The organism is Parafrigoribacterium mesophilum (genome assembly GCF_039652555.1).
In the GTDB taxonomy this organism is placed as follows: Bacteria; Actinomycetota; Actinomycetes; order Actinomycetales; family Microbacteriaceae; genus Parafrigoribacterium; species Parafrigoribacterium mesophilum.
Window position 1 is genome coordinate 1,520,638 of the sequence record NZ_JBDJAF010000001.1, and the last position, 53,974, is coordinate 1,574,611.

The window sequence follows — 53,974 nt, forward strand, 5'->3', positions numbered from 1 at the left end:
TTGCGCACTTGGAGATTGTCATCGTCGCAAAGCTTCGCCGCGATGAGAAGTTCGTGCTTTCCTGGCACCACGGCCAATCGGGTGGGGGCGGCCGCAGCACGGTCTGGATCCATTCGGCGATTCCGTTGCATTTCCAATTCAACGGCAGCAAGGAACCGTCCATCAATCCGGCATGGCTGAAGGAGCTCATGGCCATCGCCAACAGCCCGGGCGGACTTCACATCATCCCAGAACCAGAACTCGAGCCGGCCAGCCGATGACCGGTGCCGGTCAACGCTGACGCAGCCCCGCGTCGCTCAGGTCACGCTCGCTCAGTCCTGCCGCCAGTGCCGCCTCCCTGGCGCGGGTGACGGTGCGTTCGTAGTGAGTGCTGACCAGGGCACCTACCCGATCCCACCGGTCACCGAAGGTCTCACCTTCCATGCCGACGGGCCGGGTCTCGTGCCGCAGCCTGAAGTTGGCAGCGGCGGCTTCGTCCAACGCCGCTGCCAGGGCGCGGGCCGCGTCACCTCTCGGCGTTCGATCGGTAAGCAGTTCGGACGCCGCGCGCAACCGGGCGTCCTCCGGATCGACGATGGTGTCGCCCATTCCGATCGGCCCTAGTGGACGAACTCGTCCAGGGTCGTGACGCGAATCGCGACGCCGGGGCTGACCAGCAGGAGCTCCACCCCATCCTCGTGCAGCAGGGGGACCAGCTCGGAGTGACCGGAGTCGAGCACCTTGCGGCAGTTACGGAGGAACACGTCGGCCATCGACGGCCGCGCGGTGAATTCCCTGCCGCCGTAACTGATGACCACTGTCGCCGGTTCCCTTTCCGCCTCCGTCCGAGACGTCGGGATCTCAGACCCGGACGCCATCGGATCGCGGTGCGGATGCAATGCGACGATCTCGCGACCACGTGTGGGCACCCGGCGCACCGTCTGCAACTTGCGCGAGGGTTGGTCAGCCGCCTTCGATGCTCGTATTGCTGGGTCCACGAATTACCACCCCCGACAGATGCATGTGCACTACCCGAGCAGACCGCCCACTCAAGGAAAAGTTTCCGCCTGTGCCACCCCTCGATCAAGGGCTTGTCGATGGTGTGCGGACGTGCTACTTTCGGCAGAAATCCGAACTGCTGCGGTGACGGTCACACTGCTGCGGTGATGGTTACGCAGCGTGCCGCCATATCAAGTACCTCCCCGTCGAAATGGGATGCCTCGTCCCAGGACAGGAGGATCCGATTGCCGGGCAGCCGGATGCGGTGCCGGGAGACATCGAAGTTCGCCACCACCGCCAGTCCGCCCCGATGCACCACGAACCACCGTTCGTTCTCGTCGAACTCGGTAGCGACCGACCCGAACCGCGGGTCGGCGAATTCGGGGTGACTGCGACGCAGCGCGATCAGGCGCCGGTAGAAGTCGTGCATCCGCCGGTGGCGCCCGCCATCGACCTCGGCCCAGTCCAGCTTCGACCCTGCGAACGTTGCGAGATCCCCCGGATCGGGCACCACCGCCGGATCCCACCCCATCCGTTCGAACTCGGCGAGACGCCCCGCAACGGTGGCGGCCGCCAGTTCGGGCTCCGGATGCGAGGTGAAGAACTGCCACGGTGTTGACGCGGCCCACTCCTCACCCATGAACAGCATCGGCGTGAACGGTGACGTGAGGGTCAGAGCGGCGGCAATCGCCAGAGCGCCGTCATCCACCGAGGCGGCGAGCCGGTCCCCGGCGGCTCGATTCCCCACTTGGTCGTGGGTCTGGTCGGAGACAACCAGGCGGAACGCCGGCATGCGTTCGGTGTCGACCGGGCGCCCATGCGGGCGGCCGCGGAACGACGAATAGGTGCCATCGTGGAAGAAACCTCTGGTCAACACTTTGCTGAGTGCTGCCAGCGAATCGAAGTCGGAGTAATACCCCACCGTTTCACCGGTTACCGCGACGTGCACGGCGTGATGGAAGTCGTCACTCCACTGCGCGGTCAGCCCATACCCGTCGCCCTCCCTCGGGGTGATCAGGGTGGGGTCGTTGAGATCGGACTCTGCGATCAGGCTCAACGGACGTCCGAGGAAGGCGGACAACGCCTCGGTCTCCTCGGCGAGTTCCTGCAACAGATGCTTGGCCGAGTGGTCGACGAGGGCGTGCACCGCGTCGAGCCGGAGTCCGTCGACGTGGTAGTCGCGCAACCACATCCGAGCGTTGTCGAGGATGAAACGCCGTACCGGTGCGGCGTCGGCACCGTCGAGGTTGATCGATTCACCCCAGGTGTTCTTCGCGGACCGGTTCAGGTACGGACCGAACCGGGGCAGGTAATTGCCGCTGGGGCCAAGGTGGTTGTAGACGACGTCCTGGATGACGGCCAGTCCGGCGGCGTGGCAGGCGTCGACGAAACGCTGATACGCGACCGGGCCGCCATAGCTTTCCTGCACCGCATACCAGAGCACGCCGTCGTAGCCCCAATTGTGATGGCCGTTGAACGCGTTGACCGGCAGCAGTTCCACGAAGTCGATGCCGAGGTCCACCAGATGGCCCAGTCTCGCAGTCGCCGCATCCAGCGTCCCCTCCGGCGTGAACGTGCCGATGTGCAGTTCGTAGATCACCCCGCCGGCCAGCTGACGACCTGTCCAACGGGCATCGGTCCACGCGAAGGCTGAGCCGTCGAAGGTGCGCGAAAGCTCATGGACGCCGCCGGGTTGGCGACGGGACCGGGGATCGGGGAGCGCGACGGCGTCGTCGTCGAGAAGGTAACCGTAGTCGACCACCGAGCCCGGCACCGGTTCAGCAGGCTGCCACCAGCCGTCGGGTCCGGCGACCATTGCCCGCCGCTCGCCGTCGGCGAGCAACGCGACGGAGCGCGCCGCCGGTGCCCACACATCGAAGTTCATCGGCCCCTCTTCTACGGTTCGGCGGCCAGTAACGCGACCGGATAGCGGTCGAGCAGGCGCACCAGCTCGACCTCCCCGCCGCTGAAGCGACGACCGGTGATCACGTCGACCCGGGAACGCGCCGACAACAGGATCCGGGTGTCCCGCCAGCCTCCCCCGGCCGCCAATCCGAGCGGCAGACGTGTGGCGACGGCAACGGCGCCACCCCGGTCGAAGGCGACAACATGCTGCCCGGCCGGGCCGAACCCGGCGACGCCCAGGTACCTGGTGAACAGTTCCGGCCGGTCCCGCCGGAGCCGCAAGGCACGGCTGGTCACGAGGAGCTTGGCTTCACCGGAGGGGTCGATGGGTGGCAATTCACCGCCGTCGATCCGCTGCAGTGCCGCTTCGGCGGCCCGGAAATCGACCGGCCGGCGGTTGTCGGGGTCGACCAGGGAGCGTTCCCAGAACTCGCTGCCCTGATAGACGTCGGGCACGCCCGGCCCGGCCAGCTGCAGCAGTTTGGCCGACAGCGAGTTCGACCACCCGGCATCCTGCACCCGCCGCAGCAGAGCCGTCAGAATCCGAACCACTTCAGGGTCGTCGAAGGCGGAGTCGACCAGCGCGTGCATCCTGGCTTCGAACCGCTCGTTCGGCCGGTCCCACGAGGTGGAGTTGCCCGCCTCGCGCGACGCTTTCTCGGCGTACCCGTGGAGGCGGTCCCGGGTGGCCGGCCATGCCCCGAGGATCGCCTGCCACAACAGTGACTCGAGCGGGCCGTCGCCCAGCGGGGCGAGGCGCCGCAGCCGGGCCAGTGCGTCCGCCCACTCGTGCGGGATCTCGGAAAGGACGTCGATCCGCGCACGCACGTCCTCGCCGCGTTTGGTGTCGTGGGTGGACAGCGTGGTCATGGACAGTGGGAATCCGGCCTGCCTGACGGTGTTCCTGCGGTGGTACTCGTTCACGTCGATGGCGAACTCGGAGGGGTCGGCGCCCACCTCGGTCAGGGACCCGAGTCGGGTGTAGCGATAGAACGCGCAATCCTCCACTCCTTTTGCCATGACCATGCCGGAGGTCTGCTGGAATCGGATGGCAACCGGATGCGCGGGGTCGCTGAGCAGGAGGTACAGTTCCTCGACGGTGCGGGCCAGCTCCGGGTGCCGGCGTTTCGCAGTTGCCGCGGCGTGCCGGAGGTGCTCGATTCCGAACGGCAGGTAGCTGCGGTAGACCGGGAAGCAGGTAAGCAGTTCGGCGAGCGCGTCCGCGAGCGATTCTCGATCGGTGATCACGGCACCGGAGCGCCGCACATCGCGAACCAGCCGTAACACCTCTGAATGGAGGATTCCGTCGGCCACGGCCCGCTTCGTGGAATGACGCAGCGCTTCCCAGGACGGCGGCTTACGCCGGTCGCGCACGTCGGCATCCAGAGCGTCGAGACCATCCTGGCCGCTTTCATCCACGAGCACCCTGTCGATGTCGGCGAGGGCGTCATAGCCGGTGGTGCCGGCCACCGGCCAGGCTCCGGGCAGCCGTTCGTCGCCCTCGAGAATCTTCTCCACGAGGAGGTACGTCCCACCGGTGGCCTCGGCCAGGGTGTCCAGATACCCGCCCGGGTCGGCTAGTCCGTCCGGGTGGTCCACGCGCAGGCCGTCGACCCAGCCGGTGCGGATCCAGCTCAGGATCTCCTGGTGCGACTTCTGGAACACCCAGGGAATCTCGACCCGAAGCCCGGCCAGCGTGTTGACGGCGAAAAACCGACGGTAGTTCGCTTCGCTGTCTGCCCGGCGCCAGTTGACCAGTTCATAGTGTTGACGCTCGTGCACGGTGCGCGGGTCCACTGCGTCATCCGCGGTGCCTGGTGCGATCGGAAAGCGCTGGTCGAAGTACCGCAACTCGTCGCCGATCACCCGGAGGGCGGCGAGCTCGTCCGACCCGTCGCCGAGGACGGGCAGGCGTACGCGGCCGGCACCGAATTCCCAGTCGATGTCGAAGGCTTCGGCAAAAGACGACGCCGCACCGTGTTTCAGCACGTCCCACCACCAGGCGTTGGATGCGGCGTCGGCGATGCCCATGTGATTGGGGACGATGTCGACCAGCACGCCGAGGCCCAGCGCGTGGGCTCGGGCGGCGAAGTGCTCCAGGCCGGCGGCTCCTCCCCTGGCCGGGTCGACACGGCTGTGGTCCACGATGTCGTAGCCGTGGTCTGAGCCAGCTTGGGCCTGCAGCAGCGGCGACAGGTACACCCAGTCCGCGCCTAGGGCGTGCAGGTAGTCGAGCACGCGGGTTGCCGCCTCAAGCGGGAAGGACGACCTGATCTGCAGTCGATAGGTCGAGGCTGGAGCGAGCATCAGACCGGCATGCCGTTCGGCCCGACGCTTCCGGCGATGAGCGTGGCAGACACGGAATTGTCCGGTTCCACCTCGAGATCGGTGACGTGGGCTTGCAGCACCAGCAGTGACCGAGCCTCGACGAGGAGGCTTTCGCCGGCGGCCAGTGCTGCGTCGGCGCGTTCCCCGGCGGTATCGACCACGATGTCCCACGACGTGGCGTACTCCTCGGGCGGCACGATGAATTCCACGGCCGCGTCGTCGCCATTGAAATAGATGACAAAGTTGACGTCAACGATGTGACGTCCGCGCGCATCCCTGCCCTGGATGCCGTTGCCGTTGAGGAAGAGCCCCAGCGAGCGGCTCAAACCGACGTCCCAATCTTCTGGGATCATGGCCGTGCCATCCGGTCTCAGCCAGACAATGTCTGGGAGCGGCTCACCCGGGCCGCGATTGACCGGCCTGCCGTCGAAAAAGCGAACGCGCCGGAACGTCGGATGCTCCCTCCGCAGCCGCGATAGGGCAGCGGTGAATTCGACGAGGGAGCGGTCCGCATCCTCCCAGTGCAGCCAGGACAGCTCGGAGTCCTGAGAGTACACGTTGTTGTTACCGTGTTGACTGCGGCCGGATTCGTCGCCGTGCGCGATCATCGGCACGCCCTGGGACAACAGCAAGGTGGCAAGAAAATTCCGCTGCTGCCGGGAACGCAGCCGCAGCACGTCCGGGTCGTCGCTGGGTCCTTCAACGCCGCAGTTCCAGGAGCGGTTGTCGGACTCACCGTCATTGCCGTCCTCACCGTTGGCCTCGTTGTGTTTCGTGTTGTACGAGACCAAGTCGGCCAAGGTGAATCCGTCGTGGGCGGTGACGAAGTTGATCGACGCGACCGGCCGGCGACCGTCTTTCTCGTACAGGTCGGCTGACCCGGTGATGCGGGAGGCGAACTCGCCGAGTACCGAGGGTTCGCCGCGCCAGAAGTCTCGGATCGTGTCCCGGTATTTGCCGTTCCACTCCGACCACTGCGGCGGGAAGCCGCCCACCTGGTAGCCGCCGGGTCCGACATCCCAGGGTTCGGCGATGAGCTTGACCTGCGACACCACGGGGTCCTGCTGCACCAGTTCGAAGAAGGTGGCGAGCTTGTCCACGTCATAGAACTCGCGTGCCAGCGCCGAGGCGAGATCAAATCGGAAGCCGTCGACGTGCATGTCGACGACCCAGTAGCGCAGCGAATCCATGATCAGCTGCAACGAGTGCGGGTGCCGCACGTTGAAGGAGTTGCCGGTGCCCGTGTAATCCATGTAGTACTGCGGGTCATCGTCGACCAGCCGGTAGTACGCCTGATTGTCGATGCCCTTGAACGACAGGGTAGGCCCGAGGTGGTTGCCCTCTGCCGTGTGGTTGTAGACCACGTCGAGGATGACTTCCAAGTTCTCCTCGTGGTACACCTGCACCATCCGCTTGAACTCCTGCACCTGCTGGCCCAGGTCGCCGCTGGAGGAGTACCCGCTGTGGGGCGCGAAGAACCCGATGGTGTTATAGCCCCAGTAGTTGCTGCGGCCAGCCTCGAGCAGATGCTGGTCGTGCACGAACTGGTGGACCGGCATCAGCTCCAGAGCGGTGACTCCGAGCCGGCGCAGGTGCTCGAGGACGGCCGGATGCGTCAGTGCCGCGTAGCTGCCGCGTTCGGCTTCGGCGATGTCCGGGTGCAGCTGCGTCAGTCCTTTGACGTGTGCCTCGTAGATCAGCGTCTCGCTGTACGGGGTGTCCGGAGCGCGGTCGCCGCCCCAGTCGAAGAACGGATTCGTGACCACTGCCAGCATGGTGTGCGGCGCCGAGTCCTCGTCGTTGCGGGAAAGCGGGTCGCCGAAGTGGTAACCGAACAGGGACGGATGCCACTGGATCCGGCCGCAGGTCGCTTTTGCATAGGGGTCCAGCAGGAGCTTGTTCGGGTTGGCCCGCAGTCCGGCCTTGGGATCATACGAGCCGTGCACCCGATATCCGTAGCGCTGGCCGGGCTGGACCTGTGGAAGATACACGTGCCAGACGTTGGCATCCACCTCGACCACGTCGACGCGTGTCTCCACCCGGTCGTCGTCGAACAGACACAACTGCACCCTCTCGGCTGCTTCGCTGAACAGCGCAAAGTTGGTACCCGCGCCGTCGAAGGTGGCTCCGAGCGGGCGAGCCGAACCGGGCCAGGTCTCCATGCGGTGCTGCCGGGTCACCGATCGGTGACGTCCGGGACGTCGGAGTAGTCGTCGAGTCCAGAAATATCCTGCATCTCGTTGGACCACATCGGCCGATCCGGCTGCAACTTCTTGGTCTTGCGCTCCAACTCCACAAGGACCTTCTTGTCCGTCTCGTCCTCCTCCGAGTCCGGCCGGCTATCGACCGGGGTGGAGAACAGTTGGCTCGCCGGACCGATCAAGAAATGCGCGTACTGCTTCTCACCGCTGTCGCCCACGAAGGGCAGGGACACCACATCGGAAAGCTCCCGCTTGGACAACGCCCTGGCGTAGCGCAATACCGCCTTGCACATGCGGTCGGCAAGGACGACGCTTCCGCTGACGTAGAACAGCCTTCTCATGGTCGCAGTTTCTTCGCTCGTCGACGAGGTAACAAGGACTTGCCGGGCATCTTCCACCGGGGTAAGGGTTCCGTCCGGTCCAACTTTCGTGCCGCCACGGGATTGCCAAGCACGCGTCGTGGTGGTCCGCTGATGAGCGACACGGCGTAGGCTCAATATCCTCACCAGGCGATTGCGGACTCGAGAAGGGCCAGGATCGGACACTATGGGAAAACTGCTTTACGGCACACCGCCCACGGAGGTTGACTTCGATGACCGCGTTCTGGTCCATCTGCAGATCGTGATCGGTGCCAAGCTGCGCCGCCGCGAGAGCTTCTTCTTCTCCTGGAAGAACGACGTGCAGGTGGGCAACGGCCGCACCAGTATCTGGATGGATGCGTCCATCCCGTTGGCCTTCAAGTATTCCGGCGGAAGGGTGCCGATCGTCAACCGGGAGTGGCTGGAAATCCTGACAGCGTCGGCCAACAGCGGCTCGGGACTGCAGTACGTTCCGGAACCGGGGGGCGGAAACGGCAGCGGAACCGCAGCGCCCAGCGGTGGAGCATCCGCACTCTAGAAGTTATGCTCCGACGGCATCGTCGCCGGGTCGAGGACCCGCGCGGTAGTTTCCCTGCGAATCGTCTGGCCGGTGACCGTTTCGAGGGCGAACGGCATCGAATCGCCCAAGACGACATACAGCTTGCCGGCGTTCAACAGCTGAAACTCGACTACGTGGCGCCCGGGAAGGACGTCCTGGTCGGTCGTTGCAAATGCCGCTGACACCAAGGCGCTTACCTGCTCGATGGTGTGTTCCGGGCTCAGCTCCAGTGCCTCACCGCCGTAATGCAGGATCAATGACATGCGGAAAAGATTACAGGACGAAGTCCACGCACGTGCGGTCCGAAATGACGGAACGGATGAACGCCGCCACCTTCCGATGTTCCGGATGTGTTTGGTAGGCGGCCAGCCCGTCGGCATCGTCGTAGTCGGCGATCAGAACGAGGTCCCAGTTTCCCGTCGTGGTGGCGGTGTCGGCGCCGACCGTGAGCTCGCGTATCGAGGACACTAGGGGCACAAGCGCGGTGATCCGGCGTCGGATCTCGGCCGATTGCGCCGATTTGCGCTCGGGGTCGTCGGTGGCGAGCTTCCAGGACACGACGTGTCTCAACATCAGGTCAAACCTCCAGAATTGCGGCGCGCAACCGATCCGGGTCGATGCGCCAGTGTGCGTGTTCCACGTCGTTCACGAGCAGCACGGGGATCTGCTCCCAATACCGATCGTAGAGTGCAGGGTCGTCGAGAATGGAGTACTGCTCCACCATGACCCGATCCTGTCCCAGCTCGTCAGCCACTCGATCGACGACGTCGTGAGCGACATCGCAGAGATGACACTCCGGCTTGCCGATCAGCGTGAGCCGGACCGGCGGTGTCGGCACTGCGGGCGTCGGCACAGCGGGGTTGGGCACGCCTACTTCTTGTTGCGGCGCTGGTGACGCGTCTTGCGCAGCAGCTTGCGATGCTTCTTCTTGGCCATACGCTTGCGACGCTTCTTGATTACGGAACCCATAAGACCTCACCGATTCGTGAACGGATGACCGGGTCCGTTCAGAACCGCGGAAAAAATACCTTGCTTAGTCTAACCGACTCTGTCGGAGCCTCGGAGCCTCGCCGCTATCCAACGTCGGCGATGTGCTTTTCGATGGCCGCCTCGACCGCGGACTCCGGCACTCGGAACGAGCGGCCGAACCGAATGGCCGGCAGTTCGCCGGAGTGCACCAGCCGATACACGGTCATCTTCGACACGCGCATCATGTCAGCGACCTCGGCAACCGTGAGAAAACGAACCTCAGAGAGATCCCGCGACATCGCACACCCCTCCCTTGGTTAGCTGTGTTGATTTGATGAGCTGTGTTCATTGCGCGCCCCCGGTAACAGTGTTACTGGAGTGCTAATTCGTAACTTTAGGGGTAGAAGTGACGGGATGTCTACTCGTCGACGGTTCCGGTCTGGCGGCCCAGCCGTTTCTTCAGCGGTGTGAGGACCCGATGCGACACGTCCGCGACGGCACGCCCGAGCGCAGCGCCGGCCTCGCCCGCCTGCGGCAGCCGTTCGGCGGCCCGACGGAGCGGCGCCGGCAACCGTGCGCCCGCCCACGCACTGTAGACCGAAGGCCCGGCATCGTCGACCACGAGATCGGCGTGATCCGTGCCGACGGCATCCGAGGCCAGAAAGGGAATCAGCCAGTCTTCGACCTGCTCCAGCGGCGACGAGTCGATGCTGTAGTAGCGGTGCTGGCCGCCCTCACGCACAGTGACCAGACCGACATCGCGTAGCACTTTGAGGTGCTTCGAGACGGTCGGCTGGCTGATGTTCAGCCGGGTGACGATCTGTCCAACGCTGATGCCGGCGCCGCCAGAATCGGAAGCGAGGTGCTGCTCGAGAAGAATTTGCAGCAACTCGCGTCTGGTTGCATCCGCAACCACGTCAAAGATGTCAGCCATGAGAACAGGGTAGCTGGGCGCGCTCAGGAGTACCATGACAAGCTGTCGTGCAGATGTCACACCGGCGAAGACAAAGAGGGCCGCATGCGGGAGTCGGTTAGGCCCCGCGATTCCGTGTTCGTGCGCATGCGGGATTTCATCGACTTCTTTGCGGCATCCTCTCCGGCGCGGTTCGCCATCGTGATCTTCACCGGGCTCGTGCTCATCATGACGGCGGTGTTGTCGCTGCCGATCGCGACGGCGTCGCGATCGACGACCCCGTTGGCCGACGCACTGTTCACGGCGGTGTCATCGATCTGCGTCACCGGGCTGAACACGGTGAACATGGCTACGCACTGGTCAACGTTCGGCAACGTGGTGATCCTCATCGGCCTTGAGGTCGGCGGCATCGGCGTGTTGACGCTGGCGAGCATGCTCGGACTGATCGTGTCACGCCGACTGGGTCTTCGGGCCCGGTTGATGGCCGCCAGTGACACTAACCCGCTTCGAATCCATCACGGACCCGTGGCTGAAGGTCAGGCGGTTCGTCTCGGCGAGATCGGCGGCCTGCTCGCCACGGTGGCCATCAGCGTGTTGGCCATCGAGGTGGCACTCACGGCACTGATCACCCCGCGGCTCCTGCTCGCCGGATCCGACATATGGCATGCCCTGTGGGAGGGTTTCTACTTCGCCACCTCCGCGTTCACCAACACCGGATTCGTGCCGCACGTCGAAGGACTCACCCCGTTCGCGACGGACCCCTGGATGCTTTCGGTGATCGCCATCGGCGTCTTCCTGGGCAGCCTCGGGTTCCCGGTGATCTTCGCGCTGGCCAAGGGTTGGCGCACTCCGCACCGTTGGTCGATCCACGTGAAACTCACCCTGGTCACCACGCTTGCGCTCATCGTGCTCGGGGCGATTGCACTCGGGGCGTTGGAGTGGAACAACCCGAAAACGCTGGGCGGTCAGGATCCCATCGCGCGCCCGATGACCGCATCCTTCCTGTCGGTCATGACGCGATCCGGCGGATTCTCGACGGTCGACATCGGGCAGATGCACGGCGCGACGCTGCTGGTGATGGACATGCTGATGTTCGTCGGAGGCGGTTCGGCATCCACGGCGGGCGGCATCAAAGTCACGACTCTGGCCGTGTTGTTTCTGGCAGCGTTGGCCGAGGCTCGCGGCGACCAGAACATGCAGGTGTTCGGCAGGCGGATCCCCTCCGACGTGCTGCGACTGGCCGTCAGCGTGGTGTTGTGGGGCGCGACGATCGTCGCGGTCTCAACGATCGCGCTGCTGTCAGTGAGCAAGGCGCCGCTTGACCATGTCTTGTTCGACGTCATCTCGGCGTTCGGCACCTGCGGCCTCACCACCGGTCTCACCGAAGGGCTGCCCGATTCGGGCAAGTACATTCTGGCGGCCACCATGTGGGCAGGTCGCGTTGGTACAGTGACCTTGGCCGCGGCCCTCGCGGCAAGCCAGCGCCGGCAGTTGTTCCGGTACGCAGAAGAGAGGCCCATCGTTGGTTGATCGGATTCCTCACGACGCCCCAGTGCTCGTCATCGGGCTGGGCCGATTCGGCGCCGGAGCGGCGGGGCAGCTGGCCAGGCTCGACCGGGAAGTACTCGCGGCCGACAGCAACGAAGAACTCGTTCAGAAGTGGTCGGAACGGATCACCCACGCCGTGCAGGCGGACTGCCGCAATATTGACGCCTTGCGTCAGATCGGAGCGCAGGATTTCGCCATCGCCGTCGTGGCCGTGGGCTCCTCCATCGAAGCGAGCGTGCTGATCACCGCAAACCTGGTTGACCTCAAGATCCCGCAGATCTGGGCGAAGGCGATCAGCCAATCGCACGGGAAGATCCTCGCGCGCATCGGCGCGAACCACGTCATCTATCCGGAGGCGGAAGCCGGCGAGCGGGTCGCGCACCTGGTTTCCGGCCGGATGCTCGACTTCATCGAGTTCGACGGCGACTTCGCCATCGTCAAGATGTATCCGCCCAAACCGATCCGCGACATCCCGCTCGCCCAGTCGCAGGTGCGGCGCAAGTTCGGGGTCACCGTCGTCGGCGTCAAGCCGCCTGGCAAGGACTTCACCTACGCGACGCCCGAAACGGTGGTGTCCAGCCATGACCTCATCATTGTGAGCGGCAACTCCGGCGCGATCGAACAGTTCGCGAGCCAGCAGGGCTGACCGCACCGGCAATAGCCGGTCACTTATGGCCAAACGCCGGTCACTTGCCGAGGGGATTCTGCGCGGATGTGGCGTGTCGTGGCGGTTTTCACGGCGTGTCGCCCGAATGTCCTCGTTCCGGACCGGCAGCGTCAGGCGCCGGCGGCGATTTCCTGCGCCCGGGCGATGGCCGAGGTGGCCATGCGATCGAACATGGACCCTAAGTCGGCCTTCGCCATCTCGGCGATGGCGCGCTCGGTGGTGCCGTGCGGGCTGGTGACGCGGCGGCGCAGTTCCTGCGGCGTCTCGCCGGAGGCGGAAAGCAGCTCGGATGCGCCGAGGAACGTGCGCTCGACCATGAGCGATGCCTGCTCGGGTGTGAAGCCGAGGCCGACCGCGGTCTGAGTGAGCTGCTCGATGAGGTAGAACACGTAAGCGGGGCCGGATCCGGAGATGGCGCTGACCTCGTCGATCTTGGACTCCGGTACCTCGAGCACCGCTCCCACGGTGGCGAACAGCGCGTGCGCCATGGCCAGGTCGGAGGCGCTGGCGCGGCTGCCGGCCGCCAATCCGGTCACCCCGCGGCCAACGAGAGCCGGAGTGTTGGGCATCGCCCTCAGCACCGCGACCGACGGTGGGAGCAGGGCCTCCATGGTGGCGATGGTGACCCCGGCGGCGACGCTGATCACCACGGCATCCGGTTCCAGGGCCGTGCTGATGGCACGAAGCAGGTCCGGCACCATGGGCGGCTTGACCGCGACCACGACGATTCGGGCACCGGTGATGGCGGCGAGATTCGCATTGGGATCGGCCTCGGTCGAGTAGCTGATCACCTCATCCGAGCGCAATGCGGCCGCCTTCGCCTCCGTGCGATTGGTGACCCGGACTGGGCCGCTGACGGGCGAGCCGGGCTGAACGAGGCCATTGAGGATGGCGCCCCCCATGGACCCCGCCCCTAGGATCGCGACGGCCGGAAGTGTATCCATATCACTACATCCTAGGATTAGTACCTAACGAGGGAGCACCGTGAGCGTTGAAGGCGGCAAGAAGGCGATCATCGCCGCGATGCTAGCCAACCTGGGAATCGCGATCACCAAGTTCGTCGCGTGGGCCCTGTCCGGTTCGGCCTCGATGCTCGCCGAAGCGGTGCACTCGGTCGCTGACACCGGGAACCAGGTGCTGCTGCTACGCGGCTCCTACGTCTCAAAACGAAAAGCTGACCCGCAGCATCCATTCGGCTACGGCCGCGAACGCTACATCTATGCATTCGTGGTCGCGATCATCTTGTTCAGTGTCGGCGGTGTCTTCTCGATCTACGAGGGCGTCGACAAGCTCACGCACCCGCACGAACTGTCAAACGCGTGGCTTCCGATCGTCGTGTTGCTGGTCGCGATCGTCCTCGAGTCTTTTTCGTTGCGTACCGCGGTGCGCGAGTCTAATCGCGTGCGCGGCAACGACAGCTGGCCCCAGTTCATCCGCCATGCCAAGGCACCTGAACTACCGGTGGTGTTGCTGGAAGACATCGCCGCACTGCTGGGACTGACCTTCGCCTTCATCGGGGTCGGCCTGACGATCCTCACTGGCAACAGTTCCTTCGACGCGTTCGGCACCCTTGCGATCGGCGTGCTGTTGGTCGTGGTGGCCATTGTGCTCGGAATCGAGACGAAGAGCCTTCTGGTCGGGGAGGGCGCGAGCCCTGCGGATGTCGAAGCGATCCGTACCGCGATCAACTCGGGTGAGAACGTCGAGGCGCTCATCCACATGAAGACGCTCTACCTGGGTCCCGAAGAGCTCCTGGTGGGCGCCAAGGTCGCGTTCGGGCGGGAGAAGCGCCTGGCCGATGTCGCGACGCTGATCGATGCACTGGAGACACGCATCCGCGCCGCCGTCCCGATTGCCCGCGTGATCTACATCGAGCCGGACGTCTACCTGAAGCCGGGAGCCGAGAACCCGCCGACCGACACGATCGTGATCAAGAGCGCCGACTAGCCCACCCGGCAATTGTTTCCATTCCGGCTAGTTGTTCCCGGCGCAACGGCAACAATTAGCCGCACCGGGAACTATCGGTTCAGCGCCGGGCGCCGAAGAAGTCGGTGAGCAACTGTGCGCACGCCGGCGTCTCGACGCCGGCGAACACTTCCACCCGGTGCGGAAGTCGCCGATCGCGCAGCAGATCGTGCACCGAGCCTGCCGCGCCGGCCTTGTCGTCCCACGCTCCGAACACGACCACCGGCACCCTCGCGGCCAGAATCGCGCCGGCGCACATCGGGCACGGCTCCAGTGTCACCACCAGGGTGGTGCCGAGGAGCTGCCAGTCGCCGAGCTTCTGCGCTGCCGCACGCAGGGCAAGGATTTCGGCGTGTGCGGTCGGATCCTGACGCAACTCGCGTTCGTTATGGGCCGCCGCGAGCAGCGTTCCGGATGCGTCGAAAACGAGCGCCCCCACGGGCACGTCGCCGCTTTCGGCGGCCCCTCGTGCCTCGGCGACAGCTCGTAGCATCCACTGCCCGTACTCGTCGACCATGACCCCTCCAGTAGATTTGAGCATATGCGAGTCCACGTTGCCGACCACCCCCTCATCACCCACAAGCTCACCGTGTTGCGCGACAAGACGACGCCGTCGCCGACGTTCCGTGCACTCGCCGAGGAGCTGGTTACTCTGCTCGCCTATGAGGCGACCCGCAACGTGCGTGTGGAGCCGGTGACGGTGGAAACTCCCGTCGCCACGGCGACCGGCCTCGCGATCAGCAAGCCCAGGCCACTAGTCGTACCGATCCTCCGGGCAGGCCTGGGCATGCTCGAGGGCATGGTCAAACTCGTACCGACCGCCGAAGTCGGGTTTCTCGGCATGGTGCGCAACGAGACCACGCTGAAGCCGGCGATCTACGCGGAACGGCTCCCGGACGACCTCTCAAACCGCCAGTGCTTTGTGATCGACCCAATGCTCGCCACCGGCGGATCCTTGATCGCGGCCATCCACTACCTCTTCGACCGCGGAGCCGTCGACGTCACCGCGATCTGCCTCATCGGCGCGCCGGAGGGCCTGGCGGCGGTTGAGGAAGCCACGAAGGGAAGCGAAGTAGCGATCGTGCTCGGTGCACTCGATGAACGGCTCAACGACGTCGGTTACATCGTGCCAGGGCTCGGCGACGCTGGTGACCGTTTGTACGGCACCGTCGACTGACGGCTGCTCAAAACTTGATTTTCCTGCTCCGATGCAAGATAGTTGCATCTATGACTGACAACGTGCACGCCCTGACCTCCTGCGAGGCTCCTGGGACTGCCGGCATGATGCTGATGCCCGGCAGCGTTGTCACGTGTTGTCGAATGCGTGCTTAATCGGCTCAACCTGCCGAGTTCCGCCTGAGAAACCTAGCGCGGACTCCCGGATTCCGATCCTCATAACGGTCGGTACCCGCACCACTCGTAACACCCAGAAGGATCCAACCCTCATCATTAGAGGCCTTCACCTCAGTTGTTCAGGATCGTTCTTCAATGTCTATCGCTCTGGAAACCTCTCTACCCACCACCGACTTCGATAGCGACCACGCAGCATCGCGTCCACCGCTCTCGCGCATCCCCGACCCCGCTATTCTCCACAGTGTCCATCACGGTGGCCACGCGTCCGATACCACCATCGGGGATGCCCCGGCTCCAACGTCACGTCTCCGCGCCATCCCCGAGGGCACACAGGCCCGCGGCTTTGTGCTCTATGTCGGAGTCGACGAGGATAAGGCGGAAGCCGCTGGCATCGATCTCGGTGGCCTCGTCTCCGCACTTAAGAAGCTCACTGCCCAACTCGTCCCGACCTCAGAAACGTACGCGGCCGTCGCGCTGGCACCACAAGGAGCCGGTGGCCGCGACGTCGACGTGGTGCGTCTCGCCCTGCAGGATCCGTCCGCTCTCGCGCACCATCGGGAGCAGGAAGTTCCAGTGGAAAAGCACCGCAACGGTGTGGTGGTGGACCTTTCGCGCAAGCGGGTGTTGCTGGACGACGAGCAGGCGGCGCTCACCTATAAGGAATTCGAGCTGTTGCAGTACCTCGTGCTCCGCGAGGGCAACACCATCGATCGCAGTGAGTTGATCAGCGCCCTGTGGGGTGCCGAGGACGACGAGGCGCCGAACGAACGCACCATCGACGTTCACGTACGCCGGCTGCGCGCAAAGCTGGGTGGCTACGAAGACATCGTGCGAACGGTACGGGGCGTCGGTTACCGCTTCGACCGCCACGCGGATGTCTCGGTGCGGCACGCCAGCGCTCCGTCGCCCGACTTCTTCTAAGCACCACCAAAGCCATCTTTCAGCGCTCCACGGGAACGGCCAAGGCGTCGCTCCACAGCGCGTAGAGCTGTTTCAGGTCTATCGTCGAACCCCGTTAGCTATTACGTCACTACACCTCAGGTGGAACGCTTCTCGGTCGCTGCGGTCGTCGTTTGTGGTTTGCTTTGGTTTGTGTGAGGGTGGCGGATCGGCTGGTGGGGTACCAGTTTCCGGTGTTGTCGAGCCAGGGTGGGTATTTCACTTCGGGTAGTCCGTTGACCATGCGGAATTGCCAGCCGGAGGTGTCGAGGGTGCGGTGGTGGAACCAGCACAGGATCATGCCGTTGTCGGTGTGGGTGGCAGGCTGAGCAGGTCGTCCTCGGACATGCCACCCAGTCCGCGCGGATCCAGCACCGCGGCCACCCGTGCGGTAATCCCATCCAATACTCTGGTGGTGGGGTTTCCCATACCCCTATTTTGCCACCGAACGCAAGCAGTATCGTATCTTTCTTCGATGTTGTGGATAACCATATCCGCCATTGACGCGTCGATAGTTGGCCTACGGTGTACTAGGGAAGCACCAGCTTCGGGTGGTGAGAACTCATCATGGCCGTATGTGTGTTCGTCATCGTTGCAGGGGTCTCGACACTTCGACAAGCTCAGTGGAGCCCAGGCTCGACCACCGGAGAAAGCACCCGGGAAGGGCGCGGGACTCGACACTTCGACTGGTCGGGAGTGAGGAGAATTGGTTCCTTTCCCGTGCGTAAAAAAGATTTTGGGAAATAACGTTTGGATAACTAGCGCCTGTTACCGAACTGTTATATAGTCTTCAACAAGCAGAGGTTGTTTGCTGTGGCAGGCTCTGTGGAATGTGATTGCAGGACACTCTTGGTGCAAGGGAGAGGGCCCGTCGTTAGCCTCTACGACGGGCCCTCGATTCCGTTAACGGCTTCGCGCGCCTTTGAGTCGCGCTACCGTACTGCTACGGTTCTAGATGCATTCGTATCGACGCGGATGTGACCCTGGAGGCGGTATGGCGCAGGAACGAGCCCTTGCGGTGAAGGCCTGGGAATCTCTCTTCCGAGCCCAGGTGACGGTGATGCGCCGACTGGCCGCGGAGTTCCCGAAGGGCGAGGTCTCGCTCGCCGAATACGACGTGCTGTTCACCCTCTCCACCCAACCCGGGCGGCGTCTGCGCGCCCGCGATCTCGGCAAGCACGTGCTACTGACCCAGCCGAGCGTGAGTCGGATGACCGACAGACTCGTGCGCCGAAAGCTGGTCAGCAAGTGCCCCGACCCTGGTGATGGGCGCGGCATCATCGTTCAACTGAGCGACGAGGGTTTCGAGGTGTTTCGCAGGGCAGCCGCGACTCACATGGCGTCTATCCGCGAGGCCGTGGGTGGGGCGCTTACCGCTGAGGAACTCGTACAGCTCACCGAGTTGACCGACAAACTGCGTCGCTATCAGGTGGATCGCTAGCTCAGACACTCCGCAGGCAGCTCGAACCACCTCAGATGTTCGAAGCCTTCGCCTAGCTGCGCCACGATGTCGCCACTGACGAGTTCGGTCTCCGGGATCGCCTCCAGAAGCAGATCAGCCGCCGCAAGCGCGTCGGCGTAGGCGCTCTCTGGCGCCCGGTCATCGTGGCGGGGGAAGCGCAACTGGCCGTCGTCGTCGTAACGGAGTTGGTTCAGCCGCAGCGGCGGTTCGATGGGACCATCGCGGTGTTTCCACAGCCCCCTGGCCGCATCGAAGCGGTACTGCGGCAATAGTTGCCAGCCATGGTCCGCGACCCAGGCCACCGCCTGCACAATGTAGCGGAAGGTCTCTTCGCTGATGAAGTAATTGAAGTTGACACGCACCCACCCCGGCTTGATGCCCTCGCATCCGCCGAGCACCTCACGCTCGAATTCGTGCGAACGCTCCAAGTCGATTCCGAGTAGCCGATGTCCGTACGGGCCGGCGCAGGAGCATCCACCGCGACTCTGGATGCCGAACACGTCGTTGAGCATGGCCACAATCGCGTTGTGATGCAGGAGCTTGCCCCCACTGCGCTTCACCACGAACGACACGATGGATAGCCGCTCCGCATCGGGGTTGCCGAGCACTTGAATCGACGGATGTGCGTTCCACGCGGTCACTGCGCGACGCAAGAAGTCTCGTTCGTGCGCCTGAATGGTGTCGAGACCTACGGCCTGCTTGAGTGCGAAGACAAGCCCGGCCCTGATCGACTCTACGATGGCGGGGGTGCCACCCTCTTCGCGGTGCTCAGGGTTGGTGAGGTATTGGTGGTCGTTCGGGTTCACATAGCTGACCGTGCCACCACCGACGACGACCGGCACCGCGTTGGTCAGTAGTTTGCGGCTGACAATGAGGACACCCGGGGTGCCGGGGCCGCCGATGAATTTGTGCGGAGACAGGAAGATGGCGTCTTTGCGCTCGGCCGGATTCCCGGTATCGGGGTTCATCTCCACATCCACGTAGGGCGCCGCCGCGGCAAAGTCCCACAACGCGAGTGCGCCGTGCTCGTGCAGCAGACGGGTGATGCCGTGGGTGTCGCTGAGAATGCCGGTCACATTGCTTGCCGCGCTGAACGAGCCGATCTTGAGCGGCCGGCCCGCATAGGTCCGCAATTCATCCGCCAGCTGCTGCTGGTCGATGTGGCCGTCGCCGTCTTCGTGAATGGTGACGACGTCGGCGATCGACTCGCGCCAGGGCAACTCGTTGCTGTGGTGTTCAAACGGTCCGATGAACACCACAGGTCGCTCGTCGGCTGGGATGTTCCCGCTGAGGTCATAGGCGACATCCAGTTCCTTCGGCAGCCGAAGGCCCAGGATGCCGACGAGCTTGTCGATCGCCCCGGTCGATCCACTGCCGACGAAGATCACGAGCGTGTCGTCGTCGCCGTGGACGGCATCCCGGATGATTTGTCGCGCGTCCTCACGAAGACGCGTGGTCTGCAGGCCGGTACCGCTGCTCTCCGAGTGGGTGTTCGCGTAGCGCGGTAACACCTCGTCCCGCACGAAGTCCTCGATGAAACTCAGGGCGCGTCCGCTGGCCGTGTAGTCGGCGTAGGTGACCGGGCGCGGGCCGAACGGACCGAGCATCAACCTGTCATCGCCGATCACGCAGTCGCGGATGCGAGTCAGGAGCGCTGGCTCAGGCAATGTTGTGTCGCGTGGCGGGATCACGCTTTCGGTGATCTGGTGCATGGCGTGACCCTAACCTATGCGGCGCGTGTCCACCAGGGGTGCGCCTGGAGGGATCTGAACCCACGGGGACTACCCCAATGACTGCGGGAGCAACCCGGCCGATGCCTGATTCTACGGACTTTTTTATGCCTCTTCAATTATTGAGTGCCTATTGAATTGTGGGGTTTCGTGAGGACTAACGTGCGCGGAGTGACGCCGGCTGTGGGCTTGAAAGGGTTGATCGCCAGTCTCGATAACGCGCCTGCCTCGATTCAGGCTGGCGAGTTCAGAGGCCGCGGATCAGCCATTCGTGGTCGGGGCTTCGCCCGCCGTCCACATCAGGCGCATCCGATGCCGGTATAGAGATAACCTGCTCCTCGAACGGCACCTGCTCGGGCAAGACACTCCAGCGGTTGGCGGGATCGGAGGCATCGGCCTCCCGTTCAGGGTTTTCCATCACATCCGCAAGTTTGCTCTCCCGGGTCGCAGCGTGTCCAGACTGGGGCCGATGGAGCACGCTTGGATGCTGTGCGCGCTGAATCAGTTGTGGGGCTTTCGTGGGGTTCGAGCCCTGCGAAGCGGCAAATAGCCCCGTAATCACTGGGATTCCGGGGCTATTGGATCGTGCGCCCGGAGGGATTTGAACCCCCGACCTATTGATCCGTAGTCAATTGCTCTATCCGCTGAGCTACGGGCGCAAGCCGCTTGGCGGCGTAAAACCGTGACAAGCCGACCTAGCGACTATACCAGCGTGGGAGGGGCGGCACGTCGACACGGGTGCACCGGGTCTCGACGGGGCTCGACCACCGGGACGCCGCACCTCGCCCCGCCGGAACGCGGCACCTCGGACGCCGGAACACTCGCCGCGGACGTTGCGCGCCAGCGATCTACGCAAGGTACTCGTACAGCTCGGGGCAGCGCAGCATCTTCAGCGCGCGGGTCTCGAGCTGACGCACCCGCTCTCGCGATACTCCAAGGATGCTTCCCACCTGCTCGAACGTCATAGGCCGGTTGCCCTTCAGTCCGTAGCGGAACTGCAAGATCTGCGCCTCGCGACTGGGCAGTTCGCACACTCGCTTGTGCAATTCGTCGTTGCGTACTCCGATCGTCACGATTTCCGCAACGGGCGTCAGATCGGCATCCTCAATGAGGTCGCCCAATTCGAACGACTCATCGCCGACGGCCGTCTGAAGCGACACCCCGTCGCGATCGACGCTCAGCAGGCGTTCGACCTCGTCCCCGGTCAACTGCGCTTCCGCCGCGATCTCCTCGAAGGTGGCCTCTCGGCCCAGCGAGACGGACAGCTCCCGAGCCATTCGCGTGAGCTTGGTGATCTTCTCAGCGGTGTGCACGGGAACTCGGATGAGCGCCCCGGTGTCGGCAATGCTCCGCGAGATCGACTGACGGATCCACCACATCGCATACGTTGAGAACTTGAACCCTTTCCGATGGTCGAACTTCTTCACCGCTCGGTCGAGGCCGACATTGCCCTCCTGAATCAAGTCCATCAGCGGTACGCCGCAGCCGGAATAGCGCTTCGCGACGCTCACCACCAGCTTGAGGTTGCAGGAGACGAATCGTTCGTAGGCCACGTTGCCATCGTGCTGCAACCACTTCAGGTCGCGTCGAGTTTCGGAATCGGCGTCTTGGCCGGACTCCAGCCTCTCTTGAGCGAAGAGGCCGATTTCGATGCGACGGGAAAGATCCGATTCTTCCTCCGCGGTGAGGACGGGAAATTTTCCGATCTGTTGCAGATAATCGCGGACCGCGTCGAGCGACCCTCCTGTGATTTCCGGATTGTGATGCGAAGCTGAATCCGGGGTCGCTCGAAATGAAGGTCGTGCTTCCTGCTCGTCGAGGTAGTCGATGTGAACGGCATTGGACATTGTGCTTCCCTTTCGTTCTTCCAGCGATCCCTAAGGTTGGGGACCGCTTGATGAGTCCGGTCGAGCTGTTTACGAAATCGCACTGGAAAGAACGATCTCTCTACCTTTCATATCGGCACGAAAAATCCCGAACAAGGGGTTGAACTCCCACCATTCGGCTGCTACACGCGCGTGATAGCGCAGGAAATGTGGCTTGTTGGGACGAAATTTGCGGGTAACCTAACCGCAGGATGGGAACGCAAAGACACTCGGACGCTCGGGAACGAATCCTCAGCGCTGCTTACAAACTTTTTTCGCAGCGCGGTATTCGTTCTGTCGGAGTGGACGAATTGATTTCGGCTTCCGGCGTCGCAAATGCCACGTTCTATCGGCACTTTCCCTCCAAGGACGATCTCGTTCTCGCGTTTCTCGACCGCCGCGAAGAACTCTGGACACTCGGGACCATCGTCTCCCAAGCTCTCGCGCGGGAGGAGAACCCGAAGGCCCAACTGCTTGCGATCTTCGACATCTTCGACGAGTGGTTCCAGCGACCCGATTACGAAGGCGACCCGTTTATCACGATCCTGTTGGAAATGGGCCCGGACCATCCGCTTGGGCGAGCGGCGCTCGAACGACTCGATACCGTGCGCGACATGGTGCGAGGTCTTGCCATCGAGGCCAGACTACGGGAGCCGGATTCCTTCGCCCACTCGTGGCATCTCCTGATGAAGGGCGCCATCATCACCTCTCGCATGGGTGATCTGATCGCTGCCCAACGAGCGCGGGAAATGGGACGGGCTCTCATCGACCGTTTTGATCCGGAATCCACGCTAGGCGAGCATCAGTTGAGCTTGAAAGGACAGACCGGATCCCACTCGTAGTGGCGAGTTCACCGGGCGGTGTTGTTGGTCGTGCTCTCGTGTTGCTCCAGCCCGACGGCGTCACGCAGTTCGCGCGCATCCTGATCGAGACCCTGCAACCGCATGAGGTCGCTCAGAGAGTCCGCGATAGCGTTCAGCTTATGCTGTACGGCTTGATCGGCTCGGGTTTGGCTGTTCTGCAGCAGTGCCACCATGAGGAACGTGATGATGGTGGTCAGCGTGTTGATGATCAACTGCCAGGTGTCGATGCTGCGAATCACGATGATCGACGGCGCCCATAACACGACGAGAAGAGCGCAGAAGCAAAAGAACCAGGCACGACTTGCCACCTTGGCAGCCGACGTCGCGAACCGATCGAACGCGCTGACCTGCTTTGAAACGTCGCTCGGCATCACCGGTTTCTCAGTCATTTTGTGAACCTCCCGCTCTCTTGAGTGACACCGTACCCGGTCGAGCGTCTCTTCCCCATCCAGCGGAAGCGGCCTAATCTCGGAAACCATCGACCGGCGACTACCGTGCCGGCGTGGCATTCCCACAAGGACTAAGGAGCCCATCATGGAAGCATCCGCACCACTCTCCGACAGCTTGCAAGCAGTGCTGGTGGACCTCATCGAGCTTCATCTGCAGGGCAAGCAGGCGCACTGGAACATCGTCGGCAAGAACTTCCGCGACCTGCACCTGCACCTGGATGTGATCGTTGATGCGGCGCGCGTGTTCGCCGACCGGGTCGCCGAGCGGATGCGCGCACTGGATGCCGTTCCTGACGGACGTTCGAACACTGTCGCCCAGACGACCACCCTTGGACCCCTCACCGCCGGCGAGATCGACACTGCGGATGCCGTCACGTCGATCACCGAGCGGCTGGACGCCACCGTGGCCACCGTCCGAGGCGTTCACGACACTGTGGAGGAGGAAGACCCGACCACGGCCGACCTGCTTCACTCCATCATCGAGCGGCTCGAGCAGCTCTCCTGGATGACACGTGCCGAAAACCGTACGCCACGCAAGCAGTCCGCGAAGCGCGCCGCGACGACCAAATCGACCACGCGCAAGTCATAGGGCTGAGGGTTTCACGCGGGATCCGGAGGTTCCGCGGCGCCGCCTGATGCGGTGTCGCCTTCGGTCTCCGGATCGTCGTTGGCCCCGCCGCCGTGCGAGTCTGCCTGCGCGGTGCCGTCTCGATCTGTGTCGTCTTGATCTGTGTCGTCTCGATCTTCGTCGTCCGGGTTCATCGTGTGCTCCTTCGCTTGTCATCGAGGCGGCGCGGCTCAACCCTGCACACCGGTCGTGGCATGGGCCTCACCGGCGGGTTTCGACTCAGGGGACCCCCGCTGCCTCAGATAAATCGACAGCACCACCATGCTGCCGACGGCCAAAAATTCCGACTGCCAGTTCTGCAGGGTGCGGTTCCAGAAGTCGGCGGAGACGACGTACTCCGGCCAACTGAGCGCATCCTGAAGTCCTCGCAATTGCTCTTCGTTGTAGGCGGCGACCCCGGCCACCGACTGGGTGAACCACGACAAGAAAAAGATGGTTCCCATCACCAGCAGGAGCGAATTGGAGAACAACCAGTGTCTGATCCCGCCCACCTTCGCCCAGGCCGGCGAGTCGGGCCGCGCGAACTGGCCGACGAGTTGTTCTTCGTCAGTGCCGATTCCCTCCTTGCCGACCTTCTTGGACTCCGTGGAGCCGCGCTGAACCAGCCAGATCGTTGCGGCGATGAACAGGAAGAACTGCAGGTACTCGGACTGCCAGTTCTCGGCGACGTCGACGGCGAACGCCGATGAGGTCACGAAGCGGAGCCAGCCGATCTGGCTGAGCCCGTGGCTCAGTTGCTCCTGGTTGTACACGGCCAGACCGGTGAGCGACTGCCCAAACAGCGTCGCCAGAAAAATGGCGCCGAAGAAGATGCCCAACCCGTTATCCCGTAGCACTCGTTTCATAACGACCTCTCGTCATCGCTGCAATACGGCGATGGCGATCATGTAGGCCAGACCGATTCCGATCATGGTGAGCCAGGCCGTGAACATCCACCGCATCCGCTATCCGCCCTTCACTTCGCAGTTGTACGGCTGGTCGGGCACCGGCGTGCAGCCGGCGGCGGTGACCAGCCAGCCCCCCGACGCGTGAGTGAGGAAAACGGTGTCACCGGCGAGCACCACCTCGGCGGCCAGGCCGTAGGCGGTGCTGCGCACGGCGTCCCCGCCTGCGGTCAGCTCGAGCCCGGCGAGCGCCTCAGTGCACGGCGCGTCCGCCTGGTCCTCCAACTCCGCCACGGTGTGCGGCGCCAGCAGGTCGCATGCCGCGTGAGCATCCCCAGAGTCGACCGCCCGATGAAACGCGACCGCACGTTCCAACGCCGCGTGCGCGTCAGGCGAAGTGCTGGCGCAGCCACCCAGCGACGCGGCAAGAAATCCGCCCACGATGATCGCCAGCACCTTCATGCGGGCCAAGCTACCCTTCGCCCGGGAAGGGACCAACCTACGGCATTACGCGCTAACAGCTCCCCGGATCATACTCATGATCACAGCAATCAATCGAGGCAGCTCCCCATCGTCGGTCTGCTGAGACATGAGCCAGAGATCCATCGCCTCGCCCATCCCCAGCACGACGGCGATCAGCAGACCGGTCGGGACATCGTCGCGGACTGCGCCCACGCGTTTTCCCGCGGCGAGAACCTGCTCGATCCATGGGAGCGAACTCTGCTCGATTTCGCCCTGAGCCGCCTGGAACCCGGGATTCTTCGATGCGGCAGCCCAACCTCGAAGGAGCGCGGCTAGTCGCGGCGAAGCAACGAGGGCTCTCATCAGGTGCAGGTAGTAGTCCTCCAGGGCCGACCAGAACGCGTCGGCACCACCGCTGTCCAGTGGCGGCAGCGGGCCGACCTGTACGAACAGCCCGGCCAGCTCGGTGCGCGCTACATATGCGTACAAATCCTCCTTGCCGTCGAAGTAGTAGTACATCGAGCCTTTGGAAATACCCGCTGCCTGGATCACCCGGTTGAGTGAGGCATCGTGGAATCCGTGCGCCGCGAACTCGTCGAGAGCCGCCCCGAGGATCGCCTGTTGCTGCTGTGGGGATAGTTTCGCGAACCTCTGTCTCACCATTGCGTCAACGGGCCGGCTCGGCTTCGGGAAACTCCGGAAGCTCAACTGCATCGTGAAAACTTCGTCCCATCACGACGTCCGGGACCTTGGGAAGCCCCATCAGCCGCATCACCGTGTTCCGTGCCAAAAGTTGAAGCCGGTTCTTCGGGGCGAACGCCAGGCCTAGTCCCTGCGCGGCATCCTGCTTGGAGCGCAGCAACGGGGCCAGCCTCCGTTCGTAGCGAGCGAAGGCATCGTGGTGGTTATCGGTTCGCGCGAGTTCGGTCGCCAGCGTGTAGGCCTCCACCATTGCCAGTGCGGAGCCCTGGCCGGCCAAAAACGACGGGCATGCGGCTGCATCACCCACGAGCGCAACCCGCCCCGTCGTCCACGATGGCATCCGAATCTGACTCACGGAGTCGAAATAGAAGTTCTGGGCGTGCGACATGCGGTCCAGAATTGCGGGTACTTCCCATCCTTTGTCGCCAAGCTTCGCCCGCAGGAGGCGTTCCTGTGCCGCCCGATCGGCCGGTACTTCACCGTCGTGCCGGAGACTGAAAAGGAACAGTGTGGCGTCGTCGCGGAGAGAGACTCGGACGACCTGGAAGCCGACTTCGGCATACATGAGCGCCACGAGCTCGTCGCGTTTCGGATACCGGTCGGCTTCGAACGCGGCCACGACCATCCCGAGGTACTTCTCAAAAGCCTCATCCGGGCCGAATGCCAGCTTTCGTACCTTCGAGTGCAGGCCGTCAGCACCGATAACCAGGTCAAAGTCGCGCTTGCCACCGCTCTGAAACGAGACCCGGACACGGTCGCCGTCGTCGGCCAAGTCGTGCACCGTGTCACCCAGAATCAGTTCGACCCCGCCGCCGAGAGCGTCGTAGATCACGGCGGAGAGGTCGGAACGGGGCAGGCTCAGGTATCGCTTCGCCGACTCCATGATGGCCTCGGGTTTGAACGAAGCCACCCGGTGACCGTCGCGATTGACCGCCCTGGCTTCCGTGAGCACGTATCCGCGCCGCCGTAGTTCGGGCACGATGCCCATCTTCTCCGCCACATCGAATCCGGCACCCCAGAAGTCGATGAGATATCCGCCGGTTCGGAGCCGCGGAGCGTGTTCCACGAGCGTGACTTCGTGTCCTGCCTTGGTCAGCCAGAATGCCACCGTCGGGCCGGCGATTCCGGCGCCCACAATCAATACCTTCACGACGCGGCCTCGCCTTCGTTGAGTTTTAGGCCACCAGTCTAAACCACTGGTCTATCACGTCAAGACACCACCTTCCGAACCCTCGGCGAGCACTTACGCTCGAAGCAATGAGGGTAGCCAGGAGGAATCCCGTGCGGGGCAGTGCCATCAGGCGGATCCCGTGCCGTGCCTTCCGTTACTACAGGTATGACGCGAGAAGGGATGCGAGTTCGTCGGGGCGCGAGATCATCGCCGTGTACCCCAGGTACCAGCCGCCGAGGGAGTAAGCCTCTATCGATTGGCGAGGGCAAGGGTATGAAGCGGAGACGGAGGGATTTGAACCCTCGGACCCCATTAAGGGGTCTCCACCTTAGCAGGGTCAGTGACGTCCGCAGGTAATGCAGAAATCGTGCGGTCCTGCGCCTAAAACACACGGGATTTGGTGTTGTCGGCGGACGCCGGGACCCTCACGGGACCCTTGGTGCCGTGCAGCGATCAGCCTGACACTCGGTGAGCAACCCGGACGCAACGAGGATCTACGTCAGGAAGCGTGCCCGTCCCGCCGGTAACACGGACCGCAAGCCGTGGCCAGTAACGTCGACGTATGAGTCTCCCCACGCTGTTCGCGCAAGAATTCGGCATCACCGTAGTTGACACCCTGAATGTTCTAGTCGCCCCTGCGGCGGCCTTGATCGGTGCGCTAGGGGGCGCGGCGATCGCCAACCGACGATCCGCACAACGAGCACGAGCACAGCGAGCTGAGAGCCGACGGGACGCCGCGCGGGGGCTCATGGTTGAGGTTCTCCACTCAGGACGGGCATGGTCACTGGAACATGCTCGGCGGAACTTTGGGACCTACATGCAATCGCACTCGCCGCTACCCAATGGGCCCTCCGGCATTGCCGAATGGGCGTCGCGCGAATCCGCTTTGCGGAAGCGGCTCGAAGAAGCGTTTATCGACATACTGCTCAGGGTGGATGACCTCGAACTTCGCGAGGCGGTGCGCGCCTGCCGCCAGATGATGGCGCTCTCAACCAAACAGTCAGGTGTCATCGATCAGAAAGTTCGAAATGGGGAGCCTGACGCAGAGGATGCCGTGGACGAGATGTTCGAACTTGGCCGTCAGTTCGACGTCCAACTCGATGCACTGGAGACCTCTGCTATCAGGTACTTCGCCGCGCCGACCGATTGAGCGCCGTCCCTACTCGCCACGCCGACTTGCCAGCCGCAACAATAATTGCGAGGCGCTTGCAATGTGACATTCGATGGAATATCCTCAGTGCATGCCTTCGCTCCCACCCAACCTTGTCGATAACCTCCGCTATCTAGTGATGGACATTCGCGAGTCTTATGAAGCCGAGGAGCACACGGTGCCCGAAGCGCTCTCGAAGAACCGTCATTTCCGGCGCACAAACCGTCCGAAGTCCGAGCTAACAAGGAGCATCATGGGCGGCGCATTTCAGCGCGGCGCTATGAGGCTCGGCCTCAACTACCGCGATGGCAAAGGCGGTGCCGTCGAACTATACGAACCCTTCTCGAACGGCTTCGCCGTCATCCGGCTGAAGCGCGCTAAGCGCGTCGGGGATGACTTTCGTGTGTCTGCGAACGCTGCGACGACCCTCAATGGGCTCGCCGACGACAGTCTGATGCCGGAGTACCACTTCCTGCTTGGGTGGGTTCTCGAGGACCATCAGCCGCTTGACCTCTTCGTTGCTGAAATCGTCGGGATCGAGGAGGGGAACCCCGGCCAATATCTGCTTGGTTGGACGCATGAGTTTGCGCTGCCGACTCCGCCTTCAGCAACCGGCTTCCAGCCGCACTCTGATGATGACCTCGGAGAGTGGGACCAGGACACCACCGGCCTCGACAAGCAGGGCTAAGACATGGTCGTGGATACGATCCAGCACTTCTCCGCCCGATCGGAAATCGGCGACCGCATACGCAGGCTAAGGCTTGGTCTCGGACTCAGTCAACTCGACCTCGCGACCAACTCTGGGATAGCGTCCGGAGTCGTCTCGATGATCGAGAACGACCGCCATGAGCCGGATGCCACGACTATCCGGGCACTGGCACAGGTGCTCGACTGCACGCCCGACTACCTCAGAGAGCCCGCCGCGGTCGAAGCACCTAGAGTTGACCGCCCGAAATTGCGCGCCTACGCCGACGCATCCCAACGATCGGTGGACCGAACCACCTACGACAGTATTACGGCAATTGAAGCTGTCCAGAAGGTCGGGCTGCGACGGATCGATGATTTGATGCCAGTCTTCGATGGTGACCTCAATGATGAGGTTTCGATCGACGAGATCGCTGCCGACGTACGAACTGCAGCCGGTTTACAGGTCTCAGAGGTGATTCCCAACGTCATCCGTGCGGCCGAACGGCTCGGATGTGTGGTTCTGCCGATGGACGGCGAGCTGGGGCGTCATTGGGGTCTCTCGTTCCGCGTCAACGACGTTCCCGTTATTCGCGTTACCCGCCCATCGCATGACCCAGAGCACGACATTCCCGGCGACCGTCAACGATTCACGGTGGCGCACGAGTTGGGCCACCTCGTGCTCCATGCGGGAACGGGACAACCGACGTCGCCGGAAGCCGCTGCACGAATGGAGAACGAGGCGAACCGTTTCGCGGCCGCATTCCTTGTACCAGGAGACAGTGCGCTCGATGACCTGCATGCAGCCGGCGGCCGAGTAACCCTGAGCACGCTCGGCACGCTGAAGGCCAAGTGGGGCTACTCAATCAAGGCCTTCGTGATGCGCTTTCGGCAGCTCGGCGTGATCGAAGATGCTCAAGCGCGCAGCTTGTACAAGCAGATTTCTGCTCGCAAGTGGAACAAGGACGAACCGTACCGCGTCGGCACCGAATCAGCCATGTGGCTGGATAGGGCGCTCGGCGAGCGTTTCTCCGGTACCAACGGTATACGTCAGGCGGCACAGGCGACTGGCTTGAGCGAACGATACTTCTCTCGCTGGTTGAACTGGGAACCATCTGGCGAGCCCCGTCCTACCGCGCCAGTCACTCAATTGCGCCGACCTGAAGTAAACGACTCAGCACCTACCCGCTCCCGCGACGCCAGAATAAGCCGACTGCCTCGCAGGGTCTAGTGCTCGCAGGGTCTAGTAATAGGCCAGGAAACCGCTGCCGCTCGCAGGACTGTCGTGCGTTGCCGACACAGTCGAAGGCGGCCCAGCCTGGGTTTCACTCCGGGCAGGCACCGCCGGTCCAGGGACAGCGCTCCCAATCGAACGGGTTCCCTACGAGCTTCGACCTTACGAAGTCGGGATTCGGGCCGTAGTCCGGGCTCATCACTCTGGCGACGGTGAAGATTTACACCTGCTCCACCCCAGCAGCCTTGAACATGGAAGCCACTCCCTGAGCATTGCTCCCGCTGACCCATGAATCGTCGGTCACGACAGGACGCCGCGCGGCGGTACGCGGACATGGCCGTCACCAGCCGCGCCGCCGGCCGGCCCCTGCCAACAGCGGACGGCTACCTCGCGGCCACCGCAGCGGCACACGGCTTCGCGGTCGCCACCCAGAACTTCAAGCACTTCGGGGACACCGGCGTCGAGTTGATCGACCCCTGGCAGGATCACTGACCCGCAGGGTGCCTCAAAGCACCTAAAGACCGGGAGCGTCGCGCTCCGGGACCGTCCTGACGTGGTCGCTCGACGGTTGGAACTGGCCGAGCCGGACGGCTCGCGCGGTTTGGGTGCGTTCGGCTGTTTCCAGTTCGGCCTCGGCTCGCGCGGCCCGGTCGCGCACCAGCCGGGCCGCCTCGGAGACGGGCAGCGCCTCGATCTCGGCGCGGTCGCGGCGGGCCTGCTCCGCGCGGATGCGCCACTGGGCGGCGCGGGAGCTGGCGATGCTCGCGGTCGCGGAGCCGAGCACCCGCCGACACAGGACGGCCGACTCACGCAGGTGCCGCTCGACCAGGTGGTGCTGCTCCCGACGGGTCTGCTGCGCGTGCCGCCGAGACTGGGCCACGCGAGGGTCGGTGTCGGCCCGCTTCCCGGCGACGGCCTCGGCCCACGGCTGCACGCCGGTCGCCCCGGTCGGTACGCCACCCCAGCGGCGGCGCACCGCGTCTTCCGTGCCGTGGTGCCCGCCAGTGGCCTCGGTCGCGTCCCGTTCCGCGGCACGCTTCCCGAGCCGACCCGCGGTCGCGCGGGCGGCCGTCGCCGCCCACACCCGCTCCCGCGTCTCGATGTAGGCGGTGCCATCGGCGGTGGCCCGCTCGATGAGGGGCGCGGCGACCTCGGCACGCACGTCGGCCGCGCGCGCGTCTGCTGCCGCGACCATCACCTGTTGCTCGGCGTACTCGGCCCGGTGCGCGTCCCGCTGCCGCGCGAGCGCGGCGATCGCGTGCTCCCACTTCGCCGCCTGTTGCTCGGCGTGTCCGATCTGCTGCGTGAGTCTGACGCGCTCGGTCGTGACGAGCTTCACCGGCCCGGCCGTGGCGAGGCCCTTGACCGCTCCCTGTGCGGCGCGCGTCGCCTCGACCAGGCCGCGGTCGGCCCGGTCACGCTCGAGCGCGAGGATGAATTGCTCGCGGGCATCGTCCAGGTCAGCGGCGACGATATGGAGCCGGTTGCGGGTGCGGCCACGGGTCATGCCGACGTACACCCCGGCGGCGTCGATGGTATCGGACAGCACCGTGTGCGATTCGTTCACGGTTGCGCTCTGCACGCCGTAGGCGGTGGCGGCATAGGCAAGGTGCGCGTGTCCGCTCACGTACTCGGCAGGCAGCCTCACGACGTGTTGGCGCTTGCGCCCGCTCCCGTCCTCCTTCGCCCACACCGTGCCGTCATCGGCAACGTGTTGGACGGTCCAGGTCTGCCGGTTGGCGACGCCCAGGCCGGTGTCGTTCCGGCGGGTTTGGATCACGTCCCCCTTGCCGATCGAGAGGCCATCGCTGCCGAATGTGGTGCACGCGTCGTTGACGCGGCCCAGCCGCACGCGCTCGTCGCGGATGCGCGCGTTCAGCTCGCGGGCCTCGTCGTTCGTCGCGACCGTGATCGCGTCCCCGTCGCGCGCGGTTCCGGCGATCGCATCGTGCACGGCCTCGCTGCTCTCGTGCAACACGATCAGGTCGAGGGCGCGCAGCCAGTCGAACAATAGCGCGGGGTTCTCACCGGCGCGCATGCACACGGTCAGGTCCGCGTAGACGGGGTCGGCGAAGCGGTGCACCATCGCCATGTCAAACGTGCGGCCCAAAAGTTGCGCGGCCATGTCGAGCACGCCGCCCCTGCCGACAGCGGGAAGCTGCGCCCGGTCGCCGACCAGAGCGACGGTTGCGCCGGTCTCGTCCGCGAGTATCAGGAGAGCGAGGGCGGTGTCCTGATCGAGCATCCCGGCCTCGTCCACCACGACCCGCTCGCCCCGGACCAGGCGGGCGCCCTTCGGCGGGCCGGTGTAGGTGTTGCCGTTCTCCGGGTCGGTGTCGCCGACCGCGAGGCGGGCCCAAACGCCGTCACCGTTCCACCTCCACCCGTTCGCGTGCACGAGCTTCGCCACACTGTCCGCGGGCACGCCGAGTTCCTGCTGCGCGACATCGGCCGCCTTCTTCGTCGGCGTGACAATCCGCCTCGCGCGACCCTCAGCAGCGGCCGCTTCGATAGCAACCCCCAGCATGGTGGTCTTGCCCGCCCCGGCAGCACCCTCCACGACCACGAGCGGATCATCCGACGCGACCGCAGCGGCCGCGCGCGCCTGCTCGGGGTCGAGGCCGTGCGTGTCCGCCAGGCGTGTCACGTCCGGCATCTGGCGCGCGCCACCGGCGGCGCGGGCGGCCAGCATGTCGCGCAGCTCCGTCTCGACCGCGACGACGTGCAGGCTCGTCAGGTGTGCGACATGGTCGGCTTGCATCGCATCCGGCGGCAGCACCGACAGGCAACCCTCCACCGCGAGCCCAGTGGTGATCGCAATCAGGTCGCGCAACGCCGCAGGCTCCGCCCGCACTCCTGCTTCGGTGATGATGCGGGTGACGTGCTCCTGCACCGCATGGCGCGTCCAAGTCGATGCGCCGGCCACGCACCTGTCCAGCGCACGCGATGCGACCTGTTGCACCCGCAACTCATCTAGAGCCACGGGTGCACGTCGGCGCACGCGTGGAAGGTCCGGGGTGTAGCCGAGGGCATCCAGCTCGGCGCGCCAGCCGTCCTCATCTCCCAGCGTGGCCGGCTTCTTGGCCGGCCGCTCATGGTCCCACGCCATCGCCGTCAGCCTGGCGGTGACGACTGGACCCGGCTCCTGCCCCGGATGCCTCGCCTCCCACTCCGTCTCGAACCGCGCGAGGTTCTTCTTCACCTGCTCGGCCCGCTTGCTCATGGACGCGTTGAAGGACTCCAGCTCCGCAACCTCGCCGGTCACCGGATCCAGCGTCAACCCGTGCCGGTCGAGGACCGTTGCCAGCTGCGGGTGCGCGGCGATCACCGCAGTCCCGAGTGCGCGGATCGCGCCCTGCTGCCGGAACAGTGCCGCCGTGTCCAGACCCCGCCACGCACCGGCCGCCCAAACGCGGGTGCCGATCTGGAAGTGGACATGCCGGTGCGGATCGCCCGCACGCGAGGTCTTGTGCACCACGGACACCGTCTCTAACTGCTCGACCGGCACCACCTCCTGCCTCCCACGCGGGCCGACGCGGGTGATCGAGTGCTGGCCGAGCCAACGCCGGATCTCGCCCATCGCATCCTTCTGTGCGACATCCAGCGCCTCAGACACATCCGGGTGCAGCGCCGCCGCGACCGAGAGCGACTTCGGCGCGTTCACCACCATCTCCGCGAACCGCGGCGAACCCCGCCGCCCTTCACCGGCGACGCGGGGCTTGCCCATCGACTCGCCCGTGAGCGGGTTGATCCAGTCCACCCATTGGGCGTACTCATCCGACGTCAGCGCGCCCTCACCAATCACGCGTCCCTGCGCGTCGACCACCGAGAACTCCGCCCGGGCGACCCCACCCTCCAAGTAATACTCGTCAGCGCGCGATCGATCCGACTCCAGGTAGCGGCGGGCGTCCGCGCCGGAGCCTCGGAAGAGGATCACGCCGCCCTTCATCGCCGCCCCCATGTTTCTGCTCATGTATTGGCAACTACCTACGGTAGCATACGTCCATTCAGGAGAGGAAGCGGAAGAGGAGCTACTCAGATATCAGTTTCAAGGCGTGATCCCCTACGAGATGCCCTCGTCGTTGCCGACGTTGCACGGCCCACATGATGGGCTGCTGGAAGTACCGATCACCGTGCACTGGAGCCCGTCGCGTGTGTTCGACCTGGGCGAATCCGGAATGCGCCGCATTGTCTATCAAGCGCTGGTGCGGGAATGTACCTCACAGATGCAGGAAGCGCTGTTGAACGAGAAGCTGTTGAGCCAGGAGTGCGACGGGTTAATCTCGCCCGAGCGTTGCCGCGCCCTCTGGGAGTAGCACTTTCCCGAACCGACCGCGTATCCAACTCGCGGGCAAACGTGCAGGCAGTTTCGTGACCGGCGGCGATGACGAGGTTCGCGCCGAGTTACAAGCGCGGGTGACCGCGCCCTGTTGAATGCGATCGCCGATGCCGGGTTCGGATCTCCAGCGGCGCCGTCAGCAGATTATGAGAATCCCTTGGCAGGGAGCTCCTTCTTTCATCTCATCAGGTTGCCCGATTTGGTATTTCGCCCAAGGCTTGCCCACAGGGTGAACGCCTCAGGTTTGCTTTCTGGGTCGCTGCCCGCCTCGGCACAGGCACATCCGTGGCACAACCCGCCCACTCATGCGGGGCTTGGATCTCGCGATGACCTAGATCTGGCGACGACACAAAGTGTTAGGCGACTTTCGAGATCGCCTCCAGCTCCGTCACTCTCCTGGCGTCGATCGTTTCCCTCATGCTGTTCATCTGCCCGTACGCGTTCCGATGCCAGGCATACTGGCCTGCGACAAGGGAGACGCTCACCCCGAGTCGAGCGGCGATCCGGCTCAGTTCGGTCTTGTCGGATGCTTCCACGATCCGCTCCAGCGCGTCCCCGGGGAACAGCGTCTCAATGACAAACTCGTCCGCCTCGCGCTCCTCGGGTGTGTTCCGCCCCTCCTTGTCGATGTCGAGAAACGTGGCCCGGCGGGGGTGGAGCACAATGTGGCCGACCTCGTGAATGAGGTTGAACCAGAAGGTGTCTGTCTTCTTTTGCCGCGCGGTCAGCCCAATTGCCGGCCGGTCACTCGCAAGCCACCAGGTCGCGGCCAGCAGCCGTGTGCCGGGAACCTCGCTGATGAACGTGAGAGCGACACCTGCTTCCGCTAGCGCAGCTCGAGCGGCGCGAAACCCCTCGACGAGGGGGAGGTTCGTCATGGCCTTCAGTTCCTTGGCGAGCTTCCGCAGTAGCTTCGGGTTGAACGCGGCCACCTCCACGTGTCGCGCGGACCGGTCCAATAGGCGCAGCCACAACGCGGTGTTCGCCTCCGCGACCTCAAACGACTGAGAGCGGCGGAACGATACCCGCGGCGCCAGCCACGCTTGCCGGAACGCGTCTGGACTGGCGACCTGGAAGAACTTAAGTAGCTTCTCTACGCGCGTGTCCGCGTCGTCGGCCTGGGCGACAATGTCGTAGTGGATCAGAGCGTTCAGGTCGAACTCGTTCGCCCACCCGTGGTACCGGTGCAGCTGACCGCGAGCGCGCTCCGTGCCCTGGTAGGCGGCCCAATCCGCTTCCAGACGCGTCCAGAAGGTGGCAGGGACATCGAGGGTCCGTTCGAGCAGGACGGCGACATCGCCACTGATAGCCGCACGGTCTTTCACGATCTGGTTGATGTGCTTGGTAGTTAGCCCGGTTCGTTCGGCGAGCTCGGACTGTCGCAGGTCCTTGGCTTCGAGGATCTCGGCGAGCATGTCGCCGGGTGAAACTGACCAGTCTGGCTGGAACTCGGTGTTGTTCACGGTTGCTCCTGTCGTGATGGAACCGCCAACACCCCGGCCACTGCGACGGTGAGTATGTCCAAACGCTGAACATGTTCCGCAGCGGTGATTGGGGAACTGACGGGTTCGCCGGTCGCGTCACGCGCGACGGCGGTAAGGGTGGCTTGCTTGTGGGTGACGACGATGGTCGTCGATCGGACCGGTTTCGATACGGCAACACTCAGGAGGCCGGTGCGAACCACGGCAGCGAGAGACTCGGCCATTTGCAGCACGTAGAGGAGGAGCTGAGCCTGACGTTTGCTCGTCGACCAGGTGCGGCCCATAGCAACGTCGGACTCGAGGACTTCTCTCAACGACGGGTCGGGAACAGTCACTCGCACATGACCAGTATGCACCAGAAAAGGTTGGTCGGTGCGCATTAAAGTCAGACGAATCAAACATAGAAATTAACCTGAATCGCGATATCTGTGTAATACTTCTTCTCGACGGGCGCCGTGCTCGAGCTCGAGAGGAGCAGAAGATGAGAATCAACATCCACGAGGCGGGGGACACACCCGCCACCATCCACCGCGAGATCGCCGACGAGACCCGCGTCGGTGACCTCCTCGTCCTCGATGAGGAGGAACGCTTATACCTGCTCGACTCCGAGGAGGAGATCGACATCAGCCGGACCGTCGTCGAGGTGTTTGGCACCGACGGCGGCCATGCCATCAAGCACACTTGCAAGAAGGTCGACGTCACCGTCCAGTACGCCGGTAACCCGACGAGCTTCCAGGTGTCCCCCTCCAGCCGCGTCAAGAATGTGCTGAAGAAGGCCGTCCGCCAGCTGGGCGTCGATAACACTCAGATCCCCGACCTTGCTCTCCGCGTCGCCGGCACCGACGTCGACCTGCCGTCCGCGGACCCGATCGGAGCGCACACCAGTAAGCACACCTGCAGTATTGAACTTGACCTGGTTCACCTCGTCCGCCCACAGGGCTGATCCTGCATGAGTCCGAACGAGTTGCGCTTGCGCAGAGACCTCGCCTCGCCCGCCTTTGATGATGGAGTCGCCGCCGGTCACTGGCGCCTGATCGACCTGACCTGGCCGACCCTGACAGTTGCCGTTAGCGCCGGCACCGGAGAGCTCGTGATCAAGATCGACACCGACGGCTACCCCGCCGTCCCGCCCTACGGAATCACCTGGGATCTCGGCCGCAACGCCCCGCTCGATGCCAGGCGATGGCCGCGCGGCTCCGGCGCCGAGCAGACGTACAAGGCCGGCTGGTACGAGCCAAGCGTCAACGCGATCTACCTGGCCTGCGACCGCGCCGCGCTGCGAGTCCACCCGGAATGGGCGACCAGCTACCCGGAACGCACCTGGAACCCGAGCCGAACCATCACGTTCTACCTCGGCGAACTCCATCGCGACCTTGCCGTCGCCACCATCCCCGAGGAGACCGAATGAACGCCAGCCCAGAACTGACCCTGACCCGCCGCACTTTCGCGACTCTGCGCCGTGAACTGAAAACACGCAGCGGCGGACACCGCGAATCCGGTGCATTTCTCCTCACGCGCTCCGCAGCAGCCGACCCGAAACCAACACGGATCGACGCAATCGCCTACTACGACGACCTCGACCCGACGAGCTTGACCGGCAACATAACCTTCACTGCTGCCGGTTACAGTGCGCTCGGACGCCTGTGCCGGGCCAACGGGTACCGGGTCGCAGCGGACATACACACCCATCCCGCCGAGTGGGTGCAGCAGAGCAGCATCGACGCAGCCCACCCGATGACCGCAATCACCGGACACCTCGCGATCATCGCACCGGACTTCGCGCAGCACCGGTTCCGTCCCGGCGACTGCGGCATTCACCGATATGTGGGGGCTGGCGCGTGGGAGTCCGCGTTCGCTACGGACGCCGACCGCCTCGTCCGGTTGACCGGTGCCCCGGCCTTCACTGACGTCTTCGACACGATCACGGCCTGGTTTCACTGGGATGGAGGGAGATCCTGATGGAGATCCTCGACCCGGACAGTGTCGACAGGACCGTCTTGTTCTCGGTGCACAACGGCACCGCGCACTCCCTCGAAGACGCCATCGCCCGACATGAAGCGACTGCATTCACCGTCTATGCCGACGCAGGCACTGTCCGCAGCCGGGAGAGTCAGGCCGCTCTCCTCACCATCGTCAAGACCGGCGTCCGCGCATTCGGCCGGGTTACGGTCGTTTTGGACGAAGGCATCATGGTGACCGGTGGAACATCCCGTGGGCTGAGCCTCGCCGACGCGGTCGCTGCAGAAGGCGCGACCACCACCTTCGACCGGGCAACTGTCAACTCGCAGGATCCGGCTGTGGTTCTTGGCAGCGCTCGTGCGCCCTCCCCGGCTCACCCCGTTGCCCTTCGAGCCAACTGGTCCGGATGGGTGGCCACCGTCGCCCCAGTCGGGGGCCCTCCTGCTGTACCGAACGGGAACGTCCTCGCGGCCATCGCAGCCGGCGCTCTCGCCGTCGATGAACTTTTCACCCTGACCTTCCTCACAGGGCAAGCCGACGCTGGGGAACGCCTGGTCAGCATCGACCTATGGGGACTCGATGATGGCGCCGGCGATCCGCCCCCATTGAAATACGCGCCTCACGCATGGTGGCTTGTGGGCCTCGGGCATCTCGGGCAGGCGTACGCGTGGACGCTCTCGTGGCTGAACTACAGCCACCCGAAGACGGTCGCCATCGTCCTCCAAGACACCGGACGCACCGCGGAAGCCAACCGCAGCACGGGGGTGCTTACTCCGAAAAGCTCGGCCGGTATCCTCAAGACCCGTCAGGCGGCGGTGGCGCTGGAGAACGCGGGCTTCACCGAGACCGTCATCGTCGAACGCCGACTCGACCGTACGAGTGCCCTCAGCGACACAGAACGCACCTACGTGGCGCTCTTTGGCATCGACGACGTCGACGGCCGGAAACTGATCTCTAACATCGGGTGGAACTATGCCGTCGACGCCAGCCTGGGGAACCGAGTCGAGACGTTCGACTCCATCTCTATCCACACATTTCCCGGCCGGGAACATAGCGAAAGGATCGCCTCGTGGAACCTCCCGGAGACACCCGTGACGATACCCGATGCCCCAGCGTTCAACCAGCTCGTCGAGCGCTTTGACCAGTGCGGTCTGCTCGAACTGGCCGGGAAAGCAGTAGGGGCATCCTTCGTCGGCGTACTGGCGGCGGTGCTCGCGATCGCCGAGCCGATCCGCGCGCTGCACGGAGGCGCAGCGTCTGACCGGCTGCGCTACGATGCGCGCAGCCACGACCTCTCAGTTGCGCAGGCCGTTCCCGTCCCCAACGTTCTGGCCGCCGAGCTGAGCGGACCGGAGTGACCTGCAATCGGGCGCGGCAGCGCGGCCCCAGTGCTGGTGAAATTCGTCGGCCGCTTCAGCCCCATCAACGGATCCTCAACCACTTTCATTGCTGGCTTTCGAGCATTCCTAGCGCGAAGAGAAGCGTAAGCACGATCGCGCCTAGCGACACCGCCACCATTAGGGTGAACTGAACGAAAGTAGCCCGTCCGACATCAAGCCCGCTAAGAGGGCGTCATTCGCACTTGGGTGCTTGCCCGGGAAAGCTTCTCTATTTTAGGGGACCACCTGCACGGCAAGAAATGTGAGCGAGGCCACCAAAATCTTGAATCCGCAGCGACTCAAGCGAGCCATGAGACCTTTTCATGTGCTAACTCATGTGCTACCGACCCTGTAGGTCCGTGAATCCTGAAGGACTTATCCACAGCCCGACCTGCCGACTCCCCTTTGTTTACGGGCCAAAACGCCGATTCGTGATTCTGCGCGCGAGGGGGTACAGAACAGTTCAACTCCCCGGATGCGCTCTCGGGCGTTCGCGCGGGTGGGTATGACGGGGAGCCTCTGCCGCTGCTCCTCGCCGCACTCGACAGGCGTTCGGAGGCACCAGGATCAACCGCTTCCGAGGGGCGAAAACGTGGCAACATCCTGGCAACGAACGTGGATGACAGGGACTTCTGAGACGCACTTGACGCACTCAGAATCCCCGCAACCACCGACCGATACGGAATCAGCGACGTAGTTCCGGGGGAGCCGATTCCCCTCTCACGGCGGTAACGCGGGTTCGAATCCGGCTGAGGTCACGGTGAGGTACGGGAGTGGGCAAGAGGCAATCTGAGGGTGCTCTTCTCGGAGACCGATACTTCGTCTTGCGAAACGCTCGCATTCCGTGACCGGCTCGCGTTGTCAGGTCTCTCCGTCGCTATTCGAGGCGAGCAGGGAAGCTCTGAGCGGACGTAGTGCTTGGCTTTTACAGCGGGGCAACTCTGCCCAGACTGGAGCGCGCGGTACCGTGGATTACACGCCCTCACGGCACTCGTCGATCAGATTGGTAGCCATGCCTCCTCTCCATAAGCGAAGGCGAGAGCTGGCCAACCTCGAAGAACGCGAGAGACAGGGCGAGTCCTTTTGGACTGAGTCATTTTCAACAGCGACGAGGAACCGCCTCCAGTTAGTGATGCTGAGTGGAGCGGGAGGCAATGACTACCGAACCGTCGAGGCGGCTACGCGTGTTCTTCTTGCAGACCTCGGCGAACTCAGCCTCTACGGAAACGCTCGCGGTGACACAAGAGACCAGTTCTTCCGATACCTCTCGGAATGCGATGACGACATGGTGCCTTCCGTCTTAGAGGCGTTCGGTGAGGGTTACGCGCGTGCGTTCGAGGAGGAAGCTCAGCGACAGGCGTTCAGCGCCGGTCAGCCTCCCCAAGACGGTCGCATCCCCATCGACGGTCTACTCGTGCGTGAGATCAACCGGGTACTCGCGGAGGATCGGATCGCGTTCGAGTACATCAACGGCGAGATGGTGCCGTTCGCGTCCCGTGAGCTTCACGTCGAGGTCGTCCAGCCGGTTCTACGCCTCCTTGCCTCGCCCGGATGGGAGCGTGTGGAGAAGAGCTACCGGGACGCGCTTTCACAGCTTGCGCGGGGTGAAGGGGCAAACGCGATCACCGATGCAGGTACATCGCTGCAAGAAGCACTGTCACACCTCGGTGCTGAGGGCAATCAGATCGGTGACCTCGCCACATCCGCCCGAAAGAAAGGGATCATCGCCTCCCACGACATTCCACTTTTCCAGACGATCGATAAGGCGTGTAGATGGGTGTCTGCTGATCGAAGCAACGTCGGGGACGCACACAACTCTGATGACGCGGAAACCGAGGACGCCTGGTTCACTGTGCATGTTGTTGGAGCGATCATCCTGCGCCTCGCAAGCGGAAAACCGCGCGATCCGGGCAGTGAATCGATCGATCAGGGGTAGCTATTCACTCAGCGCTCGTGGCACGGTGCTCTTCCCAACGCCGAGCGCACGGGCAATCTGCGCGTAGCTCTTTCCCGATGCTGAGAACTGCGGCCGCGCTTCGACCGACCCTATCGAGTCGCCACGCGACGATTTCATCGCCCTCACGAGCATGCTCGAGTAGTGCTGAGAATCCTGCGCGCTCGACAGGATCGACGGTGCCGGAGACGCCCTCGTCGGAGAACACCTTCGAGACCCCTGCGCGCTCCATTGCATCCCGCCGGAGATCAAGCGACTGATCCTGCGTGCTCACGCGAATGTAGCCCCAGAGCATGTGTCCGTCCCCTCAGCCGTTCCGAAATGGTTCCGAAACCTGAAACCTTCTGGTACGGGAGTACGGGACGAATCACCCGCAGAATCGTGCGGTCGCGATCGCCACCGCACACCAGTACCGGAACCTATAGTTTTCGGCACCGTCATCATGGCCGGAGGGTCGTCAAGTCATGGGGCGCTGGTTCTGATGCTCCTCGGTTGCGTACCGCTGGAAGAACTCGACCGTGGTTTGCAGATCGGCGACGGCGATCTCAAGGAAGTTCGCGTAGACGTTCATACTGATCGGATGCTCCGAAGGCTTCTGCACCGAATGCGGCTCGACCCCGATGCCCGCCGAGATCGGGACGTTTCCGTGAGACACGCCTGCGCACGCCATCCAGCACGATTGCATCAAAGTCGGATAGCTCGGTCGCACAGCGCGGCTTGCCTCCTGAACGATGCTGCTCAGCGCCACTCTCTTTGAAGTCGTCACCTTCTCCGGGTCAAGACCCTTGATGGGCTCAGCGATCTCGTGGATCGTCTCTTCAAGTTCGTACACTGCTCTGAGATCGGGGTTTGCGTCCGCAACGACCGCCATGTCAACGGCGCTCTGGGTGTCCCACCACATCCGCTTGAGGAATCGTTCAACCCTGACGCGATGAGAGGCATCCGCGATGAGCCATTGCGCTGTCGCCTGGCACTCGATCGCGACTCTGAGCACAACGAACGAAGTAAGAGTCGGGGTATGACCGTCGCAGGCAGATCTGATGTAGTGCTGTGCCAGGCGGAGTTGCGTCCGCACCATGTCCGATGGGAGGAAGGTCTCCCGGAAGCAACGATCAACGGCGGACGCCCGCCCTCCGGGGATGACTTTCACACTGTCAAGAAGCTCGCCGACTGCTTCAAGGCGCGCGCGGGCGACATGCACTTGTTCTTGTGGATCAGGTTCCTGTATCCGCGCTTCAAGGAATGCAGAAATGCGTCTGAACTCCTCCTCATCGATCTCCACAGGTTCAGGCTACGTCGAATGCCGCCGATGCTACGCCGAAGCATGGACGAACGGGGGCATCTCCGGAGATGTACTGGTTCACCGCCGCCGCGAACGCAGTCTGGTCCATCTATGGCCTCGTCGTTCACAACATCGCTTTACCCATCCCTCACTTTCTCTTGTTGCCGGTGAGGTCGCGCCGACGGCGAGGAAGCTGATCACCCTACGGCAAGCCATTCGGGAGCGCCGCTTATGGGGCAAACGATGGGGCACTGAATACGTTTCTGCGCGTATCGGAGCGTATCCGCATGCTGACACCACCCCGGAGAACGTTGATTTCATGCGGTTTTCTGCCTCCAGGTGTGAGTGCTTGCTCAGACGGGGGCAAGAGTTCAACTGCCCCGCCGCACACGGCGAAGCCGCTATCCGGCCCGCCCACGGCGCCCCGGAGGGAGCAACCCACGACCCCGAGCCTTGGCGACCCAGCCCTGCGCCGTAGTGAGAGCGACACCATTGATCTCTGCCATCGTGGCGCTGGGGTTCTTGTCGCCCTGTTGGGTGAGCCGGCCGTGCTGGAGGGCGACGCGCTGGTAGAAGTCGGGGTCCTGCTTGGCGGTTCCGCCGAGGGGTTTCAGGAGGTCGCGCTCGGCGATCTTCCGACCGCTGGGCAGCACGATCTTTCCGCCAGTGATCGTCTGCTCGCGCTTCATGGCGAAGAGACGCTTGTTGATCGCGGCCTCGATCTGCGCGGTCGGCAGCTCACGCAGCAGGCGGCTCGTGATCGGGTCGCCAGGGCGCCACGGAAGGTAGACAACGCCGGTGATGCGCACTTCTTCCGGAACGGCAAGGGCCTGGCGCTGCAACCGGATGAACACGCGTGTGTGACTCTCGGCGTGCTCGATGTAGCGCCACCGGCCCTCTGCGGTCTCGTTCTGCTCGGCGTCCTCGGACTCGCTGCCGTGAGCAGGAGCCGCATCGTCGTACCCGAGGATCGCGTCGATCTGCGCGCTGGCGTCATCGCTACGCTCACCGGGAAACCGTGTGGGCAGGTGCCACCCGTCCGGCAGGTCGTCCTGCTGGATCAGGCCGTCCGCATCCTGAAGCACGTACGGCGACGACGAACCACTCATGTCTCCGAGTGTACCGAGGATCACCAGAACATGTGCTCTTGCACAAACACGCGATTCGTGATCTAATCGCGTGTAGTAGCACAAGCATGCGTAGACGTGGAGGCGATCATGAGTGATCACACGACGGAGCCCGTCGAGCAGGAGCGACTGTTCTACACGGAAGCAGAAGCGGCAGCCGCGCTGCGTGTGCATCCCTCCACGCTCGGGCGGCTGGCGAAGAAGGGTCGCTCCCCCGTCGAGCCCGTCATGACGGGAAGCCGCCGCCTCTACCCGGTGGCGGCAATCGAGTCATTGGCCAGCCGATGATCGAGAAACGCGTCCTCAAGGACGGCTCGGTGCGATGGAAGGCGCGCATCAAGAGCGGCGGTGCGGTCGTAGCTCAACAGACGTTCCGGCTCAAGGGCGACGCCGAGACTTGGGAGCGCGAGCAGACGCGCGCGATCCAACTCGGAACCTTCCTCCCGCCACAGAAGGGAAAGGTACCGCTCGGCGATGTCATCGCCTCGTTCCTCGCCGCTCGCACGTCCCAGGTGTCTGCGCACTCGCACCGCACGGACCGTGACAACCTCGCCGTCCTCCCCGCGAAGCTCAGGGCGCGACCCATCGGCTCGGTCAGCGAAGCAGACGTGCTCGGCTTCCTCACCGACCAGCTCAAGATCAAAGAGCGCTCAACCGTTGCGCGAATCCGCACCACGCTCAGCGCCCTGTTCACCTACGCGATGAGCGAGAAGTACGTTGCCGCGCATCCCGTGCGCGGCGTTGAGTTGCCGCCCGGCGCGAGTCAGAAGCCCGCCGACGAGTGGTTCACGGCGGAAAGCCTCGCCGCGACGCTGGTGGCGCAGCGCGCGGCTTCGGCACACTACGCGACGATCACCGAGTGGACCTCCCTGACCGGCCTGCGCTGGTCCGAGACCCGGGCGTTGCGGGTGGCTGACCTCCAAGACGTGCCATTCCCAGCCGTGTGGGTGCGGCGCGCGCAATCGGAGGGCTACGACGAGAAAGCTCCTAAGACAGCCAACGGCGAGCGCGCCGTGCCGCTCACCGACCGGGCACGGCAGCTCGCCCGCGAGGCAGCAGCCGGGAAGCGCCCCGAGGCGTATTTGTTCACGAGCCCGAAGGGCCGACAGTTACGCATGAACCTCTACCGACGGTTCACGCGGTGGTCAATTACCGCCCCGCGCAAGCGCCCGCACATGCTTCGGCACTACTGCGCCTCCCAGTGGCTGCGCATGGGCATTCCGGTCAATCAGGTCGCGGAGTGGCTGGGCGACGACCCGCGCACGTTGCTCAAGGTCTATGCGCACGTCCTGGGCGAACAGCAGACGATCGAGGCGCTGCGACGCCTCAATGAGTTGACATCGGGCCCCTCACAGGACCCTCATCCCATTCCTGATACTGCAAACGGCACCAAGGAAGACCAGAGAGCGACGGATAAAAATGGCTTCTGACCAGGAAAAACAAGTGCGGAGACGGAGGGATTTGAACCCTCGGATCCCGTGAGGGATCTCCACCTTAGCAGGGTGGTGCACTAGGCCGGACTATGCGACGTCTCCTGGTTGCTCGTCAGCAATCATAGCGTCACTGGACGGCTCGTCGGAGCGCGCCGTCGATGGCGGCGCAGCATCACGCGACCACGGGAGCCGCTGAGCGAAGGCCATCGACGGGCGTTCGACGAGATGCCATGACCCGTACGCGAGCGCGGCACTGACCACGGCAACCATGGCGACATCCAAGGCCCACGGCAGGACGCCGAAGAAATAGACGATGCTCTGCTGAACGGGGAACGCCCACACGTACAAACCATAGGAAAGGTCGCCGAAGCGGGAAGCGTGCCGCAGGACAGGGGTGGATCGAACTCCGAAGGCAAGCAGGCAGTACGGCAGCGCGACCCACGCCGCATACAGCCCCCACTGGGGACGAAATGACACGATGACAAGCCAGGCGACGGCGACGACTGCCGCGACATCCGCACGCAAGCGCCGCCTGACGATCCCGAGCCGCACCAGCGCACCACCGGCGAAGAACACCCACATGAGCGCGGCGGACTCGACGCGCGCGCCAAAGAATTCGAAATGGATGAACAACGTGATAACGACACAGACGAGCGCGAATGCAGCCCACGCCGGAACTCGCAGCCGCCTCGGCAGCAGGCCGATCACCGGGACGACGAGATAGCAGGCGAACTCGGCGGGGAGCGTCCAGAGCGATCCGTTCACCGCGCCGGGGAACGGATTGCCGGAGAACACCCCCGGCAACGCGTAGTTGGGAATGAGGGCAGCATTGCTGAGGTAGGAATACGTGCCGCCGCTGGCAAAATACTGATCGACGTCCAGCGCGCTGACGAGCGGTCCGAGTACGAAGGCGGTCACGACGACCACGAGAAGCAGTCCGGGGATGATGCGCAACACCCGATTCGTGAGATATCGCGACAGGCGCGGCCTGCGGTCCCAACTTCCGCTGATCAGATAGCCGCTGATCACAAAGAACGTTCCGACGGCCAACTGCGTGATCGGGATGCCGAAGACGACCGGCATCTCGTCAGCGTGGCCGCGAAGTTCGCTCGCGTGGCCCAGGATGACCGCCGCAGCAGCCGCGATGCGCAGGGCATCGAAGTTGTTGTTCCGCCGCGCTATCTCGGTGAGCTTGTCCACCGGTGGCTAGTTGTTAACCTTCGAGCAGGTGTAGTCCGCCGCCGATTGGCCCTGCACGCCGGCGAGGACGTCCAACCCCGCGTCGGCTCCCGGTGTACCGCTCGGGCCGATAGGCGCGTCAGAGGCGGTGGATGAACCCGACGGAGTCGGCGCTGCCGCATCTACCGGAGGCTGGGTCACTGGGGCGTTGGGATCTGCGACGGAGCCACGACCCGTGTCGCCTGCCTTGAGCGCGAACGGTTCGTCGGCTTTGATCTTGTCGAACAGCGCCTTGGCAGCGGATTTGTCCGGCTGCACCTTGTTGGCGTAAATCCCGGTGCCACCGGTGACACCCGGATATTGCACGAACATGATGCGATCGAGCGGCAATTTCTTGAGCACCTGCGCCATCGCCACCATCGTGTTGACGTTCTTCAGACTGTTTGACAGCGTCATCGACTGGCTGACGACGGTGGCGATGTTGAACATCTTCGTGAAGTCGGTGAGCGTGTCACTGCTCTTGACCGTGCGCACCAGTGAGGACAGGAACACTTGCTGTGAACTGATCCGCCCGAGGTCGCTGCCGTCGCCCACACCGTGCCGACTGCGCAGGAACATCAACGCGTCGTGCCCCTGCAACGAATAGGTGCCGGCCTTCGGCAGAGTGAAATTCGTGAAGTGGTCGTGGAACGGTCCGCTCACGCACACCGGGACACCGCCGATGGCGGTGGACACATCGGTGACACCGGTGAAGGTGATCAGCCCGGCGAAAGGGATCTTAAGCCCGGTGAGGGCTTCCACGGTGATCACCGTGCAGGGCAGGCCGCCGTAGCTCAGCGACGAGTTGATCGGCTGCGCAGACATCGCACCGTAGTTACCCTTGCCGTTCTCCTTCGGGCACGACGGAATCGGAACGATCAAGTCTCGCGGGATGCTGACGGCGACGGCGTTCGTCTGGTCCTGGGACACGTGGAGCAGGATGTTCACGTCGTTCAAGGCGCTGTCCGGACCCTTTTCACCGGAACCGGCGCGGCTGTCGCTGCCGACGAGCAGCACGTTGAACCCACCGTCGAAGGCGCCGAGCGACGGAGGAGGGCCATCGACTTCATTCGCCAGCGTCACCGTTTTGATGTTGCTGTCGAACTTGGCCAGCGTGATCGCGGCAACCGAGGCGCCGCTGACCATGAGCACCGCTACCGCGGCAGCGAAGAATTTAAGGACGGTACCGAAGGGGTTTCGCGCGCTGAGTCGGCCGTGCCTCGCGATTCCCGGGACCCTGGCGGACCGGCGCGCCCGAGGACGGAACTCGCTCACTGGCTATCCTCGATTCTGTCGGTTGGCGGGCGGCGGCGCGCCGCAGCGGAGGGCGTGGGATTCGAACCCACGAGACATTGCTGCCCACCAGTTTTCAAGACTGGCTCCATCGGCCGCTCGGACAGCCCTCCAGAGAAACTCAAGCCCAAAGTCTAATCGGACTTGACCCGTGGACGGCTACCGCTGTCTCGTGATCGACCCCGAATTGGGGTCAAGAAACCTGCATTCTCCGGAGAAGTGTCGCTACTCCATCATCTATGTCCGTGCCTGTACGCTCGCTGGAAACGGCGAGCACCTCCTCCGGCGCCTGCCCCATCGCCACGCCGCGGCCCTGCTCCGCGGCCCACTTCAGCATGTCAATGTCGTTGCGGCCGTCACCAACGGCCATCACCCTGGCGCGGGGAATGCCGAGCCAGCTGCGCACACGCTCGAGGGCGGTCGCCTTGTTCACCCCGTCCGGGGCGATGTCCAGCCACGCCGTCCATCCGACGTTGTAGCTGACCTTGTGCAAGCCCATCCGCTCGACGATGGTGAGAAATTCCTCCACGGCGTGTTCGGGGGAAATGACCACCACCCTGGTGGCTTGCCGCTCGAGCAACTCATCGAACTCGACGACCTGGCTCAGCGCCCCAAGACTGGAGTTCGGGAAATATCCCGTGTAACGGAAGAAACCCGTCTCATCTTCGACCGCGAAGCTCGCGTCGGCCAGCGCCGCCCTGATCGTGGTCAGTACTTCGGACGGATCGAAAGCTTCGACGTGGGCGTGCTCGTATCCCGTCGGAGCGGCCGGGTTGCGCCGCAGGGTGATCGAGCCGTTGGAACACACCAGGTATTGCGGCGTGATGCCCAGCCGGTCGAGAACGGGCAGGGTCATCGAGGCGGAGCGGCCGGTGGCCAACATCACCTCGTGGCCGAGGTCGCGCATCCGCTGCACCTGGTCGATCACCGTTGGCCGGATCGCTCCGCCCTCCAGCAACACGGTGCCGTCCACGTCGAGTGCGATGAGCCAGGGGTCGCGAACCGTCTCAACCTGGGAGCGCGACGAGGCGACATCGTTCTGTCGGCTCATCGAACCGTCACGGGCTCGATCAATTCGATGCCGCCGAGGTAAGGCCGGAGCGCTTCGGGCACGGTCACCGAACCGTCCTCACGCTGATGGGTCTCCAGAATCGCAACGAGCCAGCGCGTCGTGGCCAGGGTGCCGTTGAGCGTAGCCACCGGCGCTGTTTTCCCGGAATCGGTGCGAAAACGGATGTTGAGACGTCGTGACTGATAGGTCGTGCAGTTGCTCGTGCTGCTCAGCTCCCGGAACGTGCCCTGAGTGGGAATCCACGCCTCGATATCGAACTTCCGGGCCGCGCTGGAGCCCAGATCGCCGGCGGCTACGTCGATCACCCGATAGCTGAGTTCGCAGGCCTGAAGCATCGCCTCTTGATATCCGACCAGGCGCTCGTGCTCGCTCTCGGCATCCTCGGGGCGCACGTAACAGAACATCTCCAGTTTGTTGAACTGGTGCACGCGCAGGATGCCCCGGTTGTCTTTGCCGGCAGCCCCCGCTTCGCGTCGGTAACAGGTGGACCAGCCGGCGTAGCGTAACGGTCCGTCGTTCAGGTTGAGGATCTCGTCGCTGTGGTACCCCGCGAGCGCGACCTCGCTCGTGCCGGTGAGATAGAGGTCGTCGGCGGGCAGATAGTAGATCTCATCGGAATGCTCGCCGAGGAATCCGGTGCCGCGCATGATCTCCGGCCGCACCAGGGTCGGGGTGATCAGCGGAACGAAACCGGCCGCGAGGGCATGGTCGAGCGCGAGGCTCATCAAAGCGAGTTCCAGACGCGCCCCGATGCCGCGCAGGAAGTAGAAGCGGGAACCGGAAACTTTGACGCCGCGGGCGATGTCGATGGCCCCGAGCATCTCGCCCAGCTCGACGTGGTCGCGCGGCTCGAAGTCGAATCGCGCCTTCGCGCCCACTTCGCGTAGCGTGACGAAGTTCTCCTCGCCACCGGAAGGAACACCGTCGATGATCGGGTTCGCGATGTCCATGGCAATTGTCGTGAACTCGGTCTCCGCATCCGTCGCGCTCTGGGCGAATGCCTTCACGGATGCCGCAAGCTCGTGGGCCTGGGCGAGCAACTGGACTTTCTGCTCGCCGCTGGCCGACGCGACCTGCTTGCCGAGCGCCTTCTGCTGGGCGCGCAGGTCCTCGGATGCCACAATGGCCGCCCGACGACGCACGTCGGCGTCGAGAGCGGCGTCGACAAGGTCGACACGGTCGCCGCGCGCCGCCTGAGACTTCCTGATTCTCTCCGGATCCTCACGGAGCAGTTGGGGGTCGATCACCGCTCCAGTCTATTCGGGCGAATTCCGAGGATTACCCGAGCCAGATGCGCCGCGATGCCGTACCGTGGAGGTCGTGGCCGCCCCCTCCGCACCCGCTCGACAGATCGCGGCCGTCGTCTACAACCCGATCAAGGTGGACCTGCCCAAGCTCGAGGCCGCGGTGCTGACTGCGGAACAGCGCGCCGGGTGGGGGACGACGCTGTGGTTCGCGACAACAACCGAAGACACCGGCGAAGCGGCCGCGAAGCTGGCCGTGCGACAGGGTGCGGATGTCGTGCTCGTCGCCGGCGGCGACGGAACCGTTCGGGGCGTGGCCCAGGGGCTGCGCGGCAGCCGGATCCCGCTCACACTGCTGCCCTCGGGGACCGGCAATTTACTGGCCAGGAACCTGGGTCTCGTACTGAACGACCTGGACTCCTCGGTCGGCAACGCGTTCACCGGTGCCGACCGCACGATCGACCTCGGGGTGGTGGAACTGGCGCGGGCGGACGGCGAGCATGAGGAACACGTGTTCGTCGTCATGGCCGGCCTGGGCATCGACGCCAAGATGATCGCGCTCACGAACTCCAAGCTCAAGAAGGCGGTCGGTTGGCTCGCGTACGTAGATGCCAGCGTTCGTGCGATTCCCGAATTGGAGCCGGTGCGTCTGAGCTACCGGCTCGACGACGGTCCCCAGCGGCCGCTGACCGCCCACACGGTGATTATCGGCAATTGCGGGTCGCTGCCCGGCGGCATCCTGCTCATGCCCGACGCCAAGCCAGACGACGGCATCCTGGATGTGGCGGCGCTGCGGCCGCGCGGCCCGTTCGGCTGGCTGAAGGTGTGGAACAAGCTGCTGTGGGAGAACGGGGTGCTGCGCAAGTCTGCGGTGGGCCGCCGGATCATCGACCTGACCCGGGACGTGCGCGATGTCAGCTATTTCACCTGCCGGGACCTGACGCTCGAGGTCGAGGCGGCCCAGGCGTTCCAGCTCGATGGGGATGAGTTCGGCGAGGTGGTCTCGGTGCACACTCACGTGGATGCCGGCGCGCTGACCGTGAAGGTGCCAGTGTAAGACCGACTCAGCTCAGCGGCGACGCGCCTTCCACGCTGCGGCATGCCAGAACAGCAGTCCCGACACCGTGGCAAGTCCCACGGTGATCAGTGCCGGGCAGGCGACGTACAAGAACTGAGCCAGCGCGAGGGCGCCTGGGTCCGAAGCCACGCTGTTGTTTCCGGAAAACAGGATGCGCATCGGTCCGGCCATCACGCCAATGCTGCCGCCGATCAGCACCACGCCGAGAACCCACAGCGCCCAGACGAACGGATTGTGACGATCATCGCGCGGCTCCTGTGGCAGCACGGCGACGCGGACGTCCATCGCAGCCGCTGGCGTTCCGTCGGCGGACGGCGGAGGCGGCGGCGGCGCTGTGAAGTCCGGTCTGGCGCTCCGGCCGTACATCACGTCCTCCGGAGTGAGCGACGGCGTCGCACTGGCCCGACGTGCCTGTTCAGCGGAGACGTCGAATCCGCGTTGAAAGGCAGGATTGAACCTCGGATCGAACCGCTGTTGTTCAGGCATCGGCAGGCCAACCTCCGTTCAGCTCACCGGCGATGAGCCCGCGCAGCCAGTCGCGCGCCTCGACGAACACCTCGTTGTCGTACCGGTGGTTGACGTGGGTGCGCACCTTGTCGGCCCGCGGGTAGGAGCCGAGGAAGATCACGTTGGGGCTGAACCGCTTCAGCCCGAGCAGCGCATCCGATACCCGCTCGTCCAGGATGTGGCCGTCGAGGTCGATCACGAACCGGTAGCGGCCCATGGTGTCGCCGATCGGCCGCGATTCGATGAGGCTGAGGTTCACCCCGCGGGTGGCGAACTGCTCCAGCATCGTGAGCAGCGCGCCGGCACGGTCGTCGGGCAACTCGACGATGACGCTCGTCTTGTCCGCCCCCGTGGCCGGCCGCACCGGAACGGTGCGGCTGACCAGCACGAACCGGGTCAGCGCGTTCGGATTGTCGCCGATGTTCTCCGCAACAATCGTGAGGTCGTGGTGCTCCGTGATCCCGGGCGGCGCGATCGCCGCATCCGCCAGCCCGCCACCGGAAGGATCGAGCAAGCTCGCGGCGGCGGCGACGTTCGAGGCAGCCGGAATGTGCCCGTGGCTCGGCAGATTCGCGTCGAGCCAGCGGTGGCATTGCGCATAGGCGACCGGATGCGCATTGACGATCCGCACGTCGGCGAGCGTCTTGCCGGGCAGGGCGACCAGCACGAAGTTCACCGGTACTAGATACTCGCCGATGATGCGCAGGTTCGGGATGGTGGCCAGCGCATCCTGGGTGGTGCTCACGCCGCCTTCGATCGAGTTCTCGATCGCGATCATCGCGGCGACGCTGCGACCGGTGACCACGTCGTCCAGCGCTTCACCCACGTTGTTGACCGACCGCCATGGTCGACCCACCGCTTCGGGCACCTGAGCGAGCGCAGCTTCGGTGAACGTGCCGGCGGGTCCGAGGTAGCTGTAGGTCTCCTGCGCATCCGAGTCGGGCATGCCCTAACTTTAGGGCACGCCCAAATCGCGCGGTGGCAGGATGGGACGATGAACGAGCGCGCAGGAACACCGGCCACAATCCGCGACCTGATCAACACCACCGATGTGATCGAGGCGTACTACCGGGTGAAACCGGATGCGTCGGTGCCGGCGCAGCGGGTGGCGTTCGGTACCTCCGGTCACCGCGGCTCCTCGCTGGACGCGGCGTTCAACGAAGACCACATCGCCGCTATCACGCAGGCCATCGTGGAATACCGGACGAACCAGGGCACCACCGGGCCGCTCTTCATCGGCTGCGACACTCACGCGCTCAGCCGCCCGGCGGAAACTACGGCGCTCGAGGTGCTGGCGGCGGCGGGAGTGCGGGTGCTTGCTGCCGAGCCGGGCGAGTACGTGCCGACGCCGGCGTTGTCACACGCCATCCTCACGCACAACCGCGGCCAGGCTGGCGGGCGGGCGGACGGCATCGTGATCACACCGAGCCACAATCCGCCCCGCGATGGCGGATTCAAGTACAACCCGCCACACGGCGGACCGGCCGACAGCGACGCCACTGCATGGATCGCCCAGCGGGCCAACAAACTGCTTGAAGGCGGTAACCGCGAGGTGGCGCGAGCGACCCCGGGGCCCATCGAGCGGTACGACTTCTGCGGCCACTATGTGGCGGACCTGGAAAACATCATCGACATGGCCGCAATCAAGAACGCCGGCCTACACATCGGAGCCGACCCGCTCGGCGGCGCCAGCGTGAACTATTGGAGCACGATCGCCGACCGCTACGGCCTCGACCTGACCGTGGTGAACCCGAAGGTGGACCCAACCTGGAGCTTCATGACGCTGGACTGGGACGGGAAGATCCGGATGGATCCGTCGTCACCGTCCGCGATGGCCTCCGTGCTCACCCACCGGGCAGATTTCGACATCCTCACCGGCAACGACGCCGACGCCGACCGGCACGGCATCGTCACCCCGGATGGCGGCCTGATGAACCCGAACCATTTCCTCGCGGTGGCCGTGCAGTACTTGTTCACCCACCGACCGGGCTGGCGCACGGATGCCGCGGTGGGCAAGACGCTCGTCTCCTCCGGCATGATCGACCGGGTGGCTGCGGCGCTGGGCAGGAGGCTGTGGGAGGTGCCGGTCGGCTTCAAATGGTTCGTGCCAGGTCTCATTGACGGCTCTGTTGGTTTCGGCGGCGAGGAGAGCGCGGGCGCGAGTTTCTTGCGCAAAGACGGCACCGCGTGGACCACCGACAAAGATGGCATCCTGCTCGCGCTGCTGGCCAGCGAGATCCTGGCGGTCACGGGGAAGACGCCGTCGCAGCTCTATACCGAATTGACGGAGCGGTTCGGCGAGCCGGCGTACCAGCGGGTGGATGCCGTGGCCACCACGGCGCAGAAGGCGGCGCTCGGCAAGCTGAGCGGCTCCGATGTGACCGCCACCGAACTCGCAGGGGACCGCATCACCGCCAAGCTCACGCAGGCGCCCGGCAACGGCGCCGCGGTGGGCGGGCTCAAGGTCGTGACCGACCGTGCCTGGTTCGCGGCGCGGCCGAGCGGCACTGAGGACGTGTACAAGATCTACGCGGAGTCCTTCGCTGGCGCCGGTCACCTGAAGCAGGTGCAGTCCGAGGCGAAGCGCATAGTCGATGCCGCCCTGGCCTGACGCGGTGGTCGACCGGAGCGGGGAACGGC

General features: G+C 64.3%; 60 protein-coding genes and 3 tRNA genes (1 of these 63 cut by a window edge). 24 read left to right on the top strand and 39 right to left on the bottom strand.

Features of this window, described 5'->3' with window-relative positions:
* Window positions 1-260, top strand: partial view of a DUF7882 family protein gene (locus ABFX56_RS07255; protein WP_346232582.1) — the 3' portion only. The gene continues 58 nt to the left of window position 1, outside the view; 260 of the gene's 318 nt are visible here — the last part of the coding sequence; its start codon lies off the left edge, out of view; its stop codon occupies window positions 258-260.
* A 10-nt stretch (window positions 261-270) separates the two neighbouring features.
* Here ABFX56_RS07255 and ABFX56_RS07260 read toward each other — a convergent pair whose 3' ends face one another.
* The 6 genes from ABFX56_RS07260 to ABFX56_RS07285 all read right to left on the bottom strand — a co-directional run bounded on the left by ABFX56_RS07260 (window position 271) and on the right by ABFX56_RS07285 (window position 7,753).
* On the bottom strand, window positions 271-588 hold the full coding sequence (locus ABFX56_RS07260) for a hypothetical protein (RefSeq protein ID WP_346232583.1): 318 nt from the start codon (window positions 586-588) through the stop codon (window positions 271-273).
* Between the two features lie 11 nt (window positions 589-599).
* Window positions 600-908 carry a hypothetical protein gene (locus ABFX56_RS07265; RefSeq protein WP_346232584.1) on the bottom strand — a complete coding sequence of 103 codons (309 nt, stop codon included), beginning with the start codon at window positions 906-908 and terminating at the stop codon, window positions 600-602.
* Window positions 909-1,129: 221 nt separating this feature from the next.
* Window positions 1,130-2,863, bottom strand: coding sequence for a malto-oligosyltrehalose trehalohydrolase (gene treZ / locus ABFX56_RS07270; RefSeq protein WP_346232585.1), 1,734 nt, complete (start codon window positions 2,861-2,863; stop codon window positions 1,130-1,132).
* An 11-nt stretch (window positions 2,864-2,874) separates the two neighbouring features.
* Entirely contained in the window at window positions 2,875-5,190 is a 2,316-nt protein-coding gene (gene treY / locus ABFX56_RS07275) for a malto-oligosyltrehalose synthase (protein WP_346232586.1), read from the bottom strand.
* Window positions 5,190-7,373, bottom strand: coding sequence for a glycogen debranching protein GlgX (glgX, locus tag ABFX56_RS07280; RefSeq protein ID WP_346232587.1), 2,184 nt, complete (start codon window positions 7,371-7,373; stop codon window positions 5,190-5,192). The genes treY and glgX overlap by 1 nt, the downstream gene beginning before the upstream one ends.
* Window positions 7,374-7,387: 14 nt before the next feature.
* On the bottom strand, window positions 7,388-7,753 hold the full coding sequence (locus ABFX56_RS07285) for a hypothetical protein (RefSeq protein WP_346232588.1): 366 nt from the start codon (window positions 7,751-7,753) through the stop codon (window positions 7,388-7,390).
* Window positions 7,754-7,958: 205 nt separating this feature from the next.
* Here ABFX56_RS07285 and ABFX56_RS07290 point away from each other — a divergent pair, with 205 nt between their 5' ends.
* Window positions 7,959-8,309: a DUF7882 family protein gene (locus ABFX56_RS07290; RefSeq protein ID WP_346232589.1), complete on the top strand. Its 351-nt coding sequence runs from the start codon at window positions 7,959-7,961 to the stop codon at window positions 8,307-8,309.
* Here ABFX56_RS07290 and ABFX56_RS07295 read toward each other — a convergent pair.
* The 6 genes from ABFX56_RS07295 to ABFX56_RS07320 form a co-directional block, all read right to left on the bottom strand.
* A complete protein-coding gene (locus tag ABFX56_RS07295) occupies window positions 8,306-8,593 on the bottom strand; it encodes a hypothetical protein (protein WP_346232590.1) in 288 nt (95 codons plus the stop codon). The two genes, ABFX56_RS07290 and ABFX56_RS07295, sit on opposite strands and share 4 nt — an antisense overlap.
* Before the next feature lie 10 nt (window positions 8,594-8,603).
* Window positions 8,604-8,903 (bottom strand): Dabb family protein, encoded by a 300-nt coding sequence (locus tag ABFX56_RS07300; protein WP_346232591.1) that lies wholly within the window; start codon window positions 8,901-8,903, stop codon window positions 8,604-8,606.
* A gap of 4 nt (window positions 8,904-8,907) precedes the next feature.
* The gene (locus tag ABFX56_RS07305; RefSeq protein ID WP_346232592.1) at window positions 8,908-9,198 is read right to left on the bottom strand and encodes a glutaredoxin family protein; all 291 of its coding nucleotides are present in this window, start codon (window positions 9,196-9,198) and stop codon (window positions 8,908-8,910) included.
* Window positions 9,199-9,200: 2 nt separating this feature from the next.
* Window positions 9,201-9,299 (bottom strand): 30S ribosomal protein bS22, encoded by a 99-nt coding sequence (locus ABFX56_RS07310; RefSeq protein ID WP_003792170.1) that lies wholly within the window; start codon window positions 9,297-9,299, stop codon window positions 9,201-9,203.
* Window positions 9,300-9,403: 104 nt separating this feature from the next.
* Entirely contained in the window at window positions 9,404-9,598 is a 195-nt protein-coding gene (locus ABFX56_RS07315; protein WP_346232593.1) for a helix-turn-helix domain-containing protein, read from the bottom strand.
* 119 nt (window positions 9,599-9,717) lie between these two features.
* Complete coding sequence (locus tag ABFX56_RS07320) at window positions 9,718-10,233, bottom strand: ArsR/SmtB family transcription factor (RefSeq protein ID WP_346232594.1); 516 nt, start codon at window positions 10,231-10,233, stop codon at window positions 9,718-9,720.
* A gap of 84 nt (window positions 10,234-10,317) precedes the next feature.
* Between ABFX56_RS07320 and ABFX56_RS07325 the strand changes: the two genes are divergently transcribed.
* Together ABFX56_RS07325 and ABFX56_RS07330 are read left to right on the top strand one after the other, a co-directional pair.
* Window positions 10,318-11,742: a TrkH family potassium uptake protein gene (locus ABFX56_RS07325; protein ID WP_346232595.1), complete on the top strand. Its 1,425-nt coding sequence runs from the start codon at window positions 10,318-10,320 to the stop codon at window positions 11,740-11,742.
* On the top strand, window positions 11,735-12,406 hold the full coding sequence (locus ABFX56_RS07330; RefSeq protein ID WP_346232596.1) for a potassium channel family protein: 672 nt from the start codon (window positions 11,735-11,737) through the stop codon (window positions 12,404-12,406). Before ABFX56_RS07325 ends, ABFX56_RS07330 begins: the two co-directional genes overlap by 8 nt.
* A 131-nt stretch (window positions 12,407-12,537) precedes the next feature.
* On the opposite strand, the gene proC is transcribed toward ABFX56_RS07330, so the two are convergent.
* Window positions 12,538-13,371, bottom strand: coding sequence for a pyrroline-5-carboxylate reductase (gene proC / locus ABFX56_RS07335; RefSeq protein WP_346232597.1), 834 nt, complete (start codon window positions 13,369-13,371; stop codon window positions 12,538-12,540).
* Window positions 13,372-13,411: 40 nt separating this feature from the next.
* On the opposite strand from proC, the gene ABFX56_RS07340 reads away from it, so the two are divergent.
* A complete protein-coding gene (locus ABFX56_RS07340; protein WP_346232598.1) occupies window positions 13,412-14,374 on the top strand; it encodes a cation diffusion facilitator family transporter in 963 nt (320 codons plus the stop codon).
* 79 nt (window positions 14,375-14,453) lie between these two features.
* Here ABFX56_RS07340 and ABFX56_RS07345 read toward each other — a convergent pair whose 3' ends face one another.
* Window positions 14,454-14,933 carry a nucleoside deaminase gene (locus ABFX56_RS07345; RefSeq protein ID WP_346232599.1) on the bottom strand — a complete coding sequence of 160 codons (480 nt, stop codon included), beginning with the start codon at window positions 14,931-14,933 and terminating at the stop codon, window positions 14,454-14,456.
* Here ABFX56_RS07345 and upp point away from each other — a divergent pair, their 5' ends adjacent.
* Entirely contained in the window at window positions 14,934-15,569 is a 636-nt protein-coding gene (gene upp / locus ABFX56_RS07350; RefSeq protein ID WP_346232600.1) for a uracil phosphoribosyltransferase, read from the top strand. It begins immediately after the preceding gene.
* A 311-nt stretch (window positions 15,570-15,880) separates the two neighbouring features.
* Window positions 15,881-16,666: a winged helix-turn-helix domain-containing protein gene (locus ABFX56_RS07355; protein ID WP_346232601.1), complete on the top strand. Its 786-nt coding sequence runs from the start codon at window positions 15,881-15,883 to the stop codon at window positions 16,664-16,666.
* Between the two features lie 315 nt (window positions 16,667-16,981).
* Here the strand turns inward: ABFX56_RS07355 and ABFX56_RS07360 are convergent, their stop codons facing one another.
* The gene (locus ABFX56_RS07360; protein WP_346232602.1) at window positions 16,982-17,113 is read right to left on the bottom strand and encodes a hypothetical protein; all 132 of its coding nucleotides are present in this window, start codon (window positions 17,111-17,113) and stop codon (window positions 16,982-16,984) included.
* Between the two features lie 565 nt (window positions 17,114-17,678).
* On the opposite strand from ABFX56_RS07360, the gene ABFX56_RS07365 reads away from it, so the two are divergent.
* Entirely contained in the window at window positions 17,679-18,125 is a 447-nt protein-coding gene (locus ABFX56_RS07365; protein WP_346232603.1) for a MarR family winged helix-turn-helix transcriptional regulator, read from the top strand.
* On the opposite strand, the gene ABFX56_RS07370 is transcribed toward ABFX56_RS07365, so the two are convergent.
* From ABFX56_RS07370 to ABFX56_RS07385, 4 genes are all read right to left on the bottom strand, one after another.
* Window positions 18,122-19,858: an aminotransferase class V-fold PLP-dependent enzyme gene (locus ABFX56_RS07370; protein ID WP_346232604.1), complete on the bottom strand. Its 1,737-nt coding sequence runs from the start codon at window positions 19,856-19,858 to the stop codon at window positions 18,122-18,124. The genes ABFX56_RS07365 and ABFX56_RS07370 overlap by 4 nt on opposite strands.
* A gap of 265 nt (window positions 19,859-20,123) precedes the next feature.
* On the bottom strand, window positions 20,124-20,297 hold the full coding sequence (locus ABFX56_RS07375) for a hypothetical protein (protein ID WP_346232605.1): 174 nt from the start codon (window positions 20,295-20,297) through the stop codon (window positions 20,124-20,126).
* 165 nt (window positions 20,298-20,462) lie between these two features.
* Window positions 20,463-20,535, bottom strand: a tRNA-Arg gene (locus tag ABFX56_RS07380).
* Between the two features lie 189 nt (window positions 20,536-20,724).
* Window positions 20,725-21,723, bottom strand: coding sequence for a sigma-70 family RNA polymerase sigma factor (locus ABFX56_RS07385; RefSeq protein ID WP_346232606.1), 999 nt, complete (start codon window positions 21,721-21,723; stop codon window positions 20,725-20,727).
* A 230-nt stretch (window positions 21,724-21,953) separates the two neighbouring features.
* On the opposite strand from ABFX56_RS07385, the gene ABFX56_RS07390 reads away from it, so the two are divergent.
* Window positions 21,954-22,583 (top strand): TetR/AcrR family transcriptional regulator, encoded by a 630-nt coding sequence (locus ABFX56_RS07390; RefSeq protein ID WP_346232607.1) that lies wholly within the window; start codon window positions 21,954-21,956, stop codon window positions 22,581-22,583.
* Between the two features lie 8 nt (window positions 22,584-22,591).
* Here ABFX56_RS07390 and ABFX56_RS07395 read toward each other — a convergent pair whose 3' ends face one another.
* A complete protein-coding gene (locus ABFX56_RS07395; RefSeq protein WP_346232608.1) occupies window positions 22,592-22,993 on the bottom strand; it encodes a low affinity iron permease family protein in 402 nt (133 codons plus the stop codon).
* Between the two features lie 145 nt (window positions 22,994-23,138).
* Here ABFX56_RS07395 and ABFX56_RS07400 point away from each other — a divergent pair, with 145 nt between their 5' ends.
* Complete coding sequence (locus ABFX56_RS07400; RefSeq protein ID WP_346232609.1) at window positions 23,139-23,642, top strand: Dps family protein; 504 nt, start codon at window positions 23,139-23,141, stop codon at window positions 23,640-23,642.
* An 11-nt stretch (window positions 23,643-23,653) separates the two neighbouring features.
* Here the strand turns inward: ABFX56_RS07400 and ABFX56_RS07405 are convergent, their stop codons facing one another.
* The 5 genes from ABFX56_RS07405 to ABFX56_RS07425 form a co-directional block, all read right to left on the bottom strand.
* Entirely contained in the window at window positions 23,654-23,815 is a 162-nt protein-coding gene (locus tag ABFX56_RS07405; protein ID WP_346232610.1) for a hypothetical protein, read from the bottom strand.
* A 36-nt stretch (window positions 23,816-23,851) separates the two neighbouring features.
* Window positions 23,852-24,526: a DUF6766 family protein gene (locus ABFX56_RS07410; protein WP_346232611.1), complete on the bottom strand. Its 675-nt coding sequence runs from the start codon at window positions 24,524-24,526 to the stop codon at window positions 23,852-23,854.
* A gap of 99 nt (window positions 24,527-24,625) precedes the next feature.
* Window positions 24,626-25,027, bottom strand: coding sequence for a hypothetical protein (locus ABFX56_RS07415; RefSeq protein ID WP_346232612.1), 402 nt, complete (start codon window positions 25,025-25,027; stop codon window positions 24,626-24,628).
* 45 nt (window positions 25,028-25,072) lie between these two features.
* Window positions 25,073-25,690, bottom strand: coding sequence for a TetR/AcrR family transcriptional regulator (locus ABFX56_RS07420; protein WP_346232613.1), 618 nt, complete (start codon window positions 25,688-25,690; stop codon window positions 25,073-25,075).
* A gap of 4 nt (window positions 25,691-25,694) precedes the next feature.
* Window positions 25,695-26,879: an FAD-binding domain gene (locus tag ABFX56_RS07425; protein ID WP_346232614.1), complete on the bottom strand. Its 1,185-nt coding sequence runs from the start codon at window positions 26,877-26,879 to the stop codon at window positions 25,695-25,697.
* Between the two features lie 583 nt (window positions 26,880-27,462).
* On the opposite strand from ABFX56_RS07425, the gene ABFX56_RS07430 reads away from it, so the two are divergent.
* The 4 genes from ABFX56_RS07430 to ABFX56_RS07445 all read left to right on the top strand — a co-directional run bounded on the left by ABFX56_RS07430 (window position 27,463) and on the right by ABFX56_RS07445 (window position 30,460).
* The gene (locus tag ABFX56_RS07430; RefSeq protein ID WP_346232615.1) at window positions 27,463-28,050 is read left to right on the top strand and encodes a hypothetical protein; all 588 of its coding nucleotides are present in this window, start codon (window positions 27,463-27,465) and stop codon (window positions 28,048-28,050) included.
* 91 nt (window positions 28,051-28,141) lie between these two features.
* Complete coding sequence (locus ABFX56_RS07435; protein ID WP_346232616.1) at window positions 28,142-28,738, top strand: hypothetical protein; 597 nt, start codon at window positions 28,142-28,144, stop codon at window positions 28,736-28,738.
* Window positions 28,739-28,741: 3 nt separating this feature from the next.
* A complete protein-coding gene (locus ABFX56_RS07440; RefSeq protein WP_346232617.1) occupies window positions 28,742-29,965 on the top strand; it encodes a helix-turn-helix domain-containing protein in 1,224 nt (407 codons plus the stop codon).
* Between the two features lie 336 nt (window positions 29,966-30,301).
* Window positions 30,302-30,460: a PIN domain-containing protein gene (locus tag ABFX56_RS07445; protein ID WP_346232618.1), complete on the top strand. Its 159-nt coding sequence runs from the start codon at window positions 30,302-30,304 to the stop codon at window positions 30,458-30,460.
* 22 nt (window positions 30,461-30,482) lie between these two features.
* On the opposite strand, the gene mobF is transcribed toward ABFX56_RS07445, so the two are convergent.
* Window positions 30,483-33,941 (bottom strand): MobF family relaxase, encoded by a 3,459-nt coding sequence (gene mobF, locus ABFX56_RS07450; RefSeq protein ID WP_346232619.1) that lies wholly within the window; start codon window positions 33,939-33,941, stop codon window positions 30,483-30,485.
* An 82-nt stretch (window positions 33,942-34,023) separates the two neighbouring features.
* Here mobF and ABFX56_RS07455 point away from each other — a divergent pair, with 82 nt between their 5' ends.
* Window positions 34,024-34,284, top strand: a complete 261-nt coding sequence (locus ABFX56_RS07455) for a transcriptional regulator (RefSeq protein ID WP_346232620.1) — start codon at window positions 34,024-34,026, stop codon at window positions 34,282-34,284.
* Between the two features lie 379 nt (window positions 34,285-34,663).
* Here ABFX56_RS07455 and ABFX56_RS07460 read toward each other — a convergent pair whose 3' ends face one another.
* On the bottom strand, window positions 34,664-35,770 hold the full coding sequence (locus ABFX56_RS07460; RefSeq protein WP_346232621.1) for an ImmA/IrrE family metallo-endopeptidase: 1,107 nt from the start codon (window positions 35,768-35,770) through the stop codon (window positions 34,664-34,666).
* Window positions 35,767-36,168, bottom strand: a complete 402-nt coding sequence (locus ABFX56_RS07465) for a hypothetical protein (RefSeq protein WP_346232622.1) — start codon at window positions 36,166-36,168, stop codon at window positions 35,767-35,769. Before ABFX56_RS07465 ends, ABFX56_RS07460 begins: the two co-directional genes overlap by 4 nt.
* A 101-nt stretch (window positions 36,169-36,269) precedes the next feature.
* On the opposite strand from ABFX56_RS07465, the gene ABFX56_RS07470 reads away from it, so the two are divergent.
* The 5 genes from ABFX56_RS07470 (at window position 36,270) to ABFX56_RS07490 (ending at window position 41,062) form a co-directional block, all read left to right on the top strand.
* Window positions 36,270-36,731: a hypothetical protein gene (locus ABFX56_RS07470; protein ID WP_346232623.1), complete on the top strand. Its 462-nt coding sequence runs from the start codon at window positions 36,270-36,272 to the stop codon at window positions 36,729-36,731.
* A gap of 6 nt (window positions 36,732-36,737) precedes the next feature.
* Window positions 36,738-37,196 (top strand): DUF7665 family protein, encoded by a 459-nt coding sequence (locus tag ABFX56_RS07475; RefSeq protein WP_346232624.1) that lies wholly within the window; start codon window positions 36,738-36,740, stop codon window positions 37,194-37,196.
* Window positions 37,193-37,747, top strand: a complete 555-nt coding sequence (locus tag ABFX56_RS07480; RefSeq protein ID WP_346232625.1) for a hypothetical protein — start codon at window positions 37,193-37,195, stop codon at window positions 37,745-37,747. The genes ABFX56_RS07475 and ABFX56_RS07480 overlap by 4 nt, the downstream gene beginning before the upstream one ends.
* Complete coding sequence (locus ABFX56_RS07485; protein WP_346232626.1) at window positions 37,747-39,105, top strand: hypothetical protein; 1,359 nt, start codon at window positions 37,747-37,749, stop codon at window positions 39,103-39,105. Before ABFX56_RS07480 ends, ABFX56_RS07485 begins: the two co-directional genes overlap by 1 nt.
* Window positions 39,106-40,138: 1,033 nt before the next feature.
* Window positions 40,139-41,062 carry a hypothetical protein gene (locus tag ABFX56_RS07490; protein WP_346232627.1) on the top strand — a complete coding sequence of 308 codons (924 nt, stop codon included), beginning with the start codon at window positions 40,139-40,141 and terminating at the stop codon, window positions 41,060-41,062.
* Between the two features lie 4 nt (window positions 41,063-41,066).
* Here ABFX56_RS07490 and ABFX56_RS16290 read toward each other — a convergent pair whose 3' ends face one another.
* The 3 genes from ABFX56_RS16290 to ABFX56_RS07500 form a co-directional block, all read right to left on the bottom strand.
* Window positions 41,067-41,375, bottom strand: coding sequence for a recombinase family protein (locus ABFX56_RS16290; protein ID WP_428834410.1), 309 nt, complete (start codon window positions 41,373-41,375; stop codon window positions 41,067-41,069).
* A 162-nt stretch (window positions 41,376-41,537) separates the two neighbouring features.
* Window positions 41,538-42,362: a hypothetical protein gene (locus tag ABFX56_RS07495; protein WP_346232628.1), complete on the bottom strand. Its 825-nt coding sequence runs from the start codon at window positions 42,360-42,362 to the stop codon at window positions 41,538-41,540.
* A gap of 401 nt (window positions 42,363-42,763) precedes the next feature.
* The gene (locus ABFX56_RS07500; protein ID WP_346232629.1) at window positions 42,764-43,471 is read right to left on the bottom strand and encodes a hypothetical protein; all 708 of its coding nucleotides are present in this window, start codon (window positions 43,469-43,471) and stop codon (window positions 42,764-42,766) included.
* A 108-nt stretch (window positions 43,472-43,579) separates the two neighbouring features.
* Here ABFX56_RS07500 and ABFX56_RS07505 point away from each other — a divergent pair, with 108 nt between their 5' ends.
* Together ABFX56_RS07505 and ABFX56_RS07510 are read left to right on the top strand one after the other, a co-directional pair.
* Window positions 43,580-43,777 (top strand): helix-turn-helix domain-containing protein, encoded by a 198-nt coding sequence (locus tag ABFX56_RS07505; RefSeq protein WP_346232630.1) that lies wholly within the window; start codon window positions 43,580-43,582, stop codon window positions 43,775-43,777.
* Window positions 43,774-44,919 carry a tyrosine-type recombinase/integrase gene (locus ABFX56_RS07510; RefSeq protein WP_346232631.1) on the top strand — a complete coding sequence of 382 codons (1,146 nt, stop codon included), beginning with the start codon at window positions 43,774-43,776 and terminating at the stop codon, window positions 44,917-44,919. Before ABFX56_RS07505 ends, ABFX56_RS07510 begins: the two co-directional genes overlap by 4 nt.
* A 16-nt stretch (window positions 44,920-44,935) precedes the next feature.
* Here ABFX56_RS07510 and ABFX56_RS07515 read toward each other — a convergent pair.
* From ABFX56_RS07515 to serS, 6 genes are all read right to left on the bottom strand, one after another.
* Window positions 44,936-45,024 (bottom strand) — tRNA-Ser (locus ABFX56_RS07515).
* The gene (locus ABFX56_RS07520) at window positions 45,010-46,122 is read right to left on the bottom strand and encodes an acyltransferase family protein (RefSeq protein WP_346232632.1); all 1,113 of its coding nucleotides are present in this window, start codon (window positions 46,120-46,122) and stop codon (window positions 45,010-45,012) included. Before ABFX56_RS07520 ends, ABFX56_RS07515 begins: the two co-directional genes overlap by 15 nt.
* Window positions 46,123-46,128: 6 nt before the next feature.
* Window positions 46,129-47,415, bottom strand: a complete 1,287-nt coding sequence (locus tag ABFX56_RS07525; protein WP_346232633.1) for an LCP family protein — start codon at window positions 47,413-47,415, stop codon at window positions 46,129-46,131.
* Window positions 47,416-47,461: 46 nt separating this feature from the next.
* Window positions 47,462-47,546: transfer RNA gene (locus tag ABFX56_RS07530), tRNA-Ser, on the bottom strand.
* Window positions 47,547-47,626: 80 nt separating this feature from the next.
* Window positions 47,627-48,484, bottom strand: coding sequence for an HAD family hydrolase (locus tag ABFX56_RS07535; protein WP_346232634.1), 858 nt, complete (start codon window positions 48,482-48,484; stop codon window positions 47,627-47,629).
* Window positions 48,481-49,752, bottom strand: a complete 1,272-nt coding sequence (gene serS, locus ABFX56_RS07540) for a serine--tRNA ligase (RefSeq protein WP_346232635.1) — start codon at window positions 49,750-49,752, stop codon at window positions 48,481-48,483. Before serS ends, ABFX56_RS07535 begins: the two co-directional genes overlap by 4 nt.
* 73 nt (window positions 49,753-49,825) lie before the next feature.
* On the opposite strand from serS, the gene ABFX56_RS07545 reads away from it, so the two are divergent.
* Window positions 49,826-50,806: a diacylglycerol/lipid kinase family protein gene (locus ABFX56_RS07545; RefSeq protein WP_346232636.1), complete on the top strand. Its 981-nt coding sequence runs from the start codon at window positions 49,826-49,828 to the stop codon at window positions 50,804-50,806.
* Between the two features lie 12 nt (window positions 50,807-50,818).
* Here ABFX56_RS07545 and ABFX56_RS07550 read toward each other — a convergent pair whose 3' ends face one another.
* A complete protein-coding gene (locus tag ABFX56_RS07550) occupies window positions 50,819-51,313 on the bottom strand; it encodes a hypothetical protein (protein ID WP_346232637.1) in 495 nt (164 codons plus the stop codon).
* On the bottom strand, window positions 51,306-52,280 hold the full coding sequence (gene pheA, locus ABFX56_RS07555) for a prephenate dehydratase (RefSeq protein WP_346232638.1): 975 nt from the start codon (window positions 52,278-52,280) through the stop codon (window positions 51,306-51,308). Before pheA ends, ABFX56_RS07550 begins: the two co-directional genes overlap by 8 nt.
* Before the next feature lie 48 nt (window positions 52,281-52,328).
* On the opposite strand from pheA, the gene pgm reads away from it, so the two are divergent.
* Complete coding sequence (gene pgm / locus ABFX56_RS07560; RefSeq protein ID WP_346232639.1) at window positions 52,329-53,945, top strand: phosphoglucomutase (alpha-D-glucose-1,6-bisphosphate-dependent); 1,617 nt, start codon at window positions 52,329-52,331, stop codon at window positions 53,943-53,945.
* The last annotated feature ends 29 nt before the right edge of the window (window positions 53,946-53,974 follow it).

What these genes read in the sequence shown, in the direction of transcription:
- ABFX56_RS07260 (WP_346232583.1), bottom strand. Translation starts at nt 588, where the DNA reads ATGGGCGACACCATCGTCGATCCGGAGGACGCCCGGTTGCGCGCGGCG.
- treZ (WP_346232585.1), bottom strand. Translation starts at nt 2,863, where the DNA reads ATGAACTTCGATGTGTGGGCACCGGCGGCGCGCTCCGTCGCGTTGCTC.
- treY (WP_346232586.1), bottom strand. Translation starts at nt 5,190, where the DNA reads ATGCTCGCTCCAGCCTCGACCTATCGACTGCAGATCAGGTCGTCCTTC.
- glgX (WP_346232587.1), bottom strand. Translation starts at nt 7,373, where the DNA reads ATGGAGACCTGGCCCGGTTCGGCTCGCCCGCTCGGAGCCACCTTCGAC.
- ABFX56_RS07285 (WP_346232588.1), bottom strand. Translation starts at nt 7,753, where the DNA reads ATGAGAAGGCTGTTCTACGTCAGCGGAAGCGTCGTCCTTGCCGACCGC.
- ABFX56_RS07290 (WP_346232589.1), top strand. Translation starts at nt 7,959, where the DNA reads ATGGGAAAACTGCTTTACGGCACACCGCCCACGGAGGTTGACTTCGAT.
- ABFX56_RS07295 (WP_346232590.1), bottom strand. Translation starts at nt 8,593, where the DNA reads ATGTCATTGATCCTGCATTACGGCGGTGAGGCACTGGAGCTGAGCCCG.
- ABFX56_RS07300 (WP_346232591.1), bottom strand. Translation starts at nt 8,903, where the DNA reads ATGTTGAGACACGTCGTGTCCTGGAAGCTCGCCACCGACGACCCCGAG.
- ABFX56_RS07310 (WP_003792170.1), bottom strand. Translation starts at nt 9,299, where the DNA reads ATGGGTTCCGTAATCAAGAAGCGTCGCAAGCGTATGGCCAAGAAGAAG.
- ABFX56_RS07315 (WP_346232593.1), bottom strand. Translation starts at nt 9,598, where the DNA reads ATGTCGCGGGATCTCTCTGAGGTTCGTTTTCTCACGGTTGCCGAGGTC.
- ABFX56_RS07320 (WP_346232594.1), bottom strand. Translation starts at nt 10,233, where the DNA reads ATGGCTGACATCTTTGACGTGGTTGCGGATGCAACCAGACGCGAGTTG.
- ABFX56_RS07325 (WP_346232595.1), top strand. Translation starts at nt 10,318, where the DNA reads ATGCGGGAGTCGGTTAGGCCCCGCGATTCCGTGTTCGTGCGCATGCGG.
- proC (WP_346232597.1), bottom strand. Translation starts at nt 13,371, where the DNA reads ATGGATACACTTCCGGCCGTCGCGATCCTAGGGGCGGGGTCCATGGGG.
- ABFX56_RS07345 (WP_346232599.1), bottom strand. Translation starts at nt 14,933, where the DNA reads ATGCTCAAATCTACTGGAGGGGTCATGGTCGACGAGTACGGGCAGTGG.
- upp (WP_346232600.1), top strand. Translation starts at nt 14,934, where the DNA reads ATGCGAGTCCACGTTGCCGACCACCCCCTCATCACCCACAAGCTCACC.
- ABFX56_RS07355 (WP_346232601.1), top strand. Translation starts at nt 15,881, where the DNA reads ATGTCTATCGCTCTGGAAACCTCTCTACCCACCACCGACTTCGATAGC.
- ABFX56_RS07360 (WP_346232602.1), bottom strand. Translation starts at nt 17,113, where the DNA reads ATGGGAAACCCCACCACCAGAGTATTGGATGGGATTACCGCACGGGTG.
- ABFX56_RS07365 (WP_346232603.1), top strand. Translation starts at nt 17,679, where the DNA reads ATGGCGCAGGAACGAGCCCTTGCGGTGAAGGCCTGGGAATCTCTCTTC.
- ABFX56_RS07370 (WP_346232604.1), bottom strand. Translation starts at nt 19,858, where the DNA reads ATGCACCAGATCACCGAAAGCGTGATCCCGCCACGCGACACAACATTG.
- ABFX56_RS07385 (WP_346232606.1), bottom strand. Translation starts at nt 21,723, where the DNA reads ATGTCCAATGCCGTTCACATCGACTACCTCGACGAGCAGGAAGCACGA.
- ABFX56_RS07390 (WP_346232607.1), top strand. Translation starts at nt 21,954, where the DNA reads ATGGGAACGCAAAGACACTCGGACGCTCGGGAACGAATCCTCAGCGCT.
- ABFX56_RS07395 (WP_346232608.1), bottom strand. Translation starts at nt 22,993, where the DNA reads ATGACTGAGAAACCGGTGATGCCGAGCGACGTTTCAAAGCAGGTCAGC.
- ABFX56_RS07400 (WP_346232609.1), top strand. Translation starts at nt 23,139, where the DNA reads ATGGAAGCATCCGCACCACTCTCCGACAGCTTGCAAGCAGTGCTGGTG.
- ABFX56_RS07405 (WP_346232610.1), bottom strand. Translation starts at nt 23,815, where the DNA reads ATGAACCCGGACGACGAAGATCGAGACGACACAGATCAAGACGACACA.
- ABFX56_RS07410 (WP_346232611.1), bottom strand. Translation starts at nt 24,526, where the DNA reads ATGAAACGAGTGCTACGGGATAACGGGTTGGGCATCTTCTTCGGCGCC.
- ABFX56_RS07415 (WP_346232612.1), bottom strand. Translation starts at nt 25,027, where the DNA reads ATGAAGGTGCTGGCGATCATCGTGGGCGGATTTCTTGCCGCGTCGCTG.
- ABFX56_RS07420 (WP_346232613.1), bottom strand. Translation starts at nt 25,690, where the DNA reads ATGGTGAGACAGAGGTTCGCGAAACTATCCCCACAGCAGCAACAGGCG.
- ABFX56_RS07430 (WP_346232615.1), top strand. Translation starts at nt 27,463, where the DNA reads ATGAGTCTCCCCACGCTGTTCGCGCAAGAATTCGGCATCACCGTAGTT.
- ABFX56_RS07435 (WP_346232616.1), top strand. Translation starts at nt 28,142, where the DNA reads ATGCCTTCGCTCCCACCCAACCTTGTCGATAACCTCCGCTATCTAGTG.
- ABFX56_RS07440 (WP_346232617.1), top strand. Translation starts at nt 28,742, where the DNA reads ATGGTCGTGGATACGATCCAGCACTTCTCCGCCCGATCGGAAATCGGC.
- ABFX56_RS07445 (WP_346232618.1), top strand. Translation starts at nt 30,302, where the DNA reads ATGGCCGTCACCAGCCGCGCCGCCGGCCGGCCCCTGCCAACAGCGGAC.
- mobF (WP_346232619.1), bottom strand. Translation starts at nt 33,941, where the DNA reads ATGAGCAGAAACATGGGGGCGGCGATGAAGGGCGGCGTGATCCTCTTC.
- ABFX56_RS07465 (WP_346232622.1), bottom strand. Translation starts at nt 36,168, where the DNA reads ATGCGCACCGACCAACCTTTTCTGGTGCATACTGGTCATGTGCGAGTG.
- ABFX56_RS07470 (WP_346232623.1), top strand. Translation starts at nt 36,270, where the DNA reads ATGAGAATCAACATCCACGAGGCGGGGGACACACCCGCCACCATCCAC.
- ABFX56_RS07475 (WP_346232624.1), top strand. Translation starts at nt 36,738, where the DNA reads ATGAGTCCGAACGAGTTGCGCTTGCGCAGAGACCTCGCCTCGCCCGCC.
- ABFX56_RS07480 (WP_346232625.1), top strand. Translation starts at nt 37,193, where the DNA reads ATGAACGCCAGCCCAGAACTGACCCTGACCCGCCGCACTTTCGCGACT.
- ABFX56_RS07485 (WP_346232626.1), top strand. Translation starts at nt 37,747, where the DNA reads ATGGAGATCCTCGACCCGGACAGTGTCGACAGGACCGTCTTGTTCTCG.
- ABFX56_RS07490 (WP_346232627.1), top strand. Translation starts at nt 40,139, where the DNA reads ATGCCTCCTCTCCATAAGCGAAGGCGAGAGCTGGCCAACCTCGAAGAA.
- ABFX56_RS16290 (WP_428834410.1), bottom strand. Translation starts at nt 41,375, where the DNA reads ATGCTCTGGGGCTACATTCGCGTGAGCACGCAGGATCAGTCGCTTGAT.
- ABFX56_RS07500 (WP_346232629.1), bottom strand. Translation starts at nt 43,471, where the DNA reads ATGAGTGGTTCGTCGTCGCCGTACGTGCTTCAGGATGCGGACGGCCTG.
- ABFX56_RS07505 (WP_346232630.1), top strand. Translation starts at nt 43,580, where the DNA reads ATGAGTGATCACACGACGGAGCCCGTCGAGCAGGAGCGACTGTTCTAC.
- ABFX56_RS07510 (WP_346232631.1), top strand. Translation starts at nt 43,774, where the DNA reads ATGATCGAGAAACGCGTCCTCAAGGACGGCTCGGTGCGATGGAAGGCG.
- ABFX56_RS07535 (WP_346232634.1), bottom strand. Translation starts at nt 48,484, where the DNA reads ATGAGCCGACAGAACGATGTCGCCTCGTCGCGCTCCCAGGTTGAGACG.
- ABFX56_RS07550 (WP_346232637.1), bottom strand. Translation starts at nt 51,313, where the DNA reads ATGCCTGAACAACAGCGGTTCGATCCGAGGTTCAATCCTGCCTTTCAA.
- pheA (WP_346232638.1), bottom strand. Translation starts at nt 52,280, where the DNA reads ATGCCCGACTCGGATGCGCAGGAGACCTACAGCTACCTCGGACCCGCC.
- pgm (WP_346232639.1), top strand. Translation starts at nt 52,329, where the DNA reads ATGAACGAGCGCGCAGGAACACCGGCCACAATCCGCGACCTGATCAAC.